The organism is Curtobacterium sp. MCSS17_016 (genome assembly GCF_003234255.2).
GTDB classification, from domain to species: domain Bacteria; phylum Actinomycetota; class Actinomycetes; order Actinomycetales; family Microbacteriaceae; genus Curtobacterium; species Curtobacterium flaccumfaciens.
The window spans coordinates 225,794-281,619 of record NZ_CP126254.1; the positions used below are offsets into that span (position 1 = coordinate 225,794).

The 55,826-nt window shown below is 66.8% G+C and carries 60 protein-coding genes and 2 pseudogenes (2 of these 62 running past the window's edge); 29 read left to right on the forward strand and 33 right to left on the reverse strand.

Annotated features, from left to right (window positions below; all coding sequences use genetic code 11):
- A protein-coding gene (locus tag DEJ19_RS01115) for a DUF1345 domain-containing protein (protein ID WP_181421159.1) crosses the window boundary here: on the reverse strand, window positions 1–102 show its beginning. 546 nt of this gene lie to the left of the window's left edge; the window shows 102 of its 648 coding nt (coding positions 1–102); the start codon lies at window positions 100–102; the stop codon falls past the left edge of the window.
- Window positions 103–186: 84 nt separating this feature from the next.
- Here DEJ19_RS01115 and DEJ19_RS01120 point away from each other — a divergent pair.
- The 3 genes and pseudogenes from DEJ19_RS01120 to DEJ19_RS01130 all read left to right on the forward strand — a co-directional run bounded on the left by DEJ19_RS01120 (window position 187) and on the right by DEJ19_RS01130 (window position 3,030).
- A pseudogene (locus DEJ19_RS01120) lies at window positions 187–977 on the forward strand (ABC transporter permease).
- Window positions 978–1,137: 160 nt separating this feature from the next.
- Window positions 1,138–2,043 (forward strand): ABC transporter permease, encoded by a 906-nt coding sequence (locus tag DEJ19_RS01125; RefSeq protein ID WP_110894251.1) that lies wholly within the window; start codon window positions 1,138–1,140, stop codon window positions 2,041–2,043.
- Window positions 2,044–2,496: 453 nt separating this feature from the next.
- Window positions 2,497–3,030 carry a hypothetical protein gene (locus tag DEJ19_RS01130; protein ID WP_258366793.1) on the forward strand — a complete coding sequence of 178 codons (534 nt, stop codon included), beginning with the start codon at window positions 2,497–2,499 and terminating at the stop codon, window positions 3,028–3,030.
- A gap of 323 nt (window positions 3,031–3,353) precedes the next feature.
- On the opposite strand, the gene DEJ19_RS01135 is transcribed toward DEJ19_RS01130, so the two are convergent.
- Window positions 3,354–3,713 (reverse strand): MerR family transcriptional regulator, encoded by a 360-nt coding sequence (locus tag DEJ19_RS01135; RefSeq protein ID WP_110894255.1) that lies wholly within the window; start codon window positions 3,711–3,713, stop codon window positions 3,354–3,356.
- Between the two features lie 172 nt (window positions 3,714–3,885).
- The gene (locus DEJ19_RS01140) at window positions 3,886–5,001 is read right to left on the reverse strand and encodes an FUSC family protein (RefSeq protein ID WP_181421160.1); all 1,116 of its coding nucleotides are present in this window, start codon (window positions 4,999–5,001) and stop codon (window positions 3,886–3,888) included.
- A 60-nt stretch (window positions 5,002–5,061) separates the two neighbouring features.
- On the opposite strand from DEJ19_RS01140, the gene DEJ19_RS01145 reads away from it, so the two are divergent.
- Complete coding sequence (locus DEJ19_RS01145) at window positions 5,062–5,553, forward strand: MarR family winged helix-turn-helix transcriptional regulator (protein WP_110894259.1); 492 nt, start codon at window positions 5,062–5,064, stop codon at window positions 5,551–5,553.
- Between the two features lie 733 nt (window positions 5,554–6,286).
- On the opposite strand, the gene DEJ19_RS01150 is transcribed toward DEJ19_RS01145, so the two are convergent.
- From DEJ19_RS01150 to DEJ19_RS01160, 3 genes and pseudogenes are all read right to left on the reverse strand, one after another.
- Window positions 6,287–6,823 (reverse strand): NAD-binding protein, encoded by a 537-nt coding sequence (locus DEJ19_RS01150; protein WP_220035313.1) that lies wholly within the window; start codon window positions 6,821–6,823, stop codon window positions 6,287–6,289.
- A gap of 1,588 nt (window positions 6,824–8,411) precedes the next feature.
- Window positions 8,412–9,489: pseudogene (locus DEJ19_RS01155) on the reverse strand (IS30 family transposase); the annotation flags it as partial.
- A 159-nt stretch (window positions 9,490–9,648) separates the two neighbouring features.
- Window positions 9,649–10,176, reverse strand: coding sequence for a CGNR zinc finger domain-containing protein (locus DEJ19_RS01160; RefSeq protein WP_110894266.1), 528 nt, complete (start codon window positions 10,174–10,176; stop codon window positions 9,649–9,651).
- A gap of 64 nt (window positions 10,177–10,240) precedes the next feature.
- Between DEJ19_RS01160 and DEJ19_RS01165 the strand changes: the two genes are divergently transcribed.
- The 3 genes from DEJ19_RS01165 (at window position 10,241) to DEJ19_RS01175 (ending at window position 12,911) form a co-directional block, all read left to right on the forward strand.
- Complete coding sequence (locus DEJ19_RS01165; protein ID WP_110894268.1) at window positions 10,241–11,524, forward strand: MFS transporter; 1,284 nt, start codon at window positions 10,241–10,243, stop codon at window positions 11,522–11,524.
- Window positions 11,525–11,577: 53 nt separating this feature from the next.
- Window positions 11,578–11,832, forward strand: a complete 255-nt coding sequence (locus DEJ19_RS01170) for a hypothetical protein (protein WP_110894270.1) — start codon at window positions 11,578–11,580, stop codon at window positions 11,830–11,832.
- A 566-nt stretch (window positions 11,833–12,398) separates the two neighbouring features.
- Complete coding sequence (locus DEJ19_RS01175; protein WP_146239711.1) at window positions 12,399–12,911, forward strand: hypothetical protein; 513 nt, start codon at window positions 12,399–12,401, stop codon at window positions 12,909–12,911.
- Between the two features lie 590 nt (window positions 12,912–13,501).
- Here the strand turns inward: DEJ19_RS01175 and DEJ19_RS01180 are convergent.
- A complete protein-coding gene (locus DEJ19_RS01180; RefSeq protein WP_110894272.1) occupies window positions 13,502–13,888 on the reverse strand; it encodes a helix-turn-helix domain-containing protein in 387 nt (128 codons plus the stop codon).
- Window positions 13,889–14,109: 221 nt separating this feature from the next.
- Here DEJ19_RS01180 and DEJ19_RS01185 point away from each other — a divergent pair, with 221 nt between their 5' ends.
- On the forward strand, window positions 14,110–15,330 hold the full coding sequence (locus DEJ19_RS01185) for an MFS transporter (protein WP_258366794.1): 1,221 nt from the start codon (window positions 14,110–14,112) through the stop codon (window positions 15,328–15,330).
- A 35-nt stretch (window positions 15,331–15,365) separates the two neighbouring features.
- Here DEJ19_RS01185 and DEJ19_RS01190 read toward each other — a convergent pair whose 3' ends face one another.
- On the reverse strand, window positions 15,366–15,728 hold the full coding sequence (locus DEJ19_RS01190) for a MerR family transcriptional regulator (protein WP_110894274.1): 363 nt from the start codon (window positions 15,726–15,728) through the stop codon (window positions 15,366–15,368).
- A 206-nt stretch (window positions 15,729–15,934) separates the two neighbouring features.
- Between DEJ19_RS01190 and DEJ19_RS01195 the strand changes: the two genes are divergently transcribed.
- The 10 genes from DEJ19_RS01195 to DEJ19_RS01240 all read left to right on the forward strand — a co-directional run bounded on the left by DEJ19_RS01195 (window position 15,935) and on the right by DEJ19_RS01240 (window position 25,655).
- Entirely contained in the window at window positions 15,935–17,452 is a 1,518-nt protein-coding gene (locus DEJ19_RS01195) for a SulP family inorganic anion transporter (RefSeq protein ID WP_110894275.1), read from the forward strand.
- A gap of 146 nt (window positions 17,453–17,598) precedes the next feature.
- Window positions 17,599–17,835, forward strand: a complete 237-nt coding sequence (locus tag DEJ19_RS01200; protein WP_110894278.1) for a LacI family DNA-binding transcriptional regulator — start codon at window positions 17,599–17,601, stop codon at window positions 17,833–17,835.
- Between the two features lie 249 nt (window positions 17,836–18,084).
- Window positions 18,085–18,255 carry a hypothetical protein gene (locus DEJ19_RS01205; protein WP_181421161.1) on the forward strand — a complete coding sequence of 57 codons (171 nt, stop codon included), beginning with the start codon at window positions 18,085–18,087 and terminating at the stop codon, window positions 18,253–18,255.
- A gap of 331 nt (window positions 18,256–18,586) precedes the next feature.
- Window positions 18,587–19,942, forward strand: coding sequence for an aspartate aminotransferase family protein (locus tag DEJ19_RS01210; RefSeq protein WP_110894280.1), 1,356 nt, complete (start codon window positions 18,587–18,589; stop codon window positions 19,940–19,942).
- A 1-nt stretch (window position 19,943) separates the two neighbouring features.
- A complete protein-coding gene (locus DEJ19_RS01215) occupies window positions 19,944–20,747 on the forward strand; it encodes a GntR family transcriptional regulator (protein WP_110894282.1) in 804 nt (267 codons plus the stop codon).
- Window positions 20,748–20,859: 112 nt separating this feature from the next.
- Window positions 20,860–22,002, forward strand: coding sequence for an ABC transporter substrate-binding protein (locus DEJ19_RS01220; protein WP_110894284.1), 1,143 nt, complete (start codon window positions 20,860–20,862; stop codon window positions 22,000–22,002).
- Window positions 21,999–22,895: an ABC transporter permease gene (locus DEJ19_RS01225; RefSeq protein WP_220033648.1), complete on the forward strand. Its 897-nt coding sequence runs from the start codon at window positions 21,999–22,001 to the stop codon at window positions 22,893–22,895. Before DEJ19_RS01220 ends, DEJ19_RS01225 begins: the two co-directional genes overlap by 4 nt.
- Window positions 22,892–23,737: an ABC transporter permease gene (locus tag DEJ19_RS01230; RefSeq protein WP_110894286.1), complete on the forward strand. Its 846-nt coding sequence runs from the start codon at window positions 22,892–22,894 to the stop codon at window positions 23,735–23,737. Before DEJ19_RS01225 ends, DEJ19_RS01230 begins: the two co-directional genes overlap by 4 nt.
- Entirely contained in the window at window positions 23,734–24,822 is a 1,089-nt protein-coding gene (locus DEJ19_RS01235) for an ABC transporter ATP-binding protein (RefSeq protein WP_258366795.1), read from the forward strand. Before DEJ19_RS01230 ends, DEJ19_RS01235 begins: the two co-directional genes overlap by 4 nt.
- Window positions 24,819–25,655 carry an alkaline phosphatase family protein gene (locus DEJ19_RS01240; protein ID WP_110894290.1) on the forward strand — a complete coding sequence of 279 codons (837 nt, stop codon included), beginning with the start codon at window positions 24,819–24,821 and terminating at the stop codon, window positions 25,653–25,655. The genes DEJ19_RS01235 and DEJ19_RS01240 overlap by 4 nt, the downstream gene beginning before the upstream one ends.
- Window positions 25,656–26,223: 568 nt before the next feature.
- Here DEJ19_RS01240 and DEJ19_RS01245 read toward each other — a convergent pair.
- From DEJ19_RS01245 to DEJ19_RS01255, 3 genes are read right to left on the reverse strand one after another with little or no spacing between them, the layout of a single operon-like run.
- On the reverse strand, window positions 26,224–26,574 hold the full coding sequence (locus tag DEJ19_RS01245) for a hypothetical protein (RefSeq protein WP_110894292.1): 351 nt from the start codon (window positions 26,572–26,574) through the stop codon (window positions 26,224–26,226).
- Between the two features lie 25 nt (window positions 26,575–26,599).
- Window positions 26,600–26,866, reverse strand: coding sequence for a hypothetical protein (locus tag DEJ19_RS01250; RefSeq protein WP_110894294.1), 267 nt, complete (start codon window positions 26,864–26,866; stop codon window positions 26,600–26,602).
- Window positions 26,863–27,177: a DUF7882 family protein gene (locus DEJ19_RS01255; protein ID WP_110894296.1), complete on the reverse strand. Its 315-nt coding sequence runs from the start codon at window positions 27,175–27,177 to the stop codon at window positions 26,863–26,865. Before DEJ19_RS01255 ends, DEJ19_RS01250 begins: the two co-directional genes overlap by 4 nt.
- A 333-nt stretch (window positions 27,178–27,510) precedes the next feature.
- Between DEJ19_RS01255 and DEJ19_RS01260 the strand changes: the two genes are divergently transcribed.
- The 6 genes from DEJ19_RS01260 (at window position 27,511) to DEJ19_RS01285 (ending at window position 32,614) form a co-directional block, all read left to right on the forward strand.
- Complete coding sequence (locus tag DEJ19_RS01260) at window positions 27,511–27,831, forward strand: hypothetical protein (protein WP_110894298.1); 321 nt, start codon at window positions 27,511–27,513, stop codon at window positions 27,829–27,831.
- Window positions 27,832–28,157: 326 nt separating this feature from the next.
- Window positions 28,158–29,147 (forward strand): AraC family transcriptional regulator, encoded by a 990-nt coding sequence (locus DEJ19_RS01265; RefSeq protein ID WP_110894300.1) that lies wholly within the window; start codon window positions 28,158–28,160, stop codon window positions 29,145–29,147.
- A gap of 298 nt (window positions 29,148–29,445) precedes the next feature.
- Entirely contained in the window at window positions 29,446–30,156 is a 711-nt protein-coding gene (locus DEJ19_RS01270; protein WP_110894302.1) for a GAF and ANTAR domain-containing protein, read from the forward strand.
- Between the two features lie 335 nt (window positions 30,157–30,491).
- Window positions 30,492–31,586 (forward strand): fatty acid desaturase family protein, encoded by a 1,095-nt coding sequence (locus DEJ19_RS01275; protein ID WP_258377397.1) that lies wholly within the window; start codon window positions 30,492–30,494, stop codon window positions 31,584–31,586.
- A gap of 242 nt (window positions 31,587–31,828) precedes the next feature.
- Entirely contained in the window at window positions 31,829–32,011 is a 183-nt protein-coding gene (locus DEJ19_RS01280) for a hypothetical protein (RefSeq protein ID WP_110894306.1), read from the forward strand.
- Window positions 32,012–32,257: 246 nt separating this feature from the next.
- Window positions 32,258–32,614, forward strand: a complete 357-nt coding sequence (locus tag DEJ19_RS01285) for a MarR family winged helix-turn-helix transcriptional regulator (RefSeq protein ID WP_181441525.1) — start codon at window positions 32,258–32,260, stop codon at window positions 32,612–32,614.
- An 86-nt stretch (window positions 32,615–32,700) separates the two neighbouring features.
- Here DEJ19_RS01285 and DEJ19_RS01290 read toward each other — a convergent pair whose 3' ends face one another.
- Both DEJ19_RS01290 and DEJ19_RS01295 read right to left on the reverse strand, forming a co-directional pair.
- On the reverse strand, window positions 32,701–33,024 hold the full coding sequence (locus DEJ19_RS01290) for a hypothetical protein (protein WP_110894310.1): 324 nt from the start codon (window positions 33,022–33,024) through the stop codon (window positions 32,701–32,703).
- A 460-nt stretch (window positions 33,025–33,484) separates the two neighbouring features.
- Window positions 33,485–34,465, reverse strand: coding sequence for an AraC family transcriptional regulator (locus tag DEJ19_RS01295; RefSeq protein WP_146250662.1), 981 nt, complete (start codon window positions 34,463–34,465; stop codon window positions 33,485–33,487).
- Between the two features lie 156 nt (window positions 34,466–34,621).
- Between DEJ19_RS01295 and DEJ19_RS01300 the strand changes: the two genes are divergently transcribed.
- The gene (locus DEJ19_RS01300; protein ID WP_181420054.1) at window positions 34,622–34,777 is read left to right on the forward strand and encodes a hypothetical protein; all 156 of its coding nucleotides are present in this window, start codon (window positions 34,622–34,624) and stop codon (window positions 34,775–34,777) included.
- A 60-nt stretch (window positions 34,778–34,837) separates the two neighbouring features.
- Here DEJ19_RS01300 and DEJ19_RS01305 read toward each other — a convergent pair whose 3' ends face one another.
- The 14 genes from DEJ19_RS01305 to DEJ19_RS01370 all read right to left on the reverse strand — a co-directional run bounded on the left by DEJ19_RS01305 (window position 34,838) and on the right by DEJ19_RS01370 (window position 45,941).
- Window positions 34,838–35,026: a hypothetical protein gene (locus tag DEJ19_RS01305; RefSeq protein WP_110860361.1), complete on the reverse strand. Its 189-nt coding sequence runs from the start codon at window positions 35,024–35,026 to the stop codon at window positions 34,838–34,840.
- Window positions 35,027–35,276: 250 nt separating this feature from the next.
- Window positions 35,277–36,443 (reverse strand): molybdopterin molybdotransferase MoeA, encoded by a 1,167-nt coding sequence (locus DEJ19_RS01310; RefSeq protein ID WP_110894316.1) that lies wholly within the window; start codon window positions 36,441–36,443, stop codon window positions 35,277–35,279.
- Window positions 36,440–36,673, reverse strand: coding sequence for a DUF6457 domain-containing protein (locus tag DEJ19_RS01315; RefSeq protein WP_220033650.1), 234 nt, complete (start codon window positions 36,671–36,673; stop codon window positions 36,440–36,442). The genes DEJ19_RS01310 and DEJ19_RS01315 overlap by 4 nt, the downstream gene beginning before the upstream one ends.
- Window positions 36,657–37,277 (reverse strand): molybdenum cofactor guanylyltransferase, encoded by a 621-nt coding sequence (gene mobA, locus DEJ19_RS01320; RefSeq protein WP_181421162.1) that lies wholly within the window; start codon window positions 37,275–37,277, stop codon window positions 36,657–36,659. The genes DEJ19_RS01315 and mobA overlap by 17 nt, the downstream gene beginning before the upstream one ends.
- Window positions 37,274–37,801, reverse strand: coding sequence for an HPP family protein (locus tag DEJ19_RS01325; protein WP_110894318.1), 528 nt, complete (start codon window positions 37,799–37,801; stop codon window positions 37,274–37,276). Before DEJ19_RS01325 ends, mobA begins: the two co-directional genes overlap by 4 nt.
- Window positions 37,798–38,259: a hypothetical protein gene (locus DEJ19_RS01330; RefSeq protein WP_110894320.1), complete on the reverse strand. Its 462-nt coding sequence runs from the start codon at window positions 38,257–38,259 to the stop codon at window positions 37,798–37,800. Before DEJ19_RS01330 ends, DEJ19_RS01325 begins: the two co-directional genes overlap by 4 nt.
- Complete coding sequence (locus DEJ19_RS01335) at window positions 38,259–40,742, reverse strand: molybdopterin oxidoreductase family protein (protein ID WP_110894348.1); 2,484 nt, start codon at window positions 40,740–40,742, stop codon at window positions 38,259–38,261. The genes DEJ19_RS01330 and DEJ19_RS01335 overlap by 1 nt, the downstream gene beginning before the upstream one ends.
- A 278-nt stretch (window positions 40,743–41,020) precedes the next feature.
- Entirely contained in the window at window positions 41,021–42,100 is a 1,080-nt protein-coding gene (locus DEJ19_RS01340) for an FUSC family protein (protein WP_110894322.1), read from the reverse strand.
- A gap of 342 nt (window positions 42,101–42,442) precedes the next feature.
- The gene (locus tag DEJ19_RS01345; RefSeq protein ID WP_110894325.1) at window positions 42,443–42,859 is read right to left on the reverse strand and encodes a CBS domain-containing protein; all 417 of its coding nucleotides are present in this window, start codon (window positions 42,857–42,859) and stop codon (window positions 42,443–42,445) included.
- 117 nt (window positions 42,860–42,976) lie between these two features.
- Window positions 42,977–43,585, reverse strand: coding sequence for a hypothetical protein (locus tag DEJ19_RS01350; RefSeq protein WP_110894327.1), 609 nt, complete (start codon window positions 43,583–43,585; stop codon window positions 42,977–42,979).
- A gap of 74 nt (window positions 43,586–43,659) precedes the next feature.
- On the reverse strand, window positions 43,660–43,995 hold the full coding sequence (locus tag DEJ19_RS01355; RefSeq protein WP_110894328.1) for a PRC-barrel domain-containing protein: 336 nt from the start codon (window positions 43,993–43,995) through the stop codon (window positions 43,660–43,662).
- Window positions 43,982–44,362, reverse strand: coding sequence for a hypothetical protein (locus DEJ19_RS01360; RefSeq protein WP_258366798.1), 381 nt, complete (start codon window positions 44,360–44,362; stop codon window positions 43,982–43,984). Before DEJ19_RS01360 ends, DEJ19_RS01355 begins: the two co-directional genes overlap by 14 nt.
- 29 nt (window positions 44,363–44,391) lie before the next feature.
- Window positions 44,392–45,630, reverse strand: coding sequence for an NRAMP family divalent metal transporter (locus DEJ19_RS01365; RefSeq protein ID WP_110894332.1), 1,239 nt, complete (start codon window positions 45,628–45,630; stop codon window positions 44,392–44,394).
- Complete coding sequence (locus DEJ19_RS01370) at window positions 45,627–45,941, reverse strand: hypothetical protein (RefSeq protein ID WP_284176581.1); 315 nt, start codon at window positions 45,939–45,941, stop codon at window positions 45,627–45,629. Before DEJ19_RS01370 ends, DEJ19_RS01365 begins: the two co-directional genes overlap by 4 nt.
- 311 nt (window positions 45,942–46,252) lie before the next feature.
- Here DEJ19_RS01370 and DEJ19_RS01375 point away from each other — a divergent pair, with 311 nt between their 5' ends.
- Together DEJ19_RS01375 and DEJ19_RS01380 are read left to right on the forward strand one after the other, a co-directional pair.
- Window positions 46,253–46,873 carry a DUF6328 family protein gene (locus tag DEJ19_RS01375; protein WP_258377396.1) on the forward strand — a complete coding sequence of 207 codons (621 nt, stop codon included), beginning with the start codon at window positions 46,253–46,255 and terminating at the stop codon, window positions 46,871–46,873.
- 329 nt (window positions 46,874–47,202) lie between these two features.
- A complete protein-coding gene (locus DEJ19_RS01380) occupies window positions 47,203–48,195 on the forward strand; it encodes an IS481 family transposase (protein ID WP_181421164.1) in 993 nt (330 codons plus the stop codon).
- Between the two features lie 96 nt (window positions 48,196–48,291).
- Here the strand turns inward: DEJ19_RS01380 and DEJ19_RS01385 are convergent, their stop codons facing one another.
- From DEJ19_RS01385 to DEJ19_RS01410, 6 genes are all read right to left on the reverse strand, one after another.
- On the reverse strand, window positions 48,292–48,750 hold the full coding sequence (locus DEJ19_RS01385; RefSeq protein ID WP_146239713.1) for a hypothetical protein: 459 nt from the start codon (window positions 48,748–48,750) through the stop codon (window positions 48,292–48,294).
- 722 nt (window positions 48,751–49,472) lie between these two features.
- Window positions 49,473–50,354, reverse strand: a complete 882-nt coding sequence (locus tag DEJ19_RS01390; protein ID WP_110894338.1) for a PfkB family carbohydrate kinase — start codon at window positions 50,352–50,354, stop codon at window positions 49,473–49,475.
- A 706-nt stretch (window positions 50,355–51,060) separates the two neighbouring features.
- Window positions 51,061–52,179, reverse strand: a complete 1,119-nt coding sequence (locus tag DEJ19_RS01395) for an IS30 family transposase (protein WP_502869782.1) — start codon at window positions 52,177–52,179, stop codon at window positions 51,061–51,063.
- A 337-nt stretch (window positions 52,180–52,516) separates the two neighbouring features.
- Complete coding sequence (locus DEJ19_RS01400; RefSeq protein WP_181441524.1) at window positions 52,517–52,678, reverse strand: hypothetical protein; 162 nt, start codon at window positions 52,676–52,678, stop codon at window positions 52,517–52,519.
- A 90-nt stretch (window positions 52,679–52,768) separates the two neighbouring features.
- A complete protein-coding gene (locus DEJ19_RS01405) occupies window positions 52,769–52,984 on the reverse strand; it encodes a hypothetical protein (RefSeq protein WP_111233225.1) in 216 nt (71 codons plus the stop codon).
- A 50-nt stretch (window positions 52,985–53,034) separates the two neighbouring features.
- Window positions 53,035–53,286: a hypothetical protein gene (locus DEJ19_RS01410; RefSeq protein ID WP_111233224.1), complete on the reverse strand. Its 252-nt coding sequence runs from the start codon at window positions 53,284–53,286 to the stop codon at window positions 53,035–53,037.
- Between the two features lie 924 nt (window positions 53,287–54,210).
- On the opposite strand from DEJ19_RS01410, the gene DEJ19_RS01415 reads away from it, so the two are divergent.
- A complete protein-coding gene (locus DEJ19_RS01415; protein WP_110895127.1) occupies window positions 54,211–54,780 on the forward strand; it encodes a recombinase family protein in 570 nt (189 codons plus the stop codon).
- A 652-nt stretch (window positions 54,781–55,432) separates the two neighbouring features.
- Window positions 55,433–55,826, forward strand: the 5' portion of a protein-coding gene (locus DEJ19_RS01420) for a hypothetical protein (RefSeq protein WP_146239740.1). It continues 332 nt past the right edge of the window; 394 of the gene's 726 nt are visible here — the first part of the coding sequence; its start codon is at window positions 55,433–55,435; its stop codon lies beyond the right edge, outside the window.

The window sequence follows — 55,826 nt, forward strand, 5'->3', positions numbered from 1 at the left end:
GTACGCAACGCTACTGAGCAGAATCGCCGTCTCAGTGACCCCGACAAGCGTTCGCCGTGCCCGTGAGAAGCCCCGCGATCGGGGTCGGGTGCTTTGCGTCATCGTGTCCTCTCGTACGCGTCGGCGCCGTCCTCGACGACCGATCACGTCTCGGTCAAGCATCCCCGAGACGTCGTGAGAGAACGCATGGATGACCCGCGACCGGCGCGTCGTGCCGGGCATCGATACCGTCACGCGCTCTGGCTTCTGACCATCCGCGACCTCCGCGTGCGGTACTCCACATCAGCGCTCGGGTACCTCTGGTCGATCCTTGATCCGCTGGTGATGTCGGGAATCTATTGGTTCGTGTTCACCCAGGTGCTCCACCGAGGGCCGGTCGGCGAAACGCCATACATCGTCTTCCTGCTCACGGCGCTGCTGCCGTGGATGTGGTTCACCGGCGGCGTATCGGACTCCACACGCGCGTTCATCGCGGAAGCGAAGCTGATCCGCTCGACGACGATCCCGCGAACCATCTGGATCGCGCGAATCAACGCGTCGAAGGGCATCGAGTTCCTACTGAGCATCCCGGTGCTCGCTGTCTTCGCAGTCGCCGCTGGAGCGCACCTCCACTGGCAGGCCACGCTGTGGCCGCTCGCGATCGTGCTGCAAGCCGTTCTGGTCTACGGCATCGGACTCATCGTGGCACCGCTCGTTGTCTTCCACCGTGATCTGGAACGCGCCGTGAAGCTGGTCCTCCGATTCGCGTTCTACGCGTCCCCGATCGTCTACGCGACCAACGCGCTCCCCCGGCCCTCCACGAGATCGCGGCGCTCAACCCCCTCACCGGGATCATCGGCATCTACCGATCCGCGTTCTTCCCCACGCAGCTCGACGCATTCGCGGTCACCGTGTCGGTCATCGTGACGGTCGTAGTGCTCGTGCTCGGCCGCCTCGTCTTCCGCCGCAGCGAACACCGCGTCCTCAAAGAACTGTGACCGTCGCATGACCACGACCGTGCCTCACATCAGCTGGCCCACCACCTGGCCCAGCGCTCAGCACACGTGCTGAGGCTTCGGCAAGCTCAGCACGTCAGCGCTCAGCGTGGATCGTCTCCTGCCTCGTACCGTCCATCGACACCTACCGACAAGGAACCCGATGACTGATCACGCCCGCATGGCAGAACTCGCCAAGGAGCCGCTCGTCGTTGTCGGCGCCCGCAGCAGCGCATTCCGGGGGACTGGCCGAGAACTGCGCGCCATCCTCCGCCAACGCGAGATGCTCGGCATGCTCATCCGCCGCGACCTCAAGGCCCGGTACAAGGACTCAGCACTCGGGTTCGTGTGGACGCTGGTGCGCCCGCTCACACAGCTGCTCATCTACTACTTCGTGATGGGCAAGATCCTCGGCTCAGCACGCTCGATCGACAACTTCGCCATCTACGTCTTCACCGGCCTGACCGCGTACACGCTCTTCAGCGAAGTAGTCGCCGGCTCAACCGGGTCGATCGTCGGCAACAGCGGACTCATCAAGAAGGTCTACGTGCCACGCGAGGTGTTCCCACTCGCAAGCATCGGCGCAGCACTCGTGAACTTCCTGATCCAGTTCGCGATCCTGATCGCAGCGACCGTCGCTCTCCAGGTCTTCCCGTGGCACCAAGGGCTGATCTTCCTCGTCCCGTCCCTGCTCGTGATCCTCGTCTACAGCACAGCGATCGGACTCGTACTCGCCGCGCTCAACGTCTACCTCCGAGACGTGCAGTTCATCATCGACGTCGGGCTGATGGTGCTCCTCTGGGCGTCCCCCATCGTGTACTCGTACTCGATGGTGCTGCAGCGGCTGAAGATCGACTGGCTCTTAGCCATCTACACAAACAATCCCTTGACGCTGTCGATCCTCGGACTGCAACGCGCGATCTGGGGCCACGGCGCCGCCACAGAACCCGCCTGGCCTGCGGAACACCTCGTCAGACTCGGTATCGCGTTCCTGATCGGATGCCTGCTCCTTATCGCAGCGCAACGGGTGTTCTCGCGACTGCAGGGCAACTTCGCGCAAGAGCTCTGAAAGCAGCGTTTGAGGGCTCGAATATGCCCACCGCGTCCGGATGACCACCCCTACTGAGGCCGCGATCCACTTTGGCGAGCAGCTCGTGACGCGGCCAGCGCGCCTGTGCCGAGAGCGGCCAGCGTGCAGGTGAGGCAAAGCCCAAGCAGCACGACGTAGAACGCAGGCGCCAGCGAGGGCCCGGCGCCGTCGTTCACGAGCTGACAGCACGAGACTGGGAGTATGCGCCCCCGACTGTCGTTCACTGTCCTCGCCGTGCTCTGCACCGGATTGCTCGTCGGATGTTCCTCCGTGGAGGGACTCGCGCGGAGTGCCGCTCAGCAGCACGGCGGGACGGTTGGCGCGCTGCCGTGCCCAACCGATCCACCGACCGCAACCGAGTCGTCCTCGTCGCCCACCCCGCGACCGACACCGACCCTGGACCCGACGGTCGCCCGGGAAGTCCGCGACGCGTTGCGGGCAGTCCGCCGACTCCCTGGCGTCGAGCGCGCGGACGAGACCACCACGAACACGCCGAGCACCGCAGCCGACCCGATCTGCCCGGCGCGCCTCGTCACCACAAACCACTTCGCCACTACGGTCACGGTCACGACCTCACCGCAGGCCACCCCGGAGCAGGCCGGAGCCGTTCCCGCGACGATGTCCGAGCACCTGGCATGGACCGGCGTGGACCTGCAGCTGACCGTTCCCGCCGGGGCGGGACACGTCGCGAGCACCGTCGAGTACGACGGCACCTTCGACCAGCGGATCCCCGAGGCTACGTCGACATCAGTCGCGCAGGGGCTCGCGACCCTCGCCGTCACCCCGCACGTCGTCGGGCTCGAAGCCGTCATCCCGACGACGATGCGTGTCGAGTACGGCTCGCTGACCATCGGCGTCGACACCGACGACGAAGCCACCCTCGACGCCGTCCGCGACGTCATCGATGGCACCGCCTTCGCTCACACCACACTCCACGGCTCCTTCGGGAACGGCGCGAAGCCCTGACAAGAGGCCCTGTCAGGGCCAGGTGCACGGCGATCAGCAACGACACGATCAAGCGGGAGGCGCACTTCTGCTGGAACCCAGGCTCTCAACAGACAGGACGAGCACTTGTCCAACTGCTCCGGTTAGGCAGTCCCGATGGCTGGTGGTTCCACCGAGCGCTGCTGGCAGCTGGGCTTCGCCCGGCAGCGATTGTTCACCGGGACCGGGACCGGGACCGGGACCGGGACACCACAAGGGACCCGCGCCGGGCGAGCAATATCTGTGTGCGGGGGCCGTCCGTGTCGCCGAAATCGCGACGCTTGGTGTCGAGGAGAGGCAGCGGCTCAGTGCCGACGCAGAATGTTGAGGAACTCGACTGCCCAGTCCAGGTTGCGGGCGAGCTTGGCCCCGCGATTCTCGGTGTCGGCAATATACCTGTCGAGTTCGGCTTGCAGGCAGCCCCGGTCGGCCTCGTCCGCCGTCGCGAGTCCGTCGACGATTCCGAGCAGTTCGGCTATCTGCTCCAGGGAGTAGCCCAGTGGCTTCATCCGGCGGATCGCGAGCAGCCGTTGCAGGTCGCTATCGCTGTAGAGGCGGAACCCGCCCTCGGTGCGCCCGGTGGGGTGCAGGAGTCCGACGTCGTCGTAGTGGCGGATGGTGCGGCTGGACAGGCCGGTGCGCTCGGCGAGTTCACCGATGTGCATCGTTGACTCGGGCACCAGCTACTACTGGGTGGCTTGACGACGGTCGCCGAGGACGGGCTCGCCATTGCTGCGAACGCGTCCGGCAGTCGATCGTGTCGGAGCGAACCTCGGGCGAAGCGTGGAGGCGCGCCCCCTGTGGGCAGGACGCGCACAGGACCGCGGTGGCGTTCGGTCAGCTCGACGAGGCCGACGGCGGCCGCCGGAGTTGCTCGTCGTGCCGGTGACTCGAGGCTCGCAGCGGATGTCGAACGGGGTGCGACGCGAGGATGAGTGCGATCGACACGGCGACGCCGAGCAGCGTCTCCGCGGTGCGAGTGAAAAGCAGCGGCAGGAGAGCGGGGGTGCCGCTGACGAACGCGATGCCGATCGTGACCGGCGTCAGGAACAGCAACGCGATCGAGTAGTTGCGGGCGACGAACAGCTCGGTGCCGACTGTGAGTGCGACGAGGATCAACGCGATCAGCGGGCGGGGCGGCGCGAACCAGAAGACGGCGCCGGCGACGACAACGCCGGCGATCGTACCGACGACGCGGTGCCCGGCGCGCAGGAGCTGGCCGGATGTCGTCGTTCCGACGATCGGAACGATGGCGGCGACCATTGCCCAGTACGGGCGGTCAAACCCCAGCAGCAGCGCGGCACCTCCCGCCGAGGCGCATGCGACGAGGCACATCGCCGCATGGGTGCCGGAGAGCAGCCACCGTCTCGGATGGGCGGCGAGCCCGGCTGTCGGGGCAGCGAGCCCAACCGCACTCGAGCGCTCGAATGCCGCCCAGAGCGCCGACACGACCAGCGTCCATGCTGCAGAGGCCCCCGCCACCATTGCGGCGGACAGGGGCAGCGCGGCCTGGTGCGGCAGTGATGCGCACGCTCCGAAGCTGAACACGAAGAACAGGTTCCCGGGCGGAGACCACCCCATGGCGTCCGCCAGCAGCGCGCTGGCACCGGCAACCACCGCCGTCCACACCACAATCTCGAACGGCATCGGACTGGACGCTGCAAGCGCCGTCGCCACGACGATGAGACCGACCTGCACAATGGCCACGAGCACCTGCGTGTGCAGCCGAGCCCATGGGGAGGCGCGCCTGGCGAACACCGCAACGACCGCGCCGAGGATCGCAAAAGGTGCCAACGTCACCTCGCCGAGCAACTCAAGTGCCACCACCGGGACGACGGCGGAAAGGCCCAACCGCAGCGCTGGATGGTGCGCGGCGGCGTGCGGATGCAGGTGCAGCAGCTCGCGCGGTGAGGGCAGCGCCTCGCCGAATCGCAGCCGGGAATCTCGGATCACGCGTTCCTCCATTACTTCGCCAGCGAACCATATCCTTCCCTAGTGAAGTACATTGCTTCAATGAGCGACGGGATCGACGACCTTCGGCGACAGTGGGCGCAGATCGCGCCCGAACTGGACACCAGCAGCGTCGACATCGTCGGGCGGATCCTGCGACTGGCGCAGATCCTGCACGCGCGCATGGACGCCGCCCTGCTCGAACTCGGCCTGACGCGCGGCGAATTCGACATCCTCTCCCTCCTGCTCCGCAGCGGACGAGCGCTCACCGCCTCCGATCTCGCGACCGGCCTGCACACTTCGCCAGCGGGGACGACGAAACGGATCAAGAAGCTCGTCGCGAACGGCTTCGCCACTCGCCAGAGCCACCCGGCCGATGCCCGCTCCGTGCTCGTCGCGCCGACGCCCGCGACGTCGGCGGTCGTTCACACCGCGGTCCAGACGCTGTTCCGCGTCGAGTCAGATTTCCTCCACGCGCTACCGCAGCCCCAGCGGGCCGGCCTAGTGGACGCACTCCGCCAGCTTCTCGTCCACGCCGAGCAGACCCAGCGGTGATCGGTGCGCCGCTCGCATTGGCGCAGCCCATGACCGATGCCCCGCTGCGTCGGCCGATCCGGTCGCCACGTCTCCCGGCGGCCGGACGAACCGCTGCAAGCGCGGCTCCGCACGGGTGCTCTACTGTCCGGTTGAGGATCGGTGTACGGGTGCTCTACTGTCCGGTTGAGGATCGGCGTACGGGACTCGATCACGGCCAATCTTGGCCCGGTGTCGCCGCCGCGCCCCACCGTGGACGGCTACTCCGACTCCTACCGACGACTTGGGCAGTACCCGCGAATGAGGGGCATCGCCCTGACACAAACCGACCGACGCTCGGCATTGCACACTTTGTCAGCACAATCAACCCATGTCTATTTGCTGCGGTGTGTGTTCCACTGACGGGGTCGTCGTGCGGATCAGGCATGACGAACGCCGGGTGGCCTGGAGGAAGCTCTCGAGGTAGGTAGCAAACAGGACGACGGCGCCTCGTGGTCGGATCAGAAAACCACGAGGCGCCGCCGGGCTAAACAACACGTGTCGAACAGGCGTGGTTGGTTCGGAGCGCTCCAGCGAACTGTTGGGTCGCCTTCTGCTGACATTTCGGTCTTGCGGCGGGTCGGGAGAATGGGTGATGCTGCTTCCGAAGGCCATCTGCTGGACCCTGTTACCAGTGGCACTTTCGCGGGGAGTGTCGGTCTTTTCCGGGTGCCGCTGCCGTGGCCCGAACCGGCAGCGGCACCCGAACCCATGGTCAGCGGCGCAGCTGGCGGCCGGCGCGCTCTTCCAGGAGTCGGACGCCAAGGAGCTCACCCAGTGCGGGGCCGTACTGGTCGAGCGCGGCGTGGTGGTGCCGTGCCGACGCCTCGAGCATCGGCGCATCCACTCCGGCCATGTCTTGCAGTCTGCGGATTGTGCTCAGTTCTTCGACGACGCGGTCGATGCTGAACGACGGCAGGTAGTCGCCATCGGGCAGCTGGTCCGCGTGCTCGTCGAGGAAGCGGCTCCCGCCCGCGCTCGCCTGCAAGAAACCGTGCAGGGCTTCGACATTCAGCCCGAGCTTCTGCCCGATGAGCAACGCTTCAGCAGCGGCGAGGGCGTTGGTGAACCACAGCCCGTTCGCAAGCAGCTTCACAATCTGACCGTCCTCGGCCCGCTGGCCAATACGACGGACACCGCCCGGCGCAGCGAGGACATTTAGGACCGGGACCGCACGGTCGACGGCATCGTCCGGTCCGCTGACGAAGAACGTCGGCCCGCTCGCCCCGGTCTCTGCGACGGAGCCGCCCATCGCCGCCGACACCGCCGCAACACCGCGGCGCTCCGACGCACTCCGTCCGCGCACCATTGATCCCGAACCCGCACAAGCACCACGGGTGGCGCGGCCCGAGCTCTCGGCTCAGCAACCCGTCAGACCACCGCGCCGCTTGTTCGGTTAGCTGATCGTCCTCCGAGTCAACGAGCATGCCGGGTCCCAGACGTTGCTCCGAGACGAGTAGTAGGGACGTCAGGTGGCGTCAGCCCATGGAGAGATAGAGCCTGCCAGAGGGCTACGGCATGTCCGAACGGCAGTGAGCGCACCGACACCAGCCTGTTTCAGCTCGTCCAACGGCAACGGCAACGGCAACGGCAACGGCAACGGACGGCTGGTCCGCCAGTTTCCCGGTGGACCAGCCTGAGCTCCCGGAAGAGGTGCCCGGGACGAGGCTATCGGCTTTCGGTACAGCACATCGGTCTGCGTTGCCGGAGTCGGTGATGGTCTCCGGCTCGACGTCGGAGCGGTGGGCTCAGCCAGGTCGACAGGACAGCTTGTTCGCACATCGTGGGCGCGTACCTTGAGAGACGTCATCAGCTCGCGGGTCGTCTGCGAAGACGCCTACAGGAAGCCGCATTCATGGTTCGACCGCAGCGCATCGTGTGGCAGGAGGGGCCCGGTACCGACTGGACAGCGCACGCCGACGGTGTCATCGTCGGCAGCGTCCAGCACCACGACCAGTACGAGCTCCACACGAACGACGACCAGGTCCACGGTTCGCACAGCACCCTCGGCAACGCGCAAGCACAGCTCAGTGCCTGGTACTCCTGGGTCGCCGCGCAGCAGGCCCGACCAGCACGCAAGGCTCTGACGCGAGGCGAGCGTTGCCGATCGCGTGACCCGAACACGGACCGGCAACGCCCGTCCCGCAGCCTGATACGCCACGGGTTCCCGTACCGTACCCAGGGTCGCGCTGGACGGGCAGTCAGCAGAGTGAGCGCCTGCGCAGGCGGACCAGCCGGACCAGCCGGACCAGCCGGACCAGCCGGACCAGCCGGACCAGCCGGACCAGCCCGCCGCACGCTCACATCGCACTCACACTGCTAGAGCCGCCGATGGCGGGAGAACCTCCGGCACGGAATACAACACCTGTCGACGATGGTTCACAGTGAGGCGGGGCGGCTGGTTACCGCCCAAGCGAAAGCGTCCTAAGTCCCTGATCCTCGGACGCACGCGGCTGCCCGCTCTCACCCCAACGAGAGCGGGCAGCTCCCCTCTCGTAGTTGCGGTCGCCCTCGATCATCGGGTGCTCAGACTGACGTGTGCGGTTCACGACGGCTTACGTCCCCAGCGACGACGATCCCGAAGTCGCTGGCGTTGAAGCGCCCGATCCTGACGAAGGAGATACCCGATTCCGCGGTCGCTCCGGGGTCGCGTCCGCTTCGCCCCTGGCCCGTTATCCGCATGACGTGGGACGGGTTGAACCGGGTTGTAGCGCATCGTGGATTCCCGGCATGATCGCTGCCGAGCCGCGCGATCCGCAGGACCGGATCGCCCAGGAGCCGTACTGGCTCGACGACGGCGGTTTACTAGGGGCCGTTGCAACGGTTGGTTGTTTCGGGTCCGAGAGTAGCTGCTCGAATCCTTCTGCCGGGGTCCGGTGGCCGAGCGTTTTGCGGGGTCGTCCGTTGAGTTCCGTGGCAACTTCGAGGAGCCGTTCCGGGCTGTGGACGCTGAGGTCGGTGGACTTCGGGAAGTGCTGCCGGAGCAGGCCGTTGGTGTTCTCGTTCGAGCCGCGCTGCCACGGCTTGTGCGGGTCGCAGAAGTAGATCGCGAGGTCCGTGGCGAGAGTGATTTGTGCCGGGCAAGCTCTGTGCCCTGATCCAACGTCAACGACCGACGGAGATGCACGGGCAGGGTCTGGATCGTGGGGATCATCGCGTCCCGGACCGCGTCGGCGCTGTGCCCGTTGGGCAGGTGCAGCAGCATCACGTACCTGGTCGTGCGTTCGACGAGGGTGCCGATCGCGCTCCTAGCGTTGGTCCCGACGATCAGGTCCCCTTCCCAGTGGCGGGCACGGCCCGATCGTCGGCCTCGGCGGGGCGTTCACTGATTAGGACCATGTCCCGGATCTTCGACCACGACGCCCGCCGAGGCTCACCCCGGTGTCGGCGGATCGCGCGTCCGGTGCGGAGGTGTTTGTGCAGGTCAGCGCTCAGGTGACCGCGACCCTGGACGAACAGGGACTGGTAGATCGTCTCGTGCGACACGTGCATCTCCGGCCGGTTCGGGAACGTCCTGGTCAGGTCATCACGGATCTGCTCCGGGGACCAGATCCGCACCAACCGCAGCTCGACCTGCAGGGCGAGCTCGACCCGGTCCAGCTCCCGCGGCTTCGGGCGCCGCGCTCGGACCTGGCACCGCTTCTCCGCCGCGTACGGCCGGTAATCGCCGTTGCGGGAGCTGTTCCGGGCCAGCTCTCGACTGATCGTTGATGGCGCCCGCCCGAGTTCTGCTGCGATCTGGCGGATACCGACGCCAGCCAGGCGCAGGTCAGCGATCCGGAGCCGTTCTTCCTCGCTCAAGTACCGGCCAGAACGAGCTGCTCGCTCGAACGGGTTCTTCCTGCGAGCAGCTTTGAACCATCGGTATCCCTGACGTGGATGCACCCCGACAGCATCGCAAGCAGCGGGCCTGCTCATGCCCTGTCCGAGTAGCTCCCAGAATCGTGCCTCACGGGCACGCTGCTCCAGCCTCGATCCCATCTGCAACACTCCGATTCACGGTGGTGTTGCAACGACCAGCTGAACCCAAGATCTCGGCTATCGGACGAGTAAGGAGGGGTCGTCCGCTGCTCGCCGTCAGCGCCGTCGTCGGTCCCGGTACCGGTGGACCGCGTCGAGGTTGCCGCAGCGTGCCGTGCAGTAGGTGCGGCGCCCGTTCTTGCTGGTGTCCGCGTACACTTGTTGGCATCCCTCGCGAGCGCACTCGCCGAGCCGGTGGTTGCCCGCTTCGACGACGAAGACCGCGAGTCCTCCGGCTGTCATCGCGGTGACGCGTCCGACCAGGTCGCCGTCAGGGCTGGCGAAGTGCAGGTGCATCGGGAGTCCGTCGTGCTCGGCGACCTGGACGGTCTGGACGCTCTCGGTGAGCAGTTCGTTGATCAACGCGACCCGGGCGACCTCGTTCGTCTTTGCGAACACTGCGCGCAGGCGGCCGGCGAGCCGGGTCAGGCCGGCAGCAGAGGCGCTGTCGGCGACCGCCCCTCGGACGAAGGCGTCGCGGAGGACGGGCGCGAGACCGTCCACGGTCCAGCCGTCTCCCGGCGTGCGGTTCGCCAGGTCCTGCGCGAGCCGGACGCCGACCAGGGTGTCATGGTTGAAAGGCACCGAGTCATGACAGCACACTGTCGACGTCGACACACAGTCCACCGATGAGAACTCTGGAGCGGTCATGGAGACCATTGCGCAGGGCGCCACACCCAACGAGCGCGAGTCGATCAGGGCTGCTGCGCAGCGTCGTACCCTCATCGCGGTCATCGCGACGCAGGTGCTCGGTGGTGCGGGACTCGCTGCCGGCGTCACGGTCGGCGCGCTGCTCGCCGAGGACATGCTCGGCAGCGATGCCGTCGCCGGTCTCCCTGCCGCGGTGTTGACCTTCGGATCCGCGGTGACAGCGTTCGTCGTCGGTCGCGCCAGCAACCGGTACGGTCGCCGCCCGGGCCTAAGCGCTGGTTTCCTCGCCGGGGGTGTCGGCTCGATCGGCGTCGTCCTCGCCGCGCGGATCGACAGTCCGGCGCTGCTCTTCGCGGCACTCCTGGTGTACGGCGCGGGTACCGCGACGAACCTGCAGGCCCGGTACGCCGGAACCGACCTCGCACCCAAGCACCGGCGTGCAACCGCGGCGAGCGTGGCGATGGTATCGACAACACTCGGCGCGGTCGTCGGCCCGAACCTCGTCGAGCCAATGGGCCGCCTCGCCATCTCGTGGAACGTCCCCGCACTGGCCGGGCCGTTCATCCTCGCCGCCGCGGCCTACCTCGCCGCGGGCACGGTGCTGCACCTCCTGCTGCGACCCGATCCGCTGCTGCTCGCGCGTCAGCTCGACGTCACCGACCCCGCAACCGTACGCGACGCGACCACACCGGCCGTCCGCCGGGTCAGCCGCGGCGTCGTGGCCGGAGCACTGACGATGGTGGTCGCCCAGATCGTGATGACCGGCATCATGACGATGACGCCCGTCCACATGCAAATGCACCACCACGCCCTGTCAGCGGTCGGTGTCGTGATCGGCGTGCACATCACGGCGATGTATTTGCCGTCCCTCGTCGCCGGAGCCCTCGTGGACCGCGTCGGCACCACCGTCATAGCCGTTGCCTCGGGCACGGCGCTCCTGCTTGCGGGAGTGTCCGCAGCGACCCTCGGTGACTCCGTCGCGGCGTCACTGACCGCGTTGATCCTGCTCGGCTTGGGCTGGAACTTCGGCATCATCGCCGGCACCGCGATGATCGTCGACGCGACCGAACCGGGCGAGTGTGCCCGGGTCCAGGGCAGCGTCGACGTCCTCATCGCACTGGCCGGTGCCAGCGGCGGTGCGCTGTCCGGAGTGGTGATGGCCGCGACCACATACAGCAATCTTGCCTTCGCCGGAGCCGTCCTGGCCCTGCTGTCGCTGCCGGCGATCGGCATCTTGCGACGGCCGTTAGGGACAAGATCTCCATCTCTGCCATCTCGGTAGCCGATCGGCTAGCGGACACCGCTCGAGCCAGACTCCCGAGTACCGTGGGCGCCGTGACGGATCGCTGGATAGACGGGGTGCCCGATGCTCCGGCCGGTATCTTCGGCGCTTGGTTTAACGCTCTCCTGGGGGCGCTTGTCGTGGGTGCGCCAACCATCGCATTCAACACTGGTGAAGCCCCGGCGAGTGTTCTGTTCGCCACCGCAGCCCTGGGGCTCTTCGAGTTTCTGGAAGTCGTCTTCGTCTACAATCTCTATCAGCGAATCGCCGGTCGACGCGCGTTTCGCGCAGAGCGCGACGACGATTGAGAGTCAGATCCCGGGCGTTCACCCGTCCGTATGCCGATCGTCTACCGAACAAGGTCTTGCCCGGCGTCATTATTCGCCACGATCTCCCTCGGCATCCCGTCTAGCACTGCGCTCGATGGCTTCGTCCGCCCCGCGATTCATGCCTGCTGGTTGCGCAAGGCCCATCGCAGTGGCGCACGCTGCAGCACCAGCAGCGAAGAGGCATCCTGGAGCAGCTTCGCTCTGTGTCGTTGTCCCCGCGACGCTTCGTGTCGTGATCGAGTCCCGTGCGGCGACCGGTACTGCCTCCGCACCAGGACTGATCTGGAAGCTGCCTCGGCCAGCCGATGGCCGGCGGTCGCGGCGATGGGGCGCCGCCTGATCGGCGCCCGCAACGCCATGGACTGGTGCCAGATCAAGCTGGCGTAACTCGTGTCTGAGTATCCATTAAGGCCGAGCTGGAACTACCGGGCCTGATCTGGCGTTTGGCGTCCCGCCCCGTTCGGGGGTCGGGTACAAGCACTCAGCTTCCTCATACGCTGCGCAAGCTGACAGCAACCCGTGCTGTCAATCACGTAGGGGGTCTCGTGCGCACACTGCTGTACGCTCCGCGCACGAGGAGGCGCAGCATCGCTGCTGCCACACTCGGCGCGCTCGCACTTGTCGGATCACTGCTCGTCGCCACACCGGCGCAGGCGCTCGTTTTCGAGACTCGCGTCGGAAAGTTGCCTACCGCAAAGGTGACAGACCGGATTGACTATCGCTGGCGCGTCTATGCAAATAAGGTGAAGAGTCCAATCACTTACCGAACTACTTACGGCAAGAACGGTGGCTATTTCACGGGAATTACATACAAGAGTGTTATTTATACCGTGACGGGTTACGAGAGTAAGACTAAAGCTGGGGCAACCACAACGCGTGCGACACGACTCAATCATTCTTGGGAATCTGCGGTGAAAAGCACCACACGCCTCAATGGAAAGCGGTTGCAGTACTCGACGCAGTTCAATTTCAAGCATGGGTCAAAGTCGTCTTCCCAGAGCAACTACTCGGATCAAGCTCAGTGTGATACGAGCAAATACAATAACTGCAAGTTCTGATGAGCGAACTTTATGAGCGCGTTTACAATGGACTTGCCTCTCTTGGGGAAATGACAACCATTGCTCGCAGCGGGACGTTGGTGGAGCGCATTGCCGTTGCCGACTCAGAACAGCTGACGGACGATCTGGCAGTAAGACCCCTCCGGATGTCCTCGTGGCTCTGGCTCAAAGGAGTGACCAGCTGCTTCGCTTCGCGAACAGAAATCCAAATGCACCTGTGTCGCTACAACTCCAGTTGTCAATCAGTGACGCTCCCCCTTACTCACTTGAGAATTTTTTCGAAAGGTTGAATGCTGACAGCAGTGAGCGGGAAAAGGTTCGGGACGCGCAAGTGGATAAGGCGCAGATGAACAGAACTCTTGGCGACGTTTGGTCAGCCACGCGCCCCGCGGAGGGTTAGGAGCATGGCCGGAGGCGGAGCCGGCCGTCTTCCGCACCGGAGGGGGGGCAGCCCCTGACTCTCTTGTTCCGACGAGGCGTCTCGCCACCCTACGGTTGTGAGACGTCTCGTCGGCGTTGCGCTCGCGTGCGTGTGATCAGCCGTGGTTCGTGTCGCTGATTCTGCGGCGCTTGATGTAGGGGGTAGCTGCTCAGTGCTGACGCAGGATGGTGAGGAACTCGTCTGCCCAGTCGAGGTTGCGGGCGAGCTTGGCTCGACGGTCCTCGGTGTCCGCGACGTACGCGTCCAGCTCGGCTTGAAGACGTTCACGTTCGGCACCGTCGGCGGAAGCGAGCCCGTCGATGATTCCGAGCAGTTCGGCCATCTGCTCGAGCGAGTAGCCGAGGGGTTTCATGCGGCGAATCACGAGGAGCCGTTGCAGGTCGTCGTCGGTGTAGAGCCGGAACCCACCCTCGGTGCGGCCGGTGGGGTGCAGCAGTCCGACGTCGTCGTAGTGGCGGACAGTGCGAGTGGACAGGCCGGTTCGCTCGGCGAGTTCACCGATGTGCATCGTCGACGCGCTCACCGCTTCCGTCATTGCACGTCCTCTCCACGGCGCTGTTCCTGTTCAACCGATCGTATCGGTGGCCACGATCAGTTCTCCTGGCACCTGATCGCCCCAACCTTTCCGTTTCGGTAGGGTTCGCGTGTCTGAGTGAAAGTGAGCGTCCGATCACGTCCTCCCCGAACACATCCGAAATCGATCTTCCGCTCGAGCCGGCGCCACCAGCAGACCTGGTAGCCACTCCGGCTGTGGGGATGGCGCGTCAGCGCCGTTTCCACTGGTTGCCGTGGGTTGCTGTGGTTGCCGCTGGCGGTGTGTTGTCGGTGATGAGCGCACCGGGTCAGACGGCGGGTTTGTCGGTGTTCACGGATCCGCTGATCCGTGAACTTGGGGTGTCCCGCACCAAGGTGTCCGGGAGTTACCTCGTCGGCACGCTAATCGGGGCGTGCGTTCTCCCGTTGACGGGTCGTGCGCTGGATCGTTGGGGCGTGCGGCGGATGACGATGCTTATCGGCGTCGCGTTCGCGGTGTTCCTCGTGGCGCTGAGCCTGATCAGTGAGGTCGTCGGGTTGACGGCCGGCTCCGTCGGTGTCCGCATGGCCGGGCAAGGTGCGTTGTCCCTGGCTGCGACGACCGTCGTTGCGCGGACGGTCAGGAATCGGCGAGGGCTCGCTTTAGGCATCGCGTCGGGGATCGGCTCCGGAGGGATTTCCCTCGTGCCAGTGTTCGTCGAGTCCCTCATCGCCACCTCGAACATCCACACCGCGTGGCGGGTGGAGGCGATTGCCGTCGCCGTGGTTGTGATTCCAGTCGCGTTCTTCCTCCCGCGCCATCAAGAGCCCGGCTCGCAGACAGCACAGAGCGGTGCCGATGTTGGGCAGCAGCTGTGGACGCTCCGCGAGGCGGCGTCGACGGGGATGTTCTGGGTGATCGCTGCCGGACTGGCAGCATCCGGGATGCTGAGCACCGCTCTGGCGTTCCATCAGGTCGCCGTCCTCGGAGAGCAGGGCCTGACCGCAACGGAGGCTGCTGCGAACTTCCTGCCGCAGACGGTCACCGGAATCGCTGCGACGCTCATCACCGGTGCGCTTTCGGACCGGATCGCACCGAAGTGCGGGGTGACCATCGCCATGGTCACCCTCACGGGCGCCCTCGTGCTGCTGCCGACGGTGCAGCCTGGGTGGACCGCGATCGTCTACGGGCTCGTCCTCGGCGCCGCGGGCGGCAGCCTCCGCGGTATCGAAGCCGCGGCGTACGTGCGGTACTACGGGACGGCGAACATCGGCGTGATCCGCGGCGTGGCGACCGGGGTGAACCTCGCATCGACCGCGTTCGGGCCACTACTGCTCGCCCTCGGCCACGACATCGCTGGCAACTACACCGCCCCCGTGCTGTGCTTCGCGGTCCTACCCGCGACGGTCGCCATGGTGTCGGTCTTCGCCCGACCACCGAAGCATCCCTCGCTCGTTCAGTAGCGCCACTGGTCCCCGTCGAATTCGGGGGGGGCCAGTCAGTGTGCGCGGAGGCTGTCGAGAAATTCGTCGACCATTTCCAGCTGCTCATCCAGGCGCTCTCGCCGTGCTTCAGCATCGCGGATGAACACCGCAACCCGGGCCCGCACGGCAGTGACGTCCACGTCCGGACTCGCCTCATCGAGGACGCGAACCGCGTCGACGAGGATCGCGGCCTCGCTGAGGGAGAACCCCAATGGCTTCATTCGTCGCACCATCAGCAGCCGCTCGACGTCCTCCTCTGAGTAGAGCCGGAACCCGCCATCGGTGCGCCCGGACGGGTGCAGCACCTCTGCTGCGTCGTAGTCACGGATCGTCTTCACGGATAGCCCCGTCCGCTCCGCGACCTCACCGATCTGCATGAGGTACTCGCTCGTTCCGGCAGCTCCTTCGTTGCTCACTTGCGCACCAACCCTTCCGTGACGGTAGAGTCGAACCATACCAACTCTCCCGTGACGGAAGAGTCGGGTTTCTGGCTGGCCCCTGGTGTGGCCGGCGTGCGCGATGACGCGCCCTACGACATTCCCTCGCGGGCGCAGAGCGTCCGCACCCTCACCGAAGGAGAACCGTGACCACTGTCACGCCAGCACCGGCCCCGGTGCACACCAGCCCCACCGTCCTGTCCGCGTTGAAGAGCCCGCGGATCCTGACCCGTGAAGTCCTCGCCGGCCTCGTCGTCGCCTTGGCGCTCATCCCGGAAGCGATCTCGTTCTCCATCATCGCTGGCGTCGATCCTCGTGTCGGGTTGTTCTCAGCGTTCGTGATGGCCGTCGTCATCTCCATCGTCGGCGGCCGTGCCGCGATGATTTCCGGTGCGACCGGCGCCATCGCCCTTGTCGTCGCTCCGGTGATGAAGGAGCACGGCCTGGACTACCTGATCGCGACTGTCCTGCTCGGCGGCGTCTTCCAGCTCATCCTCGGCGGACTTGGTGCGGCGAAGCTGATGCGCTTTGTGCCGAGGTCGGTGATGGTCGGGTTCGTTAACGCGCTCGCGATCCTGATCTTCACCGCGCAGCTGCCGAACATCATCGGCGTCGACTGGCTCGTCTGGCCGATCACCATCGTCGGAATCGCGATCATCGTGCTTCTGCCCCGCCTGACGAAGGCGATCCCGGCGCCGCTCGTCGCGATCGTCGTCCTGACGCTTGTGACTGTGTTCGCGTCGATCGCCGTGCCGACCGTGGGCAACGAGGGCAAGCTGCCCGACAGCCTGCCGACCCTGTTCATCCCGAACGTGCCGCTGAACCTCGAGACGCTGACGATCATCGCGCCCTATGCCCTCGCGATGGCACTCGTCGGTCTTCTCGAGTCACTCATGACGGCCAAGCTCGTCGACGAGGTCACCGACACCAGCTCTCGGAAGACCCGGGAAGCGCTCGGTCAGGGCATCGCGAACATCTGCTCCGGCCTCCTCGGCGGGATGGGTGGCTGCGCGATGATCGGGCAGACGATGATCAACGTGAAGGCCTCCGGTGCCCGCACCCGCATCTCCACCTTCCTCGCCGGCGTGTTCCTGCTCGTCCTCGTCGTTGGGCTCGGCGACATCGTCGCCATCATCCCGATGGCGGCCCTGGTCGCGGTCATGGTGATGGTCTCCGTCGGCACCTTCGACTGGCACAGCATCAAGCCCTCCACTCTGAAGCGCATGCCTGTCGGGGAGACCATCGTCATGGTCCTCACCGTCGTGCTGACTGTCGCCACCGACAACCTCGCCGTCGGCGTGATCATCGGCGTCATCGCCGCGATGGTCGTCTTCGCCCGCCGCGTCTCCCACTTCACCTCCGTCACCCGCAGCATCGAGACCAGCGGAACCGGGGAGCAGCACGCGCTCTACACCGTCGAGGGCGAGCTGTTCTTCGCCTCCAGCAACGATCTGACCACCCAGTTCAATTACGTCGACGACCCTGAGCTCGTCGTCATCGACATGACCCGCTCCCACGTCTGGGACGCCTCCACCGTCGCCGCACTTGACGCCATCGAGACGAAGTACCAGGCACACGGCAAGCGGGTCGACATCCAGGGACTCAACGATGCCAGCCAGGCCTTCCACGGCCGCCTCGCCGGGAACCTCGGTGGCGGTCACTGACCTCCCAGTTCTCCGCCCGGCTCAGCGGATGCAACATGTGATTGGGCGGAGCAGCGGGCCGGCGTAGCCCCTTTCCGTCGGCCCCGGGCGGGTGCCGCTCAGTCGTCCTGACGGCACCCGCCACCCTCGATCGTGATCGGAGGAACATGACCGGCAAGCCGACCATCTACGACGTCGCCGCGGCAGCACATGTGTCCCATCAGACCGTGTCCCGCGTCCTCAACGGATCCGAACGGGTGCGCCCAACGACGCGGACCCAGGTCGCGGCCGCGATCCGCGCACTGCACTACCAACGAGACGACCACGTCGCTGCGCTTGGTCGACGTCGCCGCACAGCTTCGGACTGGATAGGTCCCAGAGCAGAGAGGGAGGCTCGCGAGTAGACACTTCACCGGATGCTTGCTCCGCAAGCTGTGTCAGAATCGTCCTGCGTTCATGGTGTGCGCAACCAACCGGCCCTCGGGTCGGTTTTTTTGTACCCAGAAGTCCCCGCCGCGATCAACGCAGCAGGGATGCGCATTCAGAGCGGGTTCCGGCCGCATCCTCCTCACGGAGGCCCCAGTCCTCGGACGTGCACGGTGCACGACCCGAGAGCCAACCGGTCGGCTGACAGATCGAACGGTGGAGGTTCCATGCTCCAGCTGTCGATTGAGATCCCTGCCCCCGCCGCCTACGCGGTCGGCTTCGCCCTAGCGGTGCTTTTCATCGCGATCGCGATCCGCCACGTGTGGTCGATCCTGAACGACAAGGCGGCCCGCCGCGTCGCTCGGATGCAGCGGGCCAAGGCGCTTCGCAAGAAGTAGCCGGACTCAAAAAACGCAAGGAGAACGACGTATGACGCGCTCGCGAGAACTGGCATCGGCCCGCAGACTCGTTCGGAGTCACGAGGATGTGTGGTCGGAGGAGTGTCGCGACGGCGCCTGTGGCACGTCGGCGGTCGACGGATTCCTCGGCGGAAGCGACTGCGCGCGAGGGTCGACGTTGCGCTCGTTCGGCCGATGGACACGTGATCGTCATCCGCCTGTCACCCGCACGGCCCGACGGGTCACGTCGGCGCAGCACAATGGTCTAGACCGATCCGGCGTACGCTGTGCCACCGGGCGGGTCGAGACGCCGAACGACAGGACCCAGACGATGCCCCCGACCAGCACCGGAACCGCTTCCATCCTCGAGGGCAACAGCCTGAAGGCGGAGGATGTGGCGCTGCTCGACTCCCGTACCCGGACAATGGTGGAACACCGACGGGCGCGACTCGGTCCGGCGTACCGGCTCTTCTACCGGCGACCGGTCGAGCTCGTCCGCGGGGCGGGTGCCCGCGCTTGGGACGCCGACGGCAACGAGTACCTCGACCTGTACAACAACGTGCCGTCCGTCGGTCATGCGCACCCTGTGGTCGTCGACGCTGTCGAGCGGCAAATGCGGACGCTCAACACACACACCCGCTACCTGCACACGGGGGTCCTCGCCTACGCGGACGACCTGCTCTCGACGATGCCGGAGCCGCTCGATCAGGTGATGTTCGTCTGCACCGGATCCGAGGCGAACGACCTCGCGCTCCGCGTGGGGCGTGCCTACACGGGCGGGCGGGCGTGGATCGCGACGCGTGAGGCCTACCACGGCAACACCGCCCTGGTGTCGGCGCACTCGCCCGCCCTGTCCGCGGCTGAGGAGATGGACCCGGCACTCCGGATCGTGGAGCCGCCGGACACCTACCGGCACGGCTCGTCCGAGGCCGCGGGGGCGGCGTTCCTCTCGGGCGTCGCTGCAGCGATCGCGGAGGTCGAGGCATCGCGGGACGGGTTCGCCGGCCTGATCGTGGACTCATCGTTCTCCTCGGACGGGGTCTTCACCGGGGAGCCGGGGATGATCCGCGCTGCGGTCGACCTGGTACACCGACACGGCGGAGTGCTCGTGGCGGACGAGGTGCAGCCCGGGTTCGGGCGCACGGGTGAGGCCTTCTGGGGCTTCGCGCGCCACGGCCTCGTGCCGGACCTCGTGACGACCGGTAAGCCGATGGGCAACGGCTTCCCCGTAGCCGCGATGGCCGCGCGCTCCGAGGTGCTCGAGCCGTTCGCGTCGCAGCGACCGTACTTCAACACGTTCGGCGGCAACCCCGTCGCGATCGCGGCCGCGCAGGCGGTCCTCGACGTCGTCCGCGACGAGGGGCTCCAGGAGCGCGCGCTGCACGTGGGCAGGGTGCTGCGTGACGGCCTCCGCGAACTCGCCGGTACCCACGCGGTCATCGGGGACGTCCGTGGTGCTGGGCAGTACACGGGCGTCGAGCTCGTCCTCCACGGCGATCCCGCGCAGCCAGCGTCGACGACCGCGCTCGACCTGCTCGAGGAACTGCGTGAGCGTCGGGTTCTGACGAGCGTCTGCGGTCCGACGAACAACGTGCTGAAGCTCCGGCCGCCGCTCGCGTTGAGGGAGACGGACGTCCCGCGGTTGCTCGACGCGCTCGACGGCGGACTCACCGCCCTGGGGGTCTGACGTGGCCGAGTCCGCGACCGCCGACGACCTGCTCGCCGCAGCGCGTCGCGCAGCCCCGGGCGGTGGCGGTCCGGCGCACCTCCGCATCGCCGACTGGCTCCGTGACCACGCGGGGGCCCACACCGCCCCGGGTGCCCGTCTGCCGTCGGAGCGGGCGCTCGCTGAGGCCTTCCGTGTCAGCCGGATGACGCTCCGTCACGCGCTCGACGCGCTCGAGCGCGACGGGCACCTGGTACGCCGGCCGGGGACGCGCGGCGGACTCGTGGTCGCACACCCGCGCGCCCGCGTCGACATCGCGGACCTGGTCGGGCTGACCCCGCAACTGCAGCGGACGGTCGACACCGTCGAGTCGCGTCTGGTCCTCGCGCGGACGATGGTGGCGCCGCCCAAGGTCGCCCGAGCCCTCGGCATCGCGGCAGCGGCGGGGGCCGAGCTCCTCGCCGGCGACGTGCACGCCGTCACCCGCGTGCGGATTGCCGACGAGGTACCCGTCGTCCTGGAGCGTTCGTTCTTCCCGGCCGCGCGGTTCCCGGATCTGCTGGACCACGACCTCGACGGCTCCCTCTACGAACTCCTGCGGACCCAGTACGGCGCCGCCCCGACGCGTGCCGACCAGGAACTCCTGCCCGTGGTGCTCGCGGACGAAGAAGCCGTGCTGCTCGACACGGAGCCCGGTGTCCCGGTGCTCGTCGTCAAGCGCACGGCCCTGTCCGGCGAGGTGCCGGTCGAGTACAGCCAGGACGTCTTCCTCCCGGAGCACCTGCGTCTGGCCGTGTCGGGCCGCATCACCAACGCCGCGCGCTGACCTCGCCACTGGTCTAGACCAAATTCACCTCGGCACCGCCCGGCGTTCACCTCCGCTCCACGCGATCGCATGAGGCTGTCGGTGTCCCCCCGGATCCCCACCGAAGGAAGTCATGTCCCTCTCAGTCAGTTCCTCCCGCCGCGGTTTCCGCCGGGCCCTCGCCGCGGGTGCGGCCCTCGCGACCACCGCCCTGCTCCTCACTGGGTGCGCGACGTCGAGCGACGCGTCCGCCTCCGAGAAGGTCGGATCGGACCTCGCCGAGATCACGAAGCTCGCGAAGCAGGAGGGGAAGCTGACCCTCCTCGCGTACCCGCGGACCTGGGCCAACTACGGCAAAACGATCGACGCCTTCGAGAAGGAGTACGGCATCGACGTCACCGTCAAGAGCCCGAACGCCTCGAGCGCCGAGGAGCTCACTTCGCTGAAGAACCTCAAGGGGCAGTCGAGCTCCGCGGACGTGTCCGACATCGGGTACTCGTTCACCGAGTCGGCCATCAAGCAGGGTCTGACCGAGCAGTACACGCCGAGCGTCGCGGACGAGGTCCCGTCGAACTTGAAGGACCCGGACCACAACTGGACCGGTGCGTACTACGGGGTGCTCAGCATCGGCGTCGACGCGAACAAGGTCGACGTCCCGAAGACGTTCGACGACCTGCTCGACCCGCAGTACAAGGGGAAGATCTTCATCGGTGACCCGCGCGAAGGCGCGTCGGCCCTTGCCACGGTGTCCGCGGCAGCGCTGGCGAACGACGGGAGCCTGACGGACGTCCAGCCCGGCATCGACTTCTTCGCGAAGCTCGCGAAGGGCGGCTACCTCGTCGACGCCTCCTCGAACGCGGCGGCGCTCGAGACCGGCCAGGCCGCAGTGACGTTCGACTGGAACTACAACTACTCCGGCGTGCAGTCCGAGATGGACGAGGCCGGCGTCGACCTTCGAACCACCGTGCCGTCCGACGGGGTCTTCGGCAACTACTATGCGCAGCCCATCACCGCGGACGCCCCGCACCCGAACGCCGCGCGCCTCTGGGTCGAGTGGCTGCTCGGTGGCGCCGGCGCGAACAACTACGCCGAGTCCGGCGCCGTCCCCGCCCGTTACGCCGCGATGGCCGAGGCCGGGACGCTCACGGACGCCGCGAAGGAGGGTCTGCCGGACGCCGACACCCTCGCCGAGATCGAGTTCCCGACCACGGAGAACGGCGACGCCGCGACCACCCTCGTCGTCGACCAGTGGGGCTCGAAGGTCGCCTCGAAGTGACCTCGCCCGTCACCCGCCAGGTCGCCGGTCCGCCACGTGCGGGCCGGCGGCCCCGGCCGTCCCTCGCAGGGCTCGGGGCCGTCCCCTTCCTCGCGTTCATGGCGGTGTTCCTCGTGATCCCGCTCCTCGTCAATGTCTGGACCGCCCTGCACGACGACGCCGGTGCGTGGTCGGTCGAGGCGTTCGCTCGCCTGGTCGGGCAGCAGTACCGGTCGGCGTTCCTCAACACCGCCGCGCTCTCCGCGACGACCGCCGTGCTCGGCGGACTGCTCGGCCTCGTCCTGGCCTGGGCGATCGCGACGTCGGCCAGGGTGCTGTGGCTCCGTGACCTGCTCCTGTCCTTCTCGGGCGTCGCATCGCAGTTCGCCGGGGTCCCGCTGGCCTTCGCCTTCGTCGCCGCGATCGGCGTCCAGGGCGTGGTCACCTCCCTCGTCCGCGACCTGACCGGTTGGGACCTGGCGAACTCGTTCTCCTTGTCGTCGTTCGGCGGGCTGACCGTCGTGTACCTGTATTTCCAGGCACCCCTGATGACGGTCCTGGTGCTCCCCGCCGTGGCGGGCATGCGCACCGAGTGGTCCGAATCGGCCACGAGTCTCGGCGCGAACCGCCTCCAGTACCTCCGTGACGTGGCGCTCCCGATCCTGGCTCCCGCGGTCGGCGGGGCGGCACTGCTCCTGTTCGCCAACTCCTTCAGTGCCTACGCGACCGCGTACGCCCTCGCCGGGGGCGGGGCGAACCTGGTCGCGATCCTCGTCGGCTTCTTCATCTCGGGGAACGTCCTCATCGACGAATCGTTCGCAGCGGCGCTCGCGACGGGCATGATCGTGGTCGTGGCGGTCGCGATGACCGTCCGCTGGGCGCTCAGCCGTCGCAGCTCGAGGTGGCTCAGATGAGCCGCTGGAGCGACGGCGTCCGCGCGGGCGTCCTCGTCGGCGCCGCGGTGCTCTTCGCCGTCCCGCTCGTCGCGAGCGCGGTGTTCGGGTTCTCGTCGGCGGGGGCCGTCACCGCGGAACCGCTCCTCGACGCCGTCGCGAGCCCGGAGTTCTGGCCCGACGCCCTGGCGAGCCTGCTGCTGGCGGTCCTGACGACCCTGGCGGTGCTCGTCCTGCTGGTCCCGACACTGTTCTGGCTGCACCTGCGCGCACCGCGCCTCCTGGGCCTGACCGAAGCGCTGTCGGTCCTGCCGCTGGTCGTCCCTGCCGTCGCCCTGGTGAACGGCGTGAACCTCGCCTTCCGGGCCACCGTGCCCGGGTTCCTCGTGAGCCTGTACAGTCTCGTCCCGTTCTACGTCGTCCTCGTCATGCCGCTCGTCTACCGAGCCCTCGACGGCGGATTCCGTGCCGTCGACCTGCCCACGCTCGTCAACGCGAGCACGAGCCTCGGCGCCGGGCCGTTCCGGACGTTCTTCGCCGTGGTGCTGCCGAACCTGCGGCAGGCGGTCGTGAACGCCGCACTGCTGACCACGGCGCTCGTCCTGGGGGAGTTCGCGTTGGCGACGCTCCTGTTGCACGACACCTACCCGGTGTTCCTCGCCCAGATCGGGCAGGACAGCCCGCGAGCGGCGGCGGCCCTCGCGGTCCTGACCCTGGTCGGCACCTGGGCGCTCCTCGCCGGCTTCACGCGGCTCGCCGGCCGTCGGCCCGGCGCCCACCACGACCGATCCGCCCCTGCCTTCCGGACCGCGACGACTCCCGCGCCGGTTCCCACCCCAGCGCTCGAGAGGACCACATCGTGACCGACCACTCCACATCCGTGCGGCTCGTCGGCGTCGAGAAGCGCTACGCCGGCCGTCGCGTCCTGGACGCGGTCGACCTCGACGTCAACGGCGGCGAACTCGTCGCCCTCCTCGGCCCGTCCGGTTGCGGGAAGACCACGGCGCTGCGGATCATCGCGGGCTTCGAACGACCGGACGGCGGCGCCGTCCGCATCGGCGACCTCGACGTGACGAACGTCCGAGCGAGCCGTCGCGGCGTCGGACTGGTGTTCCAGGCGTACTCGCTGTTCCCCCACATGACCGCGTCCGAGAACGTCGCGTACGGCCTCGGGCTGCGCGGCACCGGACGCCGTGGGCGCGCAGCACGTGCTGCCGAGCTCCTGGGCATGGTCGGACTCGAGGAACACGGCGAGAAGTACCCGCACCAACTCTCCGGTGGGCAGCAGCAGCGCGTGGCACTGGTCCGTGCCCTCGCCATCGAGCCGCGTGTCCTCCTGCTCGACGAGCCGCTCTCCGCGCTCGACGCGCAGGTCCGCCAACGGCTCCGCGAGGAGATCCGGCGCATCCAGCGCGACAGCGGCACGACGACGGTCATCGTCACGCACGACCAGGAGGAAGCACTCACCATGGCGGACCGGGTGGCGGTCATGCGGGACGGTCGCATCGACCAGATCGGCACACCGGACGAGGTCTACGGCAACCCCGCGACGCCCTTCGTGTCGTCGTTCGTCGGCGTCGTGAACCGGGTGCCCGCGGTGATGCGCGATGACTGGACGGTCTCCGCGTTCGGTCGTGACGTCCTCGTCACCAACGGTTCGGACCACCTCCCCGGCAGCTTCGTCACGGCGCTGGTGCGTCCCGAGGCGATCCACCTGGAGCGGGGCGGAGGCGACGCCGAGGTCATCGGCTCGACGCTCCGCGGCGCGATGTCGAGCGTCGCACTCCGGATGCCCGGCTCCACGGATCTGGTCCGCGTCGATCTGCCGTCCGCCGAGGCCCGGCGGTTCACCCTCGGCGAGCGGGTCACGGTGACCTGCACCGCGCGGAGCGTGGTCGTCGACGATGCGGACCGACGTACGCCGGGGCCGACCGGAGCAGCCGCGTGACGCGCCGGAAGCTCCTCCTCGTCGGCATCGACGGCCTCCGCGTCGACGACGCCCTGACGGACGGAGCCGCACCCGCACTCGCGTCGATCGTGCGCGACGGCGGGATCCTCCCCATGACGATGGAGGTCCCGACGATCTCCGGTCCGGGGTGGAGCTCAATCCTCACCGGTGCCACTCACGCGCAGCACGGCGTGTTCGACAACTCCTTCTCCGGCAACACGCTGCACCGCTCCGCGGACTTCCTCAGCCGCATCGGCCGCGACCTGGACCGCGGCACCTTTGCGGCCTCCGGTTGGCCGCCCCTCGTCGACCCGGCGGGTCCCGGACCGGTCATCGCGACACGGTCGGACGACCAGCGGGCCGGTCGGCACCGGATCGTCGTGCGCGACGGCGAGACGTACGGGTACCGGTACGCGGACGGCGACATCACCGCGTTCGCCCTTCTCGCGCTCCGCGAGGCCGGTCCCGACGCGTCGTTCGTCTACCTCGGTGAGACGGACGAGGCGGCGCACCTGTACGGCGGCACCTCGAGCGAGTACGCGGCAGCCACCCAGCGCGTCGACCAGCACCTGGCACGACTCGCGTCGGCGGTGACCCGGCGGTCCGTCGACCATGACGAGGAGTGGGTCGTCGCGGTGACCACCGACCACGGTCACGTCGACGAGGGCGGCCACGGATGGGACGCTCCCGTGCTCACGCGGTCGTTCCTCGCCACGGTCGTCCTCCGCGACGGCGTGGCGGGGCCACTGCCGGAAGCGCCGGAGGCGCTCCGCCCGGAGACGGTCGCGGACCTCCTGGTCGACGTCGTCCTCACACCGGGCACGACGTCCTGACCGTCGTCCGCACCGGACGGGAGGGGCGGCGCCGGTCGGCACCGCCCCTCCCGTCCGACGGTCCTGGGTCTCACCCACCGTCGTCGACGCCGTGATCGTCGTGCTGCTGCTCACCGCGCTCCGAGCAGGCATCGGTCATCGAGACGCCGGTGCTGGTGCAGCCTGAGACCCCGGAGGTCGAGGACTACGCTCCGTGTTTATGGGACGCGGAGAACGAACGACCCGGCAGTTTCTTCGGATTCAAGCGGCGGTCGGGACGGTCCTCTGCCCGCTCGTCGCCGTCACCCTCGTCGTCATCGGAGTCGTGCGAGCAGCAAGTGACGCTCCGCAGGGAGGATCAGGGCTTGGCTTTCTGGTCCTTCTCGTGTTCGTGCTCTTCGGAGGAACGTTCATTTGCTGGCATCGTTTCCGTGTCCTCAGCCGCTCGGATGTACCGCTGACAGAACGGACTGATGCATCGTCCCAGTAGCGGATCTTCTACCGGACGCTCGACGAACCTGCGCCCCGGAGGCGCTGGCTTCTCGGCTGTGTGAGCAGCACTGCTCGTCGTTTTCGCGGCACTCAGGCGTCACGGTTCGAAGTCGAAGTCGAAGTCCCAGTCGAGGTCGGGGATGTCGGTCATTTCCTCGGGCCAGGCGGGTCTGCTGGGGTGGAGTTTGTAGGTGGCGCGTTCGAGGCGTTCGATGACGGCGACGTCGAGGGGCTCGTCGGGGCTGTCCGGGACGGGGGTGGAGAAGATCTGGCTGGCGGGTCCGATCAGCAGGTGCGCGTAGGCGCGGCTGCCGGCGTCGGTGACGACGGGGATCTCGACGACGTCAGCGATGTGTGCTTCGCCGAGCGCGCGGGCATACCGGAGCAGTGCTTTGCAGGTTCGGTCCCCGGTGAGGACGCTGCCGGAGGCGTAGTGGATTCGTCGCATGGGGGTGCCTTCGCGTCGGTCGGGTTCAGTCGCTGATGTCGTCCGTGGACGAGGCGGCAGTTTCGAACCTGGTGGAGTGTTCGATGTTGTAGTCGTCGACGATCGCGATCTCGGTGGTGGCGGTGATGAGCAGCTGCGCGCGGGTGAAGCGTCCCTCTGTGGCGTTCACGGTCAACCAGAACGCCGGTTCGGCGGCGAGGCTTGTCATGATGTGGTCCCGCAAGGTGTCGGGATCCTGGTCGGCGACGGTGTAGGCGTTGCCGCCGTAGATCAAGACGGCTCGGCGGCTCATACGGGCTCCTCCGGTGGTGCTGGTTCCGGCACGATGCGCAGGCCCGCGGTGGCGATGGATGCTTGGTGCAACGCTTCCACCCAGTTGCGGTTGATGGATGGGTGGCGGCCACCGTTGTACTTGAACGCCAACGGGATCCCGGGGGCCAACCACAGCGCGGTGCGGCCATCTCCAGTGTCTTGGTTGTCACGCCAGGAGAAGATGAATCCTTCTCCGCGGCGAAGCTTGGATGCGATGACGATCTGGAGGTGAGCGAGGACTCGGTCGTCGAAGTCCGCGACCAACGTCGAGTCGTACGTAAGTTTTCCCATGACGCTTCCTGACCCGGTGATTGGGTAGCGTGCGCCCGGCTGATCACCAGTATGGCGGAGTCCCCTGATCGGGCTCCCAGGCCCGCTAATACTGCAGGTTCAACTTCTTTGTCAATCCCCTTCATCGTGGGGTGAGGGCGTCTTTACCGTTGGTGCACGTTCCGCAGACGCCTGGCTCCGCCGGGTTCAGGGAAGACCTGCTCCAGGCGTGCCGAACGTTCGAGGACAGCCATGAAGATCGTGCGCAACGTTCGGAGCAGGGCGTCTGTTCGCGACTCCAGATGGCGTGCGCAGCCCTCCGCCGCACGCTGTGAGGGTCGCACCGTCCCCTCCGTGGAGGATGTGCGGCTGGAGCTGGTCGGTGACGACCAGTGGCGGGTCATGAACGTGGCGCTCGAGCCCACCGACGTGACCGCGCTCCTCGGATTCGTCGAACGTATCGCAGGGGTTTTCGAGGCGACGTTCTTCAGCGACCCGACGACGATCCGCCGGTTCGCGACCGGCGAGGATGCGCGGCGAGCGTTCGTCCCGTCCGGCCCAACAGCAGACGTTTCGGTGGTCGTGGAGGCCGGAACATCTGGGCCGGGAGCCATCCCGATGTGGTTGCAGCGCCCCGGGCCGGAGCGTCACGCGGTCGCGGCTACTGATTTCTGATCAACCGGCCCCAGGACAGGGATCGGAACGGGGGATGTTCCTTCCCCGCCGAGCGGGAGAGCACACCCGGCCGAGATCGCATCCCGCCGCGAACGGCGCCGACAGGACAACCGGACCGCTGCCAGCGGGCAGCCCGACGAGAAAGCAGGACGACCCTTGGGGCAGTACATCTCCAACCCTGACACCGTTCCAGCTCAGCTGGTGACGCACACGCGCATCGGGCGGTTGCGCGCGCACGCGTCGCTCGAGAGCCTCCCCAACCACGACCCAACCCTCTACGAAGACTTGTTCCGTGACGAGGCGTCGGTGCGCTGGGGGTGGCAGCGATGAGCATCGCACCCGTCGCCACTCCAACCGTATCGGCATCACACGACGTGTCAGCGGTCCGGGTGGAAGCCGCCGGTACCAGCCCGGACCGAGCGATGGCGGACCTGCCTGGCCTCTACGCCGGTCAGCACTGGGCGACAAGAACAACGACGGCGGCCTACGCCTACCGGTACCTCGCCGTCGGGGACAGCCGCCTCACTCTCCGCCGTTCCCGCATGCGCGGTCACCTGCGCGGCGATGTGCCGCCCGGCGAGGATTACATCGTGGTGATGCTCCATGCCGGTACCACCAGCCTCGACGCCGCTGGCCTGCAGACTGCAGTAGAACCGGGCATGCCGACGCTCATTCTCCCGACGCAGTCGACCGAGTTTGAGGCAGAAGACTACGACCAGCGCCTGGTGCACCTTGACCGTGCCTTCGTGCACGCCGTCGCGGCGGAACGCTACGACACGAGCCGGGACCTCGACACCATCGGCCAGCATGCTGCTGTCACACCGGAAGCGCTGCACCAGTGGAGGTGCACCCTCGAAACCGTTTCCGCTGTCCTCGGTGACGGTGGTGTGACCTCGCTGCTGTGGCACCACGCTGCCCGCGCCGCCGCCACCGCGCTCCTCGACCTGTTCCCGCCGGAAGCCGATCCTCTTCCCGAGGCGCTGCGCTACCCGCGGAACGCGCGGATCCGGCAGGCGGTGGAGTACCTCCACGAGCACGCCGCGGAACCGGTGATGATCGGTGATGTCGCCCAGGCGACGGGGCTCAGCGTGCGCAGCATCCAAGAGGCCTTTCAACGGCATCTCGCGGCAACCCCGATGGCCTACCTGCGTGACCTTCGACTCGACCACGTCCGCGAGGAACTGCTCCAACAAACCCCGGAGACGACTGCCGTCAGCACGATCGCCCGCCGCTGGGGTTTCGCCCACCTCGGCCGGTTCGCCGGCGAGTACGTCCGGAAGTTCGGCGAATACCCCAAAGACACCCTCCGCAGGTGAACACGTCACCAGCACGCGAGCTCGACGAGGTTCCGAGCGGAGGTTTTTCCACGGTCATGCTGCAGGGCGCATCAACGACTGGCGGCCGCGCGCGCGTTGCACGGAAAACTGGCCCGGTCGACCCCTACCCGGGGGGTGTGGGTGGGCGTAGCTTCAGGGCATCGCTTGCACCGCTCGGGGTGAAGCTGAGCAGGCGCCCGGCTCCCGGGCCGGTTGGCGCCAGAGGCGTACTGATGAACACTCACCGAGCCCAGGCTCAAGTTGTCCCGGAACGCACCGTCGCGGACCGGTTCCGCTCATGACAAGCAACTACGAACTCCGCTCCGGATCCCCGCCGGACTCCGGCCTGAGCCTGCCCTTCCTCACCCTCGTTCCGGGCGACGGGGCGTCGGTTGCGACGTTCGGAACGTTCGCCGGCAACGAGACGATCTCGAGCACCGACAGTCGCGCTGGCCGAATCGACCAGCTCCAGTTCGACCTCAACGAAGGACCCTGCTGGGACGCACTCCAGCAGAACCAACCCGTCGTAGAACCCGACGTGCGAAACCACCCCACGAACCGGTGGCCCGCATTCCTCCCGGCTGCCGCCGACGACGGGGTAGGAGCGCTGTTCGCGATACCGCTCCGGTTCGGCCCCTTCCTCCTGGGCGCCGTTGACGTCTACGCACGGGGCCCGCTGCACGTGTCAGCAGATGCGGCGACAGCTGCGGTGGCCCTCGCCGACGCTGTCAGCCGACGAATCCTGCACCGACTCATCGTCCACCGCGACCACTCCGCCCCGATCCGACAGTTGCAGCGGCGCAGCGTGCATCAGGCGGCCGGCATCGTTCTCGCCCACCTCGGCCTTACCCCCACCGACGCGTACCTCCTCATCCAAGGACACGCAGCCGCCCGCGATGAAACCACCGCGGACACCGCCAACCAGATCCTCACCGGCGAACTCCGCATCACGCCCACCGGCGACCTCACCACCGAACCGCACGCACTCCCGCCAAGTTCTCACGTGTGAGCAGCACTGCACGGTGGACACCGTCGTCCCGTATGACGATCCCTGACTGGGACAGCGCCAGCATCGGGCTGCGTTGGGCAGTCACCCTCGTCCCAGCGGGATACCGGTTGCACGTTCACGAGGCTACTGAGAGTCCTAAATCTCGCTGGGGGATGATGCCTTCCTCCCCGGTGCCGGTGTTCGTGGCTCCTCACCTCTCGGTCAGGCGCAGCGCCAACCTGTGGCGGCCAACTTCGGGCAGGCCTCCACTTGGCGAACCTCTCCACTTTCCCACCCACCTGTGGTTGCGTGCAGGTATGGCGTGCAGTGGGACGCCGTGGGAGGGACGCAAGACCATGGCAGAGACGGCGCCGATCGGGTTCACGCGCACCCGGCCAGCCCCGGCCGGATCGCACAGCGGCACCTCGAGGTACTCGGGCCTGCTGAAGCAGGTCAAGTCGCGTGGCCTGCTGGAGCGCCGCACCGGCTACTACTGGATGGTGTTCGCCGTGCTGATCGTGACCCTCGGGCTTGCGTGGACGGCGTTCGTGTTCCTCGGCGCGTCGTGGTGGCAGCTCATCGTCGCTGGCGTGCTGGGCGTGCTGTTCACCCAGTTCGCGTTCCTGTCCCATGAGGCAGCTCACCGTCAGGTGTTCGCATCGAACCGGTGGAATGACCGCACCGCCCAGTACGCCGGGACGTTTCTGGCGGGGGTGAGCTACTCGTGGTGGATGAACAAGCACACCCGGCACCATGGCAACCCGAACACGGTTGGGAAGGACCCGGACGTGTCCTTCGACGCTCTCTCGTTCCGGGAGGAGGACGCAGCGAAGCGGCGCGGTTTCCTTCGCGTGCTGGTCCGGGTGCAGGGGTATGCGTTCTTCCCGCTGCTGCTGCTTGAAGGTGCGAACCTGCACTGGCAGTCCGCGAGGGTCCTCGGCAATGTGAAGGAGATCCGGGGACGCCATATCGAGGCGACGCTGTTCCTGCTCCGTTTCGTCGTCTACCTCGGCGTGGTGTTCTGGTTCCTGCCCGTGGGGATGGCGTTCGCGTTCCTCGGCGTGCAGCTGGCGGTGTTCGGCCTGTACATGGGTGCGTCATTCGCGCCGAACCACAAGGGCATGCCGATGATCCCCCACGACCAGAAGGTCGACTTCTTCAGCCGGCAAGTGCTGACCTCCCGCAACATCCGCGGCGGCTGGTTCATGGCCCACTTCATGGGCGGACTGAACTACCAAATCGAGCACCACCTGTTCCCGAACATGCCCCGGCCACACCTCGCTGCCGCCCGCCGGATCGTGCGGGACTACTGCGCCGAACACGACGTCCCATACACGGAGACCACGCTGATCGACTCGTACCGGATCGTCGTGGGCTACCTCAACCGCGTCGGGCTCGCCGCTCGGAACCCGTTCGAGTGCCCCCTCGTCGCAGAACGACGCGTCCGATAGCGTTGCGTTGCGCGCCACCGTCGGGGCCCCCTCAGGGATCCTCGTCCAGCCAGTTTGAACGCGTAGCCGCGCTGGGGGACGGCTCCGTCGGCCTCATGCGTATGTATGGTTCACCGCGTAAAATGTCCCAGCCGCGAACGTTCACTTGCGTGAATTGTTCACGTTGTGAAACAGTCTTGGCACTCCCTCGGCTGGGGGTGGCCCTAATTGGGTCGATCGCTGAACGACGAAAGGGACTTCTCGTGCGTAGCACCTATCAGAGCTTCCCCCAGAGCGGACGCATCACCGGTACTCACCAGCGGTTCGGTCTCACCGACCCCGCTATTGTCGACGCGTACGTGAACCACCGCGTCAACGACCCCTCGCTGCTCTCCAGCTCGACCGGGCCGTCCTACGCGGACTTCTTCGCCGCACCGGCTCAGTAACGCTCGGTTCACCCCACCCGAAGGGATCACTCGCCTGTGCCATTGACCGTTGTCCGCCGCGAACACATGCACCTGTACGCGCGAGAGCCGCGTTCGCGGTCGGCGAAGAATGCCACTGATGCGATCCTTCGACTGCAGCACGCGGAGGAGCAGCGCCTCGAGCAGGCGCGGATCGGCAGTGGGCTGTCGAAGAACGAGTTCCAGGCCGTCCGGTACATGCTGCAAGCGCACCGCGATGGTCGGGCGATGGGGCCGAAGGACCTCGCGGTGATGTTGAACGTGTCGAACGCGTCGGTGACGAAGATCGTCGACGGGCTCGTCACCAAGGGTGACTTCACCCGTGCTCCGCACCCGACCGATCGTCGCGCGCAGGTGCTGGAGCCGACGGTGCAGGCGGCGAAGAAGATCGATGACGCGTACACGAGCTATCACCAGGTGGTCGTCGAGGTGATCGATCATCTATCGCGTGAGGACAACGATGTGCTCACGCGGTGCCTGGGGCAGATCACCGACGCGCTCATCGCTGCTGGCACGCCGGAGCCGGCGGATGAATACACGGTCATCGACGAGTCCGACGATCACGCCCCCGATTCGGCCAAGTAGCGGGCTCCGCGCGCGTCGCTGCCGTTTGACAGGTGCGGGTGTGCTCGTGCTTCGCGTCCTATCCCGCCGCGAGGTGAGCGGCTGGGTTAGTCCGCGTCGGTGAGGTCTGGCCGGGTGTCGGCATGAATCGGTTCGTTGTGGCCAAAGGTTTTGGCGGCAGCACGTAGCCGTGCGACGAACTCTCGGTCTTCGACTTCGAGTTCGTCCTCGTCGGCGTCCTCGATGACGATCTCGCTGGACGGGCCGATCAGGATCTTCGTGGTCGTCATCGTTCCGTCTTCTGCGACCGCGGGCACGTCGACGGTGTCGGCACGGTCACCGCCGGCGAGGGCTGCGGCGTACTCGATGACAGCATCGGCGACGTCGTCGCTGGTGAGGATCGTGGTGCTGTCGTAGTGGATGTGCTTCATCAGATGCTCCTTCCACTGACATGAAACCGATCCCAGCTGTATGCGGGTGCAGTGCTCCGCTCCGCTCCGCGCAACCAGCCTGGGGCCGGGCTGCTAAGCGGGGTGGGTGCGGGAGTGCAGCCAGCGGGCGTGGGCTTCGATCTGGCTCCGCGCGGATTCCAAGGAGCTGTGCGTTCCCGTGACCGCGTTGTCAGCACTGTGGGCGGCGTACTGGTCCGATCGCGTGACGTCGCCGAGGAGGGTGCCATCCGAGCGGGACGCCGACCAGAAGTCAGCCGTCACTGCGGTCCAGACAAGATCACTCGGCGTGGAAAGTGGCGGCAGCATGCAGGGCTCCCTGTCGGGGCGAGAACGGTGACCCCGAGATCAGGCATCGTCGTGATGCTACGCCCGACGTCTTGGCGCTCCACAGTCCGGCCGCGACCAGCCTTGCCAGTGCTGCACGCCGGACGAATCCGGGTCACCAGCCTCGGGCGACCTGTTTGGTGCGGCGGGGGAGCTCGCCGAACTCGTCCCGGTACGAACCCGCGAACCGTCCGAGGTGCGCGAACCCCGCTCCACGCGCAATCTCCGCGATGGGCAGGTCGGATTCGGATTGCAGCTGCTCCCGCGCCAGGAGGAGTCGAATGCGTCGAAGGTAGGCCAACGGTGTGATGCCGTGATGCCGGCTGAAGGCAGCTTGGAGGCCACGGACGCTCAAGCCGGCAGCATCGGCGATGTCGGCGACGGTGATCTGCTCCGTCGCGTGCTCGAGCAGGAACGTCTCGGCGCGTGCGAACCGGGCACTCGCAGCGGTCTGTGGGCTGGATCGTCCGACGGGCCAGTGCGGAATCGCCGTCAGCAGGCCGCCAGCAGCGAACCGGGTCAGCTCACGTTCCCGCTCCTCTGACACCTCCTCCGGTCCGGCGAGCACTTCCGCGGCGACCGCGCGGACCATCAACCAAAAGGCTGCCAGTGTCGGCCCCTCGGGAACGTGCCGGGGCTGGAACTCCAACGGTCCTGGCGCCCAAGCCCCACGCTCCGCAGCGACCTGCTCGACGGTCGCCCGGTCGATGCGGATGACATCTTTCTGGAACGACTCGAACCGGACCGGTTGCGGCGCGTTCCGGAACAGCACCGGCCGGCCGATCGGGACGCGGTGCCCGTCAACGGTGCCCCGTCCGGACTTCAACCAGACCAGCACTATCGCACTGTCCGGCTCGATCGTGCCCCTGACCACGCCACTGCAGGCCGTCGACTCCAGCGACAACAACCGCGTTCCACGAACCCGCTCCTCGAACGCGAACGTCGCACCACCCGCGTCCACGTCAACGCCGTGCGTCACATGCGTGCGCGCGATCGCATCCGCAGCGACAGCAGGGTCAGCGGTCTGGGCCACGCGTTGGGTGCGACGCATCGGTTCGGTCATCCTCTGATGATGCGGCCAACTCGGCTTATCCACAATACGTAGGGCTAACTTCCGAAAACGGATATTAACCTGGGTGGCGCACAGTGGGCAGCCCTTAGTGGTTCGGGGGATCGATAACCGCGTTCCTGCCGTGCCGCTACCCTCAAACAGGGGGCACGGGAACCACGGGCAGTCATAGGGAGATCGGCCATGAGCACCTACACCAGCGACGACAACGTCGAAGCGGCACGCATCACCACCTTCAAGCGCGCGCGGAAGCAGTGGCGCCGCGAGGGCGTGGTCAATCTCTCCGGCAATGGCAGTGACTTCTTCCGCGATGATGCTCCCGAGCGCGTAAGCCGCTAGAAGAGCGAACGCTTCGACAGGTCCGCCGAAGCGGTCCGCGATACCGGGCCGCCCGGGGCATCAGATGAAGTGCTGATGTCGGTGCTCCGCGCCGGAGGGAGTGGTGACGGCGTAGTGCACCGTCAGGGGCTGCTGCCAGTCCCCGTAGTAGTCGCCCCACTCGTACAGGACGCTGTCTGGGATCACATCGGGTTCGGCGGCGAGTGCTCGTTCCGCGAGGGCGATGAGACGCTGCCGGTCGGTGTCCATGTTGTTCCCTCGTTCGCGATGCCTTGAGCGGAAGCGTGAGCAGCTGCCCCTGAGTCCCACTGGTAGCAAGCGTTTCAGCACGGGACCCTCAGCCGCCTACTCAAGCGCCACGACTTCGATCATCGGCGGCCTGAGCGCTCGGTGGGTGCCGCGCGCCCTACGGCGGCCCTAGCTTGACTTGGATCACTGTGCTCCCGGTGGCCCTTCGTAGCGACGCTTCATCTCGTGCTGCGGGCAGCTGGAACTCGAGCTAATGGATCCATGGCATCGGTATAGCCTGAACCGACTGTCCTGCCAGCGCGCCTGACGGTTCGATAACCGCGAGAGCGTCCGCGTCGATGAGGCCGGTGATCATCGCGGCTCCCTGCCGTTCCACGGCGAACAGCTCTCCTGCAACCTCTCGCACCGCGACGAGCCTCGTGCCTCGCGTCACCCCGCTGAAGTCTTGGCCGCTCACGCGCCGTTGAAGCGACGGGGACGGCTGCCCGATCAGCCCGGCGATGAGGGGCGATCCGATTGTGAGCAGCGCCGCGACGGCGGCGAAGGGGTTCCCGGGTAGCCCGATCACTGGGACGTGACCCAACTGAGCCAGGACGGTGGGGTGTCCCGGCCGGATGTCGACGCCGCGCACGCGGATCACTCCGCCGGTCTCACCGACCGCGGGAACGAGGTGATCGCATCGCCCGTGGCCGGTCCCTCCGGTCGTGATTATGACGTCGACATCGTTTCGTGTTAGTGCTGCGCGGACGGCGTCGCGGTCGTCCTGGACCCTCGTGATGTCCGTGATGGAGACGCCCTGGGTCGCAAGGATTGCGGGTAGGGCGATGGCGAATGCGTCCCGGACCTGACCGGGGGCGGGGACGCCGCTGTCGATGACCTCGTCGCCGAGGAGGACGAGCGCGGCACGAGGTGCCGGGTACACGGTGAGTTCGTCGAGTCCGGCGACGGCCGCTGCCGCTGCGACGGGTGGTGTCACCGGTGTCCCGGCGGGTGCGAGGAGATCGCCGACACGGATTTCCTCTCCGGCTCGGCGAATGTCTGACCCCGGCGACGCAGGCCGGCCAGCGAGACCGAGGAGGCGGTCGCCGTGGAGGTCGCCGTGCTCGGCTCGGAGAACGGCCGCGGCACCGGGAGGGACGGCGCCGCCGGTCGTTACGGTGCGGGCGCGGCCGGGGGCGAGCGGCGGCCCGGGTAGGGCTCCCATGGTCACCGTCCCGTCGAGGCGCCACGGTCCGGGGCCGGACACCACCCACCCGTCCATAGCGGACGTGTCGGTCGTGGGGACGGTCGCCTGCGCGGTCGCGGCGGCGGCGAGGGTGTACCCGAGTGCTCCGCTGAGTGGCACGGTCTGCGGAGCCCCGATGCGTCGACAGCCGATCTCGTAGGCGACAGCCCGTGCTTGCTGGAGTGAGGTCATACCGCTGGCAGGGTTCGCCGGACGATCGCGGTTGCCTCGGCCTGCGAAGCACCTCGGCCGACGGCGATGCCCACGAGGTAGGCCGTGAGCGGCGCTGCGGGTCGGGCGACGCCATGTGCGGCGTCTCGTGCGAGGTCGAGGACGGCGGCGATGTCGACTCCCGTATTGGTGAGGCCGAGTACCTCGCAGACCGTGTTGGTCCAGTCATCGAGTTCAGCTGGGTCGGTCATCGGGTCCTCGCTCGGGGGCGGCAGCGGCGGCTGCGAACTGAATGGGGGTGTCGATGTCCGCTGTGAGGGCGGCCTCGAGTAGGACGTCGCGGAGCCGGAGCGGCGCGAGCAGGTCGCGCATCGAGGCGCCGTCGAGGCCCCCGCGTGTGGTCGTGAGTCTCGCGCAGGCACCGCGGAGCGCGTCGCTCCGGTAGATGCCGAGGAGCGGTTGGCGATGTCCATCGGGGTCCTTGGCCACCCAGCCGTCGTCGGCGGGAGCCTCCGCTCCGACCGCTCCTTGGAGTGCGTCCACCGCGTCACGGGCGACCGCGACGTCGACGGCGAGGAGAACTACATGCTGAGCCGGTGCCCCGCTCTCGCAGAGCTTTTCCAGGCCGGCCGCGACGGCCGCAGCAGGGCCGCCGAACGGCGGGTCCTCCCGAGTCCAGAGGACCGGGCGTGCCGTCGGCGGTTGGCGCGGGCCGACCACCACCGTTCGTGCCGGAGCGACCGCCAGAACGGCCCGATCGAGGAGAGATGTTCCCCCGAGTATCAGCGCACCTTTGTCGGCGCCCTGGAGGCGGCGGGCACGTCCACCGGCGAGGATGATCGCGTCCTGCTTCACGATTGTCCATTGCTTGTGACACGGTTCAATGCCCAGCCAGCGACGGTGACCAAGAGCACGGCCCCGGCCATGTCGAGCAACTGCAGTGGCTCGCTGAGGATCCCGAGGCTCACGATCAACGTCGTCGCTCCGGCTGGGGGGTGTGGTAGTCGGATGAGCTGCAGGACGAGCGTGGTCAGGGCGACGGAGACTGCCCCGGCGGCGACGTAGCCGAGTGTGAGTCCGCCGGTCGGTGCTGCTGTCGACCCGGCGAGCCCGAAAGCCAGGAAGCAGCCGTAGCCGACGATGATCGCCACGAGGTGCCCGACGAGCGCGTTCATCGGTCGCGACGCGTGCTGCTTCGGCGCCGTGAAGAACAACATGACCGTCGGGCCGAGGCTTGGGAACAACCACGGTTGTGCCGTCGCGAGCCCGACGGCGCCGCTGATTGTGAGAACCACCAGGCAGAGCAGTGCCGCGACGAGGGCGCGCGGCCGGTCCGTGTCGTCCTGGCCGGACGACGATTGGTCCGCTGGTGTGCTCACGAGGCCACGACGAGTGCTTGGGGTGCCGCCTGCTTCATCCGCGTGCGGAGCCAGGACAGCTGTAGCTCCGTCTGCGCGCTGCACTGGCGGACGACGACCAGCAGTTCCTCGTCACGCAAGCCCCGTCCGGCCTGCTGCACCATCGTCCAGGTGATGTCGACGAGCGAGGCGAGGACATACACGTCCTGCAGGTCGCGGAGGAGCCCGACCGGCCCGGACCGCGTCGACGACAGAGCGTCCGCGTGGAGCCGCTCGGGTTCGTCCTCCGAATCCGCCTCGCCGTACCGCTCAATCACGGGACCGAGCGCATCGGCGTGGTCGTCGCACTGCTTCGCCAGGGTGTGGCACAAGTGAAAGACGTCCGGCTCCGCGGCGTGCCCCTCGGCGACCTGACGGAACGATTCGGCCAGCGATTGCTCCGCGTGGTGCAGGAGCCCCAGGTAGACCGGCAGCAGCATCAGTAGCCTCCTTGGTCTTCGGCCCGCGGCGGGTCCGTCGGACGCAGCCGTTCCTCAACCTCCGCGTCCGGACCGCCCACAGTTGCCGGCACGGCTGCACCGGCGCCGGCGGCTGGACGCGACGCGGCGGTCGTCGGTGCCGGCGCGGGACCCTCGCCGTCGGCGACCTTCTCGACACGGACCGCAGCGACCTTGAACAGGGGCTGCTTCGACACCGGATCCCACTCCGTGCTCGTCAGCTCGTTCGCGGCGCTCGGTCGATCGCCCGGCGCAGACCGGTCCTGGTCCCAGTAGCCGTAGTGGAACGGAGCAAACACGGTGCCGTCGCGGATGTCGCTCACCCGAGCGGGCACGACGAGCTCCCCACGCGGCGAGGTCACCCTGACGATGTCACCCTCCCGCACACCGAGACGCTGCGCATCGCCCCTGGATAGCTCGATCCAGGCCTTCGGCGCGGCTCGGTTTAACTGCCGGGCACGGCCGGTGCGGGTTCGTGTGTGGAACTGGTAGACGGTCCGGCCGGTCGTGTACCGCAGGGGGTAGTCGTCGGTCGGTTCTTCGTGCGGTGGTTGGTAATTGGCCGGTTTGAGGACAGCGCGTCCGTCCACCCGCATTGAGGAATACTTCACGGGGCCGACAGTCGCGCCTGTGAGAAGGTCGTGGCCGTAGGTCTCAGCGTCGTCCATCCAGGTGCGGAAGACGCCGTCTCCGTAGAGTCGGGCGGTGCCGTCCGGGTGCTCCTCGTTGCACGGCCAGGGGATCCCACTGCCGCCGCGGAGTCGGTCGTAGCTGATCCCGGTGTAGTCGCAGAGCTTTCCGCGCGTGCACGCCTGCCATGCACGGAACCCGTCCTCGGGATCTGTCCAGTCGAGCAAGGGCGCACCATCGTTGCGGCGGAAGTCCATCCGACGTGCGTAGTCGAGGAAGATGTCGAGGTCGCTGCGCGCCTCACCCGGCGGGTCGACCGCCTTGTCGGCGAGGTGCACGGTGCGGTTGACGTTTGTGAACGCGCCCTGCTTCTCGCCCCATCCTGCAGCGGGCAGGACGACGTCGGCGAGCATCGCGGTTTCAGTCATGTACAGGTCCTGCACCACGAGGAACAGGCCCTCCTTCGCCAGGACGTCGCGGATCCGCCTCGACTGCGGCATCGACACCGCGGGGTTCGTCGCGGATACCCAGAGAAACTCGATGCTGCCCTGCTCGACGTATCGGAAGATCTGCATCGCATGGGTCGGCGTGGACCAGTGCGGGATCTTGTCGACGTTGACGCCCCAAAGCTCCGCGAGCTCAGCGACGTGCTTGGGGTTCTCCCAGTTCCGGAAACCCGGGAGATCACCATCAGCGCCGGTCTCCCGGGTGTTCTGTGCCGTCGGCTGCCCGTTCATCTGCAGGATCCCGCAGCCCGGGCGGCCGATCATGCCTCGAAGCAGGTGCAGGTTGTTCACCTGGCACGACGACGCCGTCGCCTGCGACGCCTGGTAGAAACCCTGCAAAACGGTTGAGAGGACGCGTTCGCTCGTTCCGATGATCCGAGCGGCTGCTCGGACGTCGTCCGCGTCGACGTCGCAGGTCTCCGCAACGGCCTCCGGCGTCCACGGCTCGACGGTCCTGCGGAGTTCGTCGACGCCGATGGTGTGCGCGCTGATGTAATCCTCGTCGACCCATCCTTCGTGGAAGAGCTCGCGGACGAGCCCGTTCATGAGCGCGAGGTTCGTGCCCGGCCGGACGGGCAGGTGCACGTCGGCATGTCGAGCAACCTCGGTCTCTCGGGGGTCGACGCAGACCACGAGGGGACGGTTCGGGCCGGCAATCCGATCGAGGACCCGGGTCCACAGCACGGTTTGCGTCTCTGCCATGTTGTGCCCGTACAGGACGATCGCGTCGCAGGAGTCAATGTCCTCGTAGCTGCCGGGCTGCCCGTCCGACCCGAAGCTCTCCTTCATCGCTGCTGCGGCCGTCGCAGTGCACAGCCTCGTGTTGCCGTCCATGTGCGGGGTACCGAGCCCCGCTTTGCCGATGATCGCGAGCGCGTAGTACTCCTCGAGATAGAGCTGCCCGCTGGTGTAAAACCCGTGGGTCAACGGCCCCTTCTCACTCAGGAGCTGTCGGCTGCGTTGGACGACCCGGTCCATTGCGGTGTCCCAGTCGGTCTCGACGAGTTCACCGTCGACGCGGATGAGGGGGCGGGTCAGCCGGTCCTCGCCCTGCATCCCCTGCCACGACCCGAAGAGTCCCTTCGGGCCCAGCCGGCCGTGGTTGACAGTGTCCTGCACGCGGCCGCGGACGCCGACCATTTGACCGCCTCGAACCGCGATGTCGCAGGCACACCCATTGCTGCAGAGGGTGCAAGCGGACTGCACCCACCGATCCACATCCGTCTCGTCGACCCCGTCGGCGAGTTTCTGATCGAGGCGCACGGGCCACAGTTCGTCGCGTGCGAACGGCGTGCGGGTACCCCAAACGTCTGCGATCCTGTCGGGCATCATCGTCCTTCCAGCCCCGGCCGTGGGCGGCCGAGCTTCCCCATCTAACTCCGTCGCCGGTTGACGGTCTCCTACGGTGTGGCGTCCTTGAGAGCGGTGCCCACATTCGCGCAGCATCATGAGCGGTTCATCGGGCCCCCAGAATCGGGCTTGCGCAGTGAACTTGGCGCGATCGCTAGGCAACGCAGCCCCTGGATCGGGGACGTCTTCGGTGCGCTAGGCATACTTATTACGCCCGTGGCTTCCCGGCACTGAAGTCCCGCCGCAACGACGGGCGGTCAGGAGTGTGTGTTCAGGCTCATCAGGATGCGGCGTAGGTGCATGGCGGTGAGGACGCCGGGGCCCATCGCCTGTCCTTGTTCCGTTGTTCGTTGATCCACCGCTTCCGCGAGTTGGCGGAGCGCACGGGTCGCCTTACCGAGCACGCGGTGGGCGGCGGCGTCTTGGTTTCCGTGTTGTTCGATGGCGGCCGCGATGGCGTGGCAAGCAGCGCTCATGGGGGCAGCCAGCTCAGGGTCGAAGCTGAGCGCTCCTGGCCGCTCCCAGACGGTGTCGGCGAGGGCGCCGGAAATGTCGCGGATGTGGAACACGATGTGATTGAGCGTTTCGAGACGCGCATGGTCGGTGCGAGTGTCGCGGCAATGTAGGAGCGCTCGAGGGTTTCCGCGCCGGCTTTCGTCGGCTTCGACGAGCGCCTGCCGAACCGATTCCGCGGTCTGTTCAAGCTGGTCCGTGTTCCGCGCCCACGCGGCATGTTCGGGTGGCCAGCTTTCCCGCAGCGCCTCGCCGATGTTCCGGAGCTGATCGGCGAGGGAACCTTGGAAGGCGTCGATCTTTGCCGCGGCTGCAGCGGAGGTGACCTGCGGGGCGATCACAATGTTCACGACGATCCCGATGGCGATACCGAATCCCATCTGGGCGAGATATCCGAGCGCGTACTGGTCTGCCTGGTTGCCGCCGATGATCAGCACGAATAACGCCGCCGTTGGCACGTACTCCCGCCCAGCACCGAACCATCCGGTCCCCGAGAGCACAACGCCCACGCCGACGATCGCGGGGATACTCCACCAGTTCGGCCCGACCGTGGCGACAACGAGCGTCGCCAAGGCGATGCCGGTCAGGAGACCGAGCAGGGTTTGTGCGCCGGATTTGAGCGATCCCATCAACGTGGGGTAGATGCTTAGCAGTGCCCCGAGCGGCGCGTAGTACGGGTAGTTGTTGACGGCACCGGGCAGGTGCGGGGCCAGCGCCCAGGAAATACCAACAGCGAGGGCTGTTTTAGCGGCAAGCAGCAACCGCGGTCGGTTCATCGCCTGTTGCCATGCCTGTTGCACGTGAGCCGCGAAGCGTCCAGCCATGTTCGACTCTATGTTCGCCGGACCCTTCGTACAGCCCTGGCGTTCACGAAAGCTTCCAGTTCTTGTCGGTGGCCATGAGTTTCTCCGTTCCACGCGATCTCGTGCTGCGGGTGAAGCGCATGCGGACTCTCGAAGGCAAGGGCCTGCGCCTGCCTGCGACTGCGGCGATGGAGGATCGCCCACCGGTCAGGACGCATCACTCGAAGCCGTAGCGCGTGCCGCGCCGTGCGCGATGCAGATACCGCGCCTATCTCGAGCACGGAGGACGATCACGGCTGCCGCAGCGTGGATCTATGAGTGCCGATCCGCAGCGTTTATGCCGTTCGATTCATCGGGTCCCGGTCACTGCTCGGAGATGTTCTCGACGGTCTCCCCGGTGGCTTCGTTTGGCAGCTGGGTGGCGATGTCGGCCTGGCTGATCATGCCGGCGAGGCGGTGTCCGTCGATCACGGGCAGGCGGCGCACCTGGTGCTCTTGCATCATGCGGAGCGCTTCCTGAATATCGTCATCAGCGCCTATGGTGACGACTTCGGTGAAGCCGAGGTCCTTCGCCGTTTTCGTTGCGGGATCGCCGCCGTAGGCGAGGCACTTGACGACGATGTCCCGGTCGGTGAGCATCCCCTTGAGCCGGTCGTCGTCGCCACAGATCGGCAGCGCTCCCACGTCGAGGTCCGCCATGAGCTTCGCTGCCTGCGTGAGCGGGTCGTTCTCGCCGATGCACTCGACGCTTTCGGTCATGAGTTCCCGTACAGTGGTCATCGTCTTCTCCTGTTCGTGGTTGATCTCCGTATCTCCCTGGCTACGCGCCCCCGTCTTGGCTACAGTCCAGGTCGTCGGAAGCGCAGCCGGTGCCAGGAGCGAATCCGGGTCGGTCCGTTAGGCGTCTTCGCGTTCGGGGTTGTCGAACCGGAAGAAGTTCGACTGCGTACCGTCGGAGCGTTGTTCCTGGTAGATGAAGTTCAACCGGCGGTCATCGAACGTCGCGAACCAGTCATCCCAAGTGACCTCGCGCAGCCGGTCGGTGGGCTCACCGAAGTCGAACCGGAGCACCCCGAGGTGGTCGCCGTGCTCGGTGCCGTCGACGGTCGCGGGTCGGCCACCGCGGGCTTCTGCCCACTGCTTGATGACCTCATGGCTCGTGGTGACCAGGCTCCGGCCCTCCCGCTCGGGATCCTCATCCGGAGAGGTGACTTCTTGCGAGTACTTGAGCGACTTCGATTCCTCGGACCCATGGCGGACCTCGCCGCCGTCCGGACCAGCGCCGACGGACTCACCAGCCTCGCCTCGGTCGCCGTTACCGGCACTACCGCCGCTGGTTTCGGCATCGACAATCGCGTCGACGAGTTCGTCCTTCTTCATCCCGCTCGTCGCACCGACGCTGTCATCCTTCGCTCGTTCGCGGAGCTTGTCGACATGGGTCGCCCGCAGCTCGGTCTCGCTGATGTCGGGAGTGTTCGGAGTGTCGTTGGTCGATTCATTCGCCATGACGTTTTCCTTTCTCGTTCGAAGACTGCATGTCCTGCCGCTGGGGAACGCAGCCTCGGTGTGGTTCTGGCTGTTCAGGTCGTGAGTTGTGGCGACCAGTGCTGCGCGTTGGGTTGCAAGGTGACCCCGTCGGTGTTGACCCGGGCGATGTCGTTCCGGAGCACTAGGAAGGTGTCGCGGTTGCGCCAGTGGAGGTAGTGGGCGACGAGCCATGGTGCGCGCATGTCGCTGCGCTCGTATCCAAGGAACGCTGATGCTCGGCGTGGGGAGACGAGGATCCCGTGGAACTGCGGGGCCGCGAGCTGCCCGTCCACGGGGCCGTCGAGCACGAACCGGACATCCAGGACACGGCCGAGGCGGGCCCCGTCCGCGTCGGTGACGGTTCGGTTGAGGAGGTCACTGAGGAGCATGACGTCCCCCGGGAATCCGACCGACGACGTGTTGTCGGAACCATCGTTCGTGCCAGGTCAGGTCGTACTCCTCAGCCTGTCGGCTGGTGGTGACTGTGATCCCGATGTCGGTGATGTCGTGCCAGGGCACGCTCTCGAACCGGGAGCGTGGCGGACGTCCGCCGAAGATCCGGGTGCCGAGGACGGGGCCGGTCAGCAACGCCACCACTCGCGGTTGCGCCTCACCACCGATCACGTCGCGGAGGTCGTCGGCGTCGAGTTCGATGTCGTCGACCGTCATCACGGGTTCCCCGGTGGGGTCCTGCACCTGCCGGTCCAGCAGGTGCAGCTGCGCGTCGAGCACTCGGCCTGCGGCACTGTGATCCACCGGCAGGTCATCGGGTTTGCGTCGTTGTCTCATGCTCCTGCTCTCGTGATGATCATCAGCGGGATCGCGGCGACCGCGGCGACCATGATGATCCCGAGGTAGACCAATCCCAGCGCGTTGGTGAGTTTGCCGTTGACGTACTTCCCCATGTACTGCGGGTCGTTCGCGACGATCAGGATCGGCAGGTACGTCAGCGGCAACGCGACCGCGGAGAACACGACCGAGAACTCCGTGACCGCGACCGGGTCGACTCCGGTGAACAGGACTCCGACGCCGACCAGCAGGCACACGATCATCAGCACATGGAACTTCGCCGCTTTCGCCGGCGCCCGGAACTTCCCCCAGGACCAGCCCCGGAACTGCGCGATCGTGTACCCGGCGGACAAGGTCGTCTCCAGCGCAGCGCCGAACGTGGCAGCGAAGATCCCGAGGATCACGATGATCAACAGGACCGGGCCGCCGGCCTGCGCGACGGGGAGCACCACTTGCGACAGGTGTGCGACTTCGATGCTCTGCGGCAGCAACACCACGGCGGCGCACACCGTGATCGCGATCGACAGCAGCCCGCCGAGGGGGAACCCGACCATCACGTTCAACCGGGATTGGCTGATGTCCTTCGGGCCCCACTTCTCCTCCACTGCTCCGGAGGAGAAGAAGAACACCTCGTACGGGGTCATCGCCGCACCGAACAAGGCGATCGCGTAGTACCAGTACGTCGCCGCGCTCTCACTCGGCGGCGGTCCCGATGTGAACAGCGACACCGCCTGCTCACCGAGCTGCACCCAGTTCGGGCCGAGGAGGAACGCGGCGACGGCGAACCCGATCAGCGCGAGCCCGATGAGGCCGGTGACGTTCTCGAGGATCTTGAACTTCACCCGCCAGATCACGATCCACACGGCGACCGCGGCGACGGGGATCCAGAGCATCGGGCTGATCCCGGACGCCAGCTGCAACGCCAACGCGATACCGCCGATCTCCGCAGTGAGGGTGAGCAGGTTGATCAGGAACGATGCCGTGAGGTTCGCCAAACCCGCGCGCGGTCCGAGACGCTCCCGGATGATCTCGAACGTCGCCCGTCCCGACACGGCGGTTACCCGTCCGGACATCTGCGCGAACAGGCAGATGCCGACAACACCGACGATGACGACCCACACCAGGGCGGTGCCGAACCGGGACCCCACCACGGCACCGGTGACGAGGTCGCCGATGTCGACGAACCCGCCGATCGCGGTCAGGATGCCGAGGGCAAGCCCGAGGAGCTTCTTCACGGCGCACCCTTCCCCAGCTGCGTCGCCCAATCGTCTGCAGCTCGGTCTGCTTTCCGCAGCTGCTTCCGGGCGGCGTCGATCCGGGCGGAAGTACCGTTCGACAGTGCCGCCCGTGCGCCGCTCAACGCGTCAGCGACATCATCAGTGACGCGGGTGCTGTGCTGCTGCAGGCGCCGCTCCGCCGGCGTGGAGACGTCCAGGGCTGCGGTCTCCGCCTGCTCGGACGCGACATCCGTCAGCGCGTCCTCGAGCGCGGTATCGGTAGCTGAGGGGAGCGTCTTCCCGTCCCGGTACTGATCGAGAGCGAGCATCCCGGACCGGGACGCCGAAACGACCTGCCCCACCGCCACCTCGAGCTGACCCTTCACGGTGGAGGACGAGCACCCCGAGAACGCGAGAATCACCACCAATGCGGCCATCGCCCCAGCTGTGCCTCTGACCGTTCGGTTGCATACCCTCATCACCCCCGGTCTACTCCCCGGGTCGCTCCTCAGTAGCGGCGCTCCCGGGGGTGGCTCGTCACTGCGGTTCGGAGAGGTCGAGGTGAGATGGGCTGGGAGGGCGCGACGCTGCGCCCTCCCAGCCCATCCCGCTTGTCCGCCACGCCGGAATATTCACGACGTTGACCGTCACCAGTAGAGCCCCTGCAGTCGCGGAATCACAACTCGCCCACCAACGGTCGGCGTGCTGCGAGAGGGCTGCCCCGGGCAGCGGGCACCATGTGGGAATGACTGATCAGGGGCTCGAAGCGGGTCGGAACGAGACGCGCGCGGAGCGGTACGACCGGAACTGGCGCGACATTCAGCAGGAGCTGCGGATTGTGCAGACCGGCACGCAGATCCTCGCCGGCTTCCTGCTGACCCTGCCGTTCCAGCAACGGTTCACGTCCCTCGGGGATGGCGAGATCGGGATCTACCTGGTGCTAGTGGTGTTCGCTGCCGGGATCACGGTCCTCGCGCTTGGAGCAGTTTCGATGCACCGCCTGCTGTTCGGACAGCGGCAGAAACACGACCTCGTCAAGTACGCCAACAGAGTCCTGTTGGCATGCCTGGTGTTCAGCGGCCTGCTGTTCGCCGGGACCGTGCTGTTCGTGTTCGACGTCGTCCTCGGCCGCTCCCTCGGGCTGATCGCTGGCGCAGTGGTATTCGTCGGCACTGCCGTGCTCTGGATCGGGTTGCCACTAGCTGCACGACGCACCCGGCGAGATCACGAAGAGATTCGGGACGGCGACGACACACGGTAGCTGCAGCAGCATTAAGCGACGCGGGGTGAAGCAGCAGCGGCCGCAGTGCTGCCGGTAGCGGAGCTGTTCAGCTGCGGGCACCCGCGGCAAACCGGCGCCCGCATACTTCATGGGATTGATCGATCGATCTCGGTGAGGTTGCAACGGCACGAACCTCCTCGATAAGGGATTCGCAGTCAGTAGGCGTTGGGCTTCCGGCCGCGCGCCCTCTAGGTGTGATGTCCAGGGACGTTGTGTCGTTGGGCGGTCGTTGACGCGCTGATCGAAGAAGGCCTCCCGGTGGTGGAGTGGAGCTGTCTAAGGACCGCTTCACCGACCAGGAGGCCTTCGTGTCCCACGCTAACGTTGCGCTGACCCCACGCGCCCGTCTTCGTCTCGCCAGGCTGATCGTCGAGGGCGGATGGCCCGCGACGACTGCAGCGAAGCTGTTCATGGTGTCGCCGATCACGGCCCGGAAGTGGGCTGCCCGATATCGGACTGATGGTGCTCCGGGAATGGCAGATCGGTCCAGCCGTCCGCACCGGATGCCTGCGAAGACGCCGCCGGAACTGGTGAAACGGATCGTGAAAGCGCGGTGGCGGCGCCGCCTCGGGCCGGTGCAGATCGGCGGCGAGCTGGGGCTACCGGCGTCGACGGTGCATGCCGTCCTGGTGCGATGCCGCATCAACCGGCTCTCCCACATCGACCGGATCACCGGGGAACCGATCCGCCGCTACGAACACGCGACTCCCGGCGCGATGATCCACGTTGACGTGACGAAGTTCGGGAACATCCCTGACGGCGGCGGCTGGCGGTTCGTTGGGAAGCAGCAAGGCGACAAACACAAAGCCGCCACAGCGCTTCGGACAGGCAAGACCGCCAAGGGCAACTGGAAGATCGGCACGGCGTTCGTTCACACCGTGATCGACGACTGCTCTCGCGTCGCCTATGCCGAGATCCATGCCGATGAGAGAGCCGTCACTGCGATCGGTGTCCTCCAGCGGGCCGTTGCCTGGTTCGCTGATCGGGGCGTCACGGTCGAGCGGGTGCTCTCCGACAACGGCTCCGCCTACAAGTCCCACGCTTGGACCGACGCATGCTCGGTGCTCGGGATCACACCGAAGAAAACCCGCCCCTACCGACTACAGACGAACGGGAAGATCGAGCGGTTCCACCGCACCCTCGGCGAGGGCTGGGCATACGCACGGTTCTACGGCTCAGAGACCGAACGCCGCCAAGCGCTCCCCGGCTGGCTTCACTTCTACAATCACCACAGGACTCACTCCGCCATCGGAGCCCCACCCATCAGCAGACTCAACAACCTGCCTGGACATCACAGCTAGCTGGCGGCGTCCCGATCGGGGATCGTGATCCGGGCGAACGAGCATGCCCGGGCCACAGACGTCGCTCCCGGTGGCCCCGCTTCAGATGCCGATCGTCTACCGGGCGGTCTTTGTCCGAACAAGCAAGGAGAGGCCGAACACGAGCACTCCCAGGCCGAACGGGGCAAGGAGGACCAGGAACGGCGCCGTCGCTCCTTCAGCGGCGAGCATCATCGCGATCCAGAAGAACGCGATGATGCCTGTTCCCGCGCTCACCGCCCCGAACGTGATCGCTGTGCCCCATCGCGAAGTGTCCGATGACAACGGGACGACCAGCAGACTGCAGACAAGTGCTCCGACGATGCCCGGCACGATGGACGACCAGAAGGCCGCGTCCGCCGAAGCCCATTTATCTGGGCCTGCTCCAGTCCAATGCACGGGCACTCGAGAAGGAGGATCCGTCCACGCCAGACGGACAGCAACCACCGAAGCTGGGGTCAGCCAGGCCAGCATCGCGGCCACAACGAGCGCAGCGCTCACGCGAACCCGCCGCTCTACGACGCCGGAACTCGACACCCCTGCACGGTACTTGACCCGTGGGGCAACTCTCCCAACGCAGTTTCCCGATGCGAGTCCGCGTGTGCTGATGGCGGTTTCAAGGGGACGCTCAGGCGAGTAAACGGTTGTTCATGTTGATGGACTGAGGACGCGTTCGGCATGGTCGACGATCTGGTCGCTGATGTCGGATGCTGCGTCGCTGCTGACTGCGGCGGAACGTTGTTGCATCGCGCGCATCAGCCACGCCATGCTGGTATCGGTGTCAGTTGCCGCTTTCGCTTCGTTTGCAGTGGGCGGCGTTCGCTCGTTCGAGTGTTGCTTGGCGCCGACGTTCGGCTGCGTCGGCTCGGCCGACGTCGAGGACTTCTTGCCAGTTCATGCAGCACCTCCGATTGGGTCGCTGCTTGCGGAACGTCCGCACCGACTCCACCGTCCGCCGCGCTGTCCCTCAGCGGTAGGGGTTGCGCATCGGCCGGAGCGGTGCAGGTGACCACCCGCTCGGTGTAGCAGGTGCGCACTGGTTCGAGCGGCGTTCCCGATGCAGAACGGCACTGCGTCGATGTGCAACAAGGCGATCGCAGTGGACCTATCCAACGCACCGTTGGGTCCCCAAATGGCGACGATCGCGCCGTCCGCATCGAACATGACAGCGTCCACAACCAGACGGGCGTCCACCCCAGCCATCCAATTCCAGCGGCAGCACGGAACCAGCACTTGGTGCGGTATACGTGGAGGGACTTTCATCGGAGCCGACTCAGGTCGGGACGTCCGCCCAGGTGTGTCACGGTGGTGGCGGCTGCGTTGGTGGCGAGCGTGCCGGCGTCGGCGGGCGTGTGGCCTCGGTGGAGGGCGGCGACGAGGCCAGCGAGGAACGCGTCGCCGGCGCCGGTGGGATCGACCGTGGGGACGTCGCCGTAGGGGTAGAAGTGACGTCCGTTGCGCCACGCGACGAGATTGCCATACCCGGGAACATCGAACGCGACCACCTCAACTCCCGCGCCGAGGATCTGGTCGGCGGCGTGGGAGGCGTCCGCTTTGGTAGCGATGTGCACTCCGGTGAGCTGTTCGGCTTCCGTCGCATCGGCACGGACCACATCCGCCAGCTCGAGCAGCGCGTCCCCTCCTTCCCGGGTTCCACCATCCAGTACGAGGCGCGCACCGTGGCGTTTCCCGAGTTCACCGGCAGCGAGGATCGTGTCGACGGGTTGCTGGAGTTGCAGGCATACGGTCCGCGCCGTGCGGAAGAATCCTTCAGCCGCGCGGAGATCGTCGATATCCAGCAGCGCTGAACTGGGGACGTCTTCGAACAAGCGGCGCTGCTCCTCGGCATCGACGATGTCGAGGAGCAGCGCGGTGCGGCCGCGTCGGCATACGCCGGTAACGTCGATGCCTTCTCGTTCGGCTTCCCTCAGTACGTCGGTGCCGGCCTGGTCCGTCCCGACCACGCTGAGCACCGCGGTACTGAACCCGAGTTGGTGGAGGCCGAGTGCCTGGTTGGCGCCTTTCCCGCCGAGCCGCTCGATGCGCTTGTGCACCGGTGCGCTGCCGCCAGCGGCGGGGATCGCGTCGGTACTGATCACCAGATCCCGCGCTACTTGCCCGACCACCACAACGTCAACCATGCGTCCCTCCTACACGTCGGCCGCTCCGTCCCCGCCGGGGTGAGGTCCACGGCCACCCATCCGGTTGGCAGTACCGTCCAAACCACCCCCAGAGCACATCAATCGGTCTGCCGTAAGCAGCGCGAGGTGATCGGGCGAGCAGAAAGCTGGCAGCATCATGAAGAACCGGGAAATCCTCACGCTGGACCCAAACGGGACCGTCCGAACGCTCGCACTCGTCGACAAACACGAACACGCCCACCAGGTCATCATCCGCGGTGACCCACCAGCCCGATTCGTGCACGACGGCCGGGCCTGGAGCGCCACAGGCAACATGATCCAACCGCCAGCATGCCCACTGTCATACGAATACCGGCCCGCGGAAGACATCACGTAAGCGCCTGCCGAACGACCGCAGCCGCGGCATTCAGATCTTCTCGGCATCGGCGGACGCGATAGCGCGCTCGGCGAAGAACGACTGGAACATGCTCAGTACCTCTTCATCGATCACAGCAGCTGTCGTTGCGTCCGGCGTGGCAGGACTCGCACTCTTAGGGGCAGTCGGTGTGCCCTTGTCAGGCGCCGTGGTCGAAGATGCTGTTGGAAGCGCCGCCCGCACCAGACGCTGGTCACTCGGTGCCGACGAGAGCCCTGCGGTAGCGCCGTTCGACGCGGTAGCCGAGACGATCGAACTGACCGTGACACCGTCCGATAGCCGGTGGCGGTTTCAAGGGGTCGTTGCAACGGGTCGTTGTTTCGGGTCCGAGAGTAGCTGCTCGAATGCTTCTGCTGGGGTGCGGTGGCCGAGCGTTTTGCGGGGTCTGCCGTTGAGTTCCGTAGCGACTTCGAGGAGTCGTTCCGGGCTGTGGATGGTGAGGTCGGTGGATTTCGGGAAGTACTGCCGGAGCAGGCCGTTGGTGTTCTCGTTCGAGCCGCGCTGCCACGGCTTGTGGGGGTCGCAGAAGTAGATCGCGAGGTCCGTGGCGAGAGTGATGTCCTTGTGCCGGGCAAGCTCCGTGCCCTGATCCCACGTCAACGACCGACGCAGATGCTCGGGGAGGGTTTGAATGGTGGGGATCATCGCGTCGCGGACGGCGTCGGCGCTGTGCCCATCAGGCAGGTGCAGCAGCATCACGTACCGGGTGGTCCGCTCGACGAGGGTGCCGATGGCACTGCGCGCGTTCGTGCCGACGATCAGATCCCCTTCCCAGTGACCGGGAACGGCCCGGTCATTGGCTTCGGCGGGGCGTTCACTGATCAGGACCATGTCGCGGATCTTCGACCACGACGCCCGCCTGGGCTCGCCCCGATGGCGGCGGATCGCGCGGCCGGTGCGGAGGTGTTTGTGGAGGTCAGCGCGCAAGTGGCCGCGGCCCTGGACGAACAGGGACTGGTAGATCGTCTCGTGCGACACGTGCATCTCCGGCCGGTTCGGGAAGGACCGAATCAGGTCATCACGGATCTGCTCTGGGGACCAGTTCCGCACCAACCGCAACTCGACCTGCAGGGCGAGCTCGACCCGGTCCAGCTTCCGCGGCTTAGGCCGGCGCGCTCGGACGCGGCACCGCTTCTCGGCCGCGTATGGCCGGTAATCGCCATTGCGGGAGCTGTTCCGGGCCAGCTCTCGACTGATCGTCGAAGGAGCCCGCCCGAGCTCCGCTGCAATCCGGCGAACCCCGGCACCGGTCAGACGGAGGTCAGCGATCCGGAGCCGTTCCTCCTCGCTCAAGAACCGGCCAGAACGGGGTGCGCGCTCGAACGGGTTCTTCCCGCGAGCGGCTTTGAACCATCGGTAGCCCTGACGTGGATGCACGCCGACAGCATCGCAAGCAGTTGGCCTGCTCATGCCCTGTCCGAGTAGCTCCCAGAATCGCGCCTCTCGGGCACGCTGTTCCAGCCTCGATCCCATCTGCAACACTCCAAATCACGGTGGTGTTGCAACGACCAGCTGAACCCAAGGGTCCTTGACAGGCGCCGGGCGCCGTCAACTCGAGCGATCGCGCTCCGACGGGAACGCAGGGGGGACGCTCCAAGGTCGGAGCGTCGATGCCCTGTGCCATCCTGATTCAGGGAAACGCGATCGGATGCGGCTCGCTGACGGCAAATTTACTTGTCCGCATTGGGAGGACAACGGGGACCGATACCCCATACCGGGGCACGTGCCCGTTCGACTGGAAGTCAGCTCACGGTCGTTCTCGGATTGCTTCGGGGCTGTCCTCGCGGAGGAAGTCGCCACCGTCGGAGTCTCGTTGGGTCGCGCCGGTGGTTTTCCACTGCTTCCGCGCTCGCGCGACGGTGTCGATGTGTGCTGGCTCGACATCGGGCGCACCTTCGTAGGTGTCCATCGTCCTGCTCCTGCCATCCGTTCCGTGGCGTGTGCTCGCACGCTCACAGTCGAGGGTATCGAGCGGCGTGCGCGCCGTCCGGGGCTGCGGTCAGGCCGTTGGGTCGGTGGTGTCGGTCAGGAAGTCCTCGTAGGTGGCACCGGTCGTTTCCGCGTCGGCTGGACCCGGGATGACGTAGATGACATCAGTGTCGGTGCCAACGACTTCACGGAGCCGATGGAGCGCATCTGCCGATGTGGACGCTTCGACGATGGCCTCTTCGGGATCGTTGTCACCGTCGGGTTCGTATCCGGTTCTCCAGCGCACACCCTCATCTTCGCGCAGGCGACCAGGCAACTGCTGGGGAGGAGGTGGAGTTATGGGGTGGGGTGGAGTACGCGTTCGGCGTGGTCAGCGATCCTGTCGCTGATCTCCGATGCTGCGTCGCTGCTGACTGCTGCGGAGCGCTGCTGCATGGCGCGCATGAGCCACAGCAGACCGCTGTCCGTGTCGGCTGCCGTCTTCGCCTTCCGCGTGTAGCCAGCGGCGCTGGCTCGTTCCAGGACAGCTTGCTGGCGATGGGCTTCGGCCTCGGCTCTGCCGCTGTTGAGGACTTCTTGCCAGTTCATGCAGCATCTCCAGTCGGGTCGCTGCTTCGGCGGAAGGTCCGCTGGCGCCCATCGTCCACCACATCGCCGACGAGCGTTAGGGGTTGCGCGAGAAGGTGATGTCGTGCAGGGCGCCAATCAGCGCTCATGGCCGGGGCGAGGGCGTCTTCTGGCAGAGCACGGGTAGCCGTGGCCAGGGCTTGCGCAGCCTCGCCCTGCAAGGAGATCGGATGGCAGGGCGGCCGTGAGGAGCAGTGCGGTCGTGCGGCTTCGCGCAATCGGGCGTGATTCCCTTCCGCCAGCGAGGTGGTCCTCCGTATCGTGAGCCCTGACATCACTGGCTTACTGAGCCGGTGAGGTCAGGGGCTCAAGCCTTCTGATCCGGTGGGGTGCGCGGACCCGAAACGCTCGCCCCACCGGATTGCTCCAGTCACATCCCGAGACACAGCGACTGGACGACGGGACGCAGGCGCAGCGTGTTCCAATAGCCGATCCTCGACCGGCCCCTACCTCCCGCGCTTCCGCTTGATCCAAGTGCCGAGCCCTTGCGCGAACACGACGGCCCCACATACGACGAGCACACCGACCAGCACCGGCGTCGGAATCATGTTCAGAGGTCCTTGATTCACGCGATCTTCCGGAGCCGCGACCACCGGTCCGACGACGACGCCCATGATGACGAAAACCGCCCCGAGCCCCATCTCTGCGACCGGAGGGGTGAGTTGAAGAACTTAGCCATCCGATGCCTTTCTGTCCTCGAACTTCGCGCCCTGCGAGCGCACGACCGCTCAAACCATGGTGTCCCGGTAGCCGGTCGTTCATCGGGACACCGCTGGCGGTCCTTGCCGTGGCGAGCAGTACCAGTGAACTACTGGTCCGGTGATTCCCGTATGCCTGTCCCGCAAAAATGCCCGGTGACGGGGGTCTAAACGCTACAGTGGCCCGGTGCTCATCGGCTATGCCCGCGTTTCGACTTCCGGCCAAGATCTCGCAGCGCAGCGAGACGGCCTCCGCACCCTGGGCGTGTCTGACGAGGACGTGCACGTCGATCACGGATTGTCGGGCACGACTCGAGCGCGCCCCGGGCTCCGGGAAGCGCTGGCGGCGTGCCGCGCGGGGGACACATTGGTCGTGACCAAGCTCGACCGGCTTGCCCGATCGCTGCGCGATGCGACGGACATCGCTGACGAGCTCACGAAGAAGGGCGTCGCGTTGAACCTCGGGGGAGCGGTCTACAACCCGACCGACCCGGTAGGCCGGCTGCTGTTCAACGTGCTGGGGATGGTCGCCGAGTTCGAAGCTGACCTCATCCGTGCTCGGACACGTGAGGGTATGGCGATCGCGAAAGCAGCCGGCAAGCTTCGAGGCCGGAAGCCAAAGCTCACCGTCTCGCAGGAGAAGCACCTGGTGTCGTTGTACCGCGCTGGAGGGCACACGACGAGCGAGATCGCGGAGCTGTTCGGGGTGGCGCGCTCAACCGTGTACCGAGCAGTCCAGCGCGGCGGCGCCGAGTAGCCACCCGGATCGGGGCGGAGGAAGCGTGCGCCGGAACGCTGCGCACCGCGTTTCGCGACCCAGTGTTCCCGTTTCTTCCATGTCGAAGTATCGTCGTTTTGCTACGCCGCGGACCCTAGCCGCGGTCGCTCGTCCCCTCGTTACCGGGCTGGCCTCGTCGTGATCGCACGTCGTACCCGACGGCGTCGTAGCGCGAGGGCGCCTGCCCGGACCCGAACCAGCGCAGGCGCCCTCGGTCCTTCTTCGTAGCAACCCCCGCAAGCGTTTGCGAATCCGTGGCGTTTGCTCACTATCAGTCGGCACCGTCGCTCACACCGATGGCGTCCGGTGTTGCGGCGTCTCTAGACCTTGCACGGAAGCGTGGCACTGACGCGCATTCCCACCCCAATGCAACACCAACCAGGTCTCGGAGGAGGCGTAGCAGTGGGGTATACCTCAGAGCGACGGGTGCCGGTTGGCACCTTGGGTGCTGATCAAGGACGAGCCGTAGGATTCACTGAGGTTGAGTGTCACACCCAGACGCGGTCACTGGAAGCATCAGCGGAGACGAGGAATTACGTTGACTGATTGGCAGCGACTTTCAGTGCGGGACGGGCGGAAGGCTCCAATCGCGCTGACCGCTAGTTTCAGCCCTCCCGCAACCGTCGCGTTGGTGCACTGGCTCGAGGGGGCGTTCGGATACCGTGACTCGCGTGGGGGGACGAGAGAGAAACTGGTCCTCGATGTGGCTCTTGCTGTCGACACTGCGGTGAATCCGCGTAACTATCAAAATCCGCCGGTACGCCAGCTCCTCAACCAGGTCGAACGCGACGACGATCTCATGCTGGACGTGCTCGACGCAGTTCTCCATCTCGGGAACTTGCACGCGGCGACCGCTTCTGACCTGCGCGCTTTGCTTCAGCAGGCATTTTCCATCTGGACCGTTGCGGATAACAACGGCGCTTTGGAGCGTCGCGTCACCGAAGAGCTTCATAATGCGTATCACGAGGTTGTTCAAGCAAACGATGAAGCTGCGCTCGATCTGCAGGAGGCCTGGACGCAGCTCT

Bases quoted from the DNA above. Each gene is read 5' to 3' on its own strand.
- DEJ19_RS01125 (WP_110894251.1), top strand. From the start codon at position 1,138: ATGACTGATCACGCCCGCATGGCAGAACTCGCCAAGGAGCCGCTCGTC.
- DEJ19_RS01135 (WP_110894255.1), bottom strand. From the start codon at position 3,713: ATGCACATCGGTGAACTCGCCGAGCGCACCGGCCTGTCCAGCCGCACC.
- DEJ19_RS01145 (WP_110894259.1), top strand. From the start codon at position 5,062: ATGAGCGACGGGATCGACGACCTTCGGCGACAGTGGGCGCAGATCGCG.
- DEJ19_RS01150 (WP_220035313.1), bottom strand. From the start codon at position 6,823: ATGGGCGGCTCCGTCGCAGAGACCGGGGCGAGCGGGCCGACGTTCTTC.
- DEJ19_RS01165 (WP_110894268.1), top strand. From the start codon at position 10,241: ATGGAGACCATTGCGCAGGGCGCCACACCCAACGAGCGCGAGTCGATC.
- DEJ19_RS01180 (WP_110894272.1), bottom strand. From the start codon at position 13,888: ATGACGGAAGCGGTGAGCGCGTCGACGATGCACATCGGTGAACTCGCC.
- DEJ19_RS01185 (WP_258366794.1), top strand. From the start codon at position 14,110: ATGGCGCGTCAGCGCCGTTTCCACTGGTTGCCGTGGGTTGCTGTGGTT.
- DEJ19_RS01190 (WP_110894274.1), bottom strand. From the start codon at position 15,728: ATGCAGATCGGTGAGGTCGCGGAGCGGACGGGGCTATCCGTGAAGACG.
- DEJ19_RS01200 (WP_110894278.1), top strand. From the start codon at position 17,599: ATGACCGGCAAGCCGACCATCTACGACGTCGCCGCGGCAGCACATGTG.
- DEJ19_RS01205 (WP_181421161.1), top strand. From the start codon at position 18,085: ATGCTCCAGCTGTCGATTGAGATCCCTGCCCCCGCCGCCTACGCGGTC.
- DEJ19_RS01210 (WP_110894280.1), top strand. From the start codon at position 18,587: ATGCCCCCGACCAGCACCGGAACCGCTTCCATCCTCGAGGGCAACAGC.
- DEJ19_RS01220 (WP_110894284.1), top strand. From the start codon at position 20,860: ATGTCCCTCTCAGTCAGTTCCTCCCGCCGCGGTTTCCGCCGGGCCCTC.
- DEJ19_RS01230 (WP_110894286.1), top strand. From the start codon at position 22,892: ATGAGCCGCTGGAGCGACGGCGTCCGCGCGGGCGTCCTCGTCGGCGCC.
- DEJ19_RS01245 (WP_110894292.1), bottom strand. From the start codon at position 26,574: ATGCGACGAATCCACTACGCCTCCGGCAGCGTCCTCACCGGGGACCGA.
- DEJ19_RS01250 (WP_110894294.1), bottom strand. From the start codon at position 26,866: ATGAGCCGCCGAGCCGTCTTGATCTACGGCGGCAACGCCTACACCGTC.
- DEJ19_RS01255 (WP_110894296.1), bottom strand. From the start codon at position 27,177: ATGGGAAAACTTACGTACGACTCGACGTTGGTCGCGGACTTCGACGAC.
- DEJ19_RS01265 (WP_110894300.1), top strand. From the start codon at position 28,158: ATGAGCATCGCACCCGTCGCCACTCCAACCGTATCGGCATCACACGAC.
- DEJ19_RS01270 (WP_110894302.1), top strand. From the start codon at position 29,446: ATGACAAGCAACTACGAACTCCGCTCCGGATCCCCGCCGGACTCCGGC.
- DEJ19_RS01275 (WP_258377397.1), top strand. From the start codon at position 30,492: ATGGCAGAGACGGCGCCGATCGGGTTCACGCGCACCCGGCCAGCCCCG.
- DEJ19_RS01285 (WP_181441525.1), top strand. From the start codon at position 32,258: ATGGGGCCGAAGGACCTCGCGGTGATGTTGAACGTGTCGAACGCGTCG.
- DEJ19_RS01290 (WP_110894310.1), bottom strand. From the start codon at position 33,024: ATGAAGCACATCCACTACGACAGCACCACGATCCTCACCAGCGACGAC.
- DEJ19_RS01300 (WP_181420054.1), top strand. From the start codon at position 34,622: ATGAGCACCTACACCAGCGACGACAACGTCGAAGCGGCACGCATCACC.
- DEJ19_RS01305 (WP_110860361.1), bottom strand. From the start codon at position 35,026: ATGGACACCGACCGGCAGCGTCTCATCGCCCTCGCGGAACGAGCACTC.
- DEJ19_RS01310 (WP_110894316.1), bottom strand. From the start codon at position 36,443: ATGACCTCACTCCAGCAAGCACGGGCTGTCGCCTACGAGATCGGCTGT.
- DEJ19_RS01315 (WP_220033650.1), bottom strand. From the start codon at position 36,673: ATGACCGACCCAGCTGAACTCGATGACTGGACCAACACGGTCTGCGAG.
- DEJ19_RS01330 (WP_110894320.1), bottom strand. From the start codon at position 38,259: ATGCTGCTGCCGGTCTACCTGGGGCTCCTGCACCACGCGGAGCAATCG.
- DEJ19_RS01335 (WP_110894348.1), bottom strand. From the start codon at position 40,742: ATGCCCGACAGGATCGCAGACGTTTGGGGTACCCGCACGCCGTTCGCA.
- DEJ19_RS01340 (WP_110894322.1), bottom strand. From the start codon at position 42,100: ATGGCTGGACGCTTCGCGGCTCACGTGCAACAGGCATGGCAACAGGCG.
- DEJ19_RS01345 (WP_110894325.1), bottom strand. From the start codon at position 42,859: ATGACCACTGTACGGGAACTCATGACCGAAAGCGTCGAGTGCATCGGC.
- DEJ19_RS01350 (WP_110894327.1), bottom strand. From the start codon at position 43,585: ATGGCGAATGAATCGACCAACGACACTCCGAACACTCCCGACATCAGC.
- DEJ19_RS01355 (WP_110894328.1), bottom strand. From the start codon at position 43,995: ATGCTCCTCAGTGACCTCCTCAACCGAACCGTCACCGACGCGGACGGG.
- DEJ19_RS01370 (WP_284176581.1), bottom strand. From the start codon at position 45,941: ATGCTCGCTCTCGATCAGTACCGGGACGGGAAGACGCTCCCCTCAGCT.
- DEJ19_RS01390 (WP_110894338.1), bottom strand. From the start codon at position 50,354: ATGGTTGACGTTGTGGTGGTCGGGCAAGTAGCGCGGGATCTGGTGATC.
- DEJ19_RS01395 (WP_502869782.1), bottom strand. From the start codon at position 52,179: ATGAGCAGGCCAACTGCTTGCGATGCTGTCGGCGTGCATCCACGTCAG.
- DEJ19_RS01400 (WP_181441524.1), bottom strand. From the start codon at position 52,678: ATGGACACCTACGAAGGTGCGCCCGATGTCGAGCCAGCACACATCGAC.
- DEJ19_RS01410 (WP_111233224.1), bottom strand. From the start codon at position 53,286: ATGAACTGGCAAGAAGTCCTCAACAGCGGCAGAGCCGAGGCCGAAGCC.